A 53539-nucleotide genomic window follows, 5' to 3' on the forward strand; every position below is an offset into this window, starting at 1 on the left:
CACAGAGTTGTACTAGGAAGCAACGGATGAACCACTTCCTAGGACATGAAATGGCTAACTTTGAAATTGCAGTCGAGACGGGGGTGTCTAACGTGGAACTCCAAGACGATTGCGTCGTGAGCATCGCGGGGACATGGCTTCCCACGCCCAAAGTTGTTCGCGCCGGGGGATCACGTCCCATCGCCATGCAACTTTTGAATTCGCTCATTGGAGTTGAGTTAGCCCGCCGCCCTGAAGTGGCGCTGAAGTTCACGAAAAGGTTCGGCCCTTTGGCGATTCCCTACAGTGCCGGATCGCCGTTTTCCTTTCCACTATTCGATTGGGTCGCCCATGTGGCTCGGCTTACAGAAATCTGGGCCTGGGTCGCACATGCCAACCGAGAGAAGACTCCCGCCGACATTGGCCTCTTCTCCGGAGAGTACGTCCGTTTCGCTGATGGCGGATTCACCTTGAGGACGCTAAGGCTTGGCACGTTTGTTGCCCTCGAAATCGCGTCCGTGCCCGCTCCCCGGCTGCGTGTCTGTGCGAATCACCGCTACGGTGGGGCGCTTTTTGAATACCACGGTTGCAAGTCTCCCTACTTCATTGCCAGCGACGGGAGAGAGAAGTATTGCAGCGAGAGTTGCGCTCGCGCGGGAAAGCGAAGGGCCAACCTCGATTGGTGGAACAAGAACAGGAAAGGTGGAGAAGATGGCACTCAAAAAACGCGGTAAGACATGGCACACGGATTTCTGCGTGGACGGCGAGCGGTTCCGGCAGTCGCTAGAAACAAGCGACTGGCGAGAAGCACAGCGCGAGGAACGTAAGCTCATGGGCGAAGCCAAAGCGGGCAAGCTGGCAGCGTCCAAGGATGACTTTTCACGGCTGCCCTTCGCTGAAGCCGCAGAGCGTTTCCTTGAGGATCGCATTCCGCATCTTGCGCCTCGCAGCATACAGACGGAACGGGAGCGGGTGAAGCCTATCAACAAGGCGCTGGGTGACGTTGCCGTGTGGCGCATGACGGTTGGGCAGGTGACGGCATACATCCGCGAACGGAAGTCGGCCGGCCGGTCGAACGCCACGATCAATCGGGAGCTGGACATCATCCGGGGAGTCCTAAAGCGGGCGAAGCGCTGGCACCACTTCGCAGAGGAGATTCATCCGCTGCCGGTTCGCCAGAACATCGGGCGGGCGCTGACCTATGAAGAGAAGGTCAAGTTACTACACAGGGCCGGGACTCGCCCTGAGTGGCAGACCGTCGCTTGCGCGGCGCGGCTGGCGCTCAACACGACGATGCGCGGGTGCGAGATCAAAGAGATGCGCTGGCGCGACGTGGACATGATTGGGCGGTCGCTTGCGATTCGGAAGAGCAAGACGGAAGCCGGGGAGCGGGTGATCCCGCTCAACGCCGATGCTTGGGCGGTGATTCTGGAGCTATACCGGCGCTCACAGGCTCTCGGAGCGACAGAGCCGAGCCATTTCCTCTTCCCGGCCTGTGAGACGGCGCATTTCGATCCCACGCGCAATATCAAGAGCTGGCGGACGGCATGGCGACGGCTGACGCGGGCGGTACAGTGCGCCGGGTGCGGAGTGTTGCAGAATCCCGGTGAGACGTGTTCCGGGTGCGGTGCCAGCATCGCAAAGCTCAAGAGTCCCTTCGCTGGCTTCCGCTTCCATGACCTCAGACATCAAGCAATCACAGAGCTTGCCGAGTCCAAGGCAAGCGACCAGACGATCATGTCGATTGCCGGACACGTCTCAAAGAAGATGCTCCAGCACTACTCGCACGTCCGGCTGGAAGCAAAGCGAGACGCGCTTGATGCGCTGACGATGGGAAGGGGAAAACAGGGCGTTGCGGAGCGCACAAAGAGGGGTTACGACACAAACAACGACACAAATGTCCCTGGGTCCTCACTCCCGATGCCGCAAGTGATTGATTCTATGGTGGAGCTGAGCGGGATCGAACCGCTGACCTCCTCGTTGCGAACGAGGCGCTCTCCCAACTGAGCTACAGCCCCAAAGTGCGAAGGGACGCGCGAGGTTCAGCGCGAGTACAACTTCTTGAGTGTATCAGGCTAGAATGCGCCGCTCAAGCTGGTTAGCAGAGCGTTTCGGTCAGAGTTCCTGTCACTTCGGTGCCATCGGTGAGGGGCTTGTCGACGACGTGCCAGATGGTGCCCCCCTCTTCTACAACACCGAGGACTGGGACTTCGAGGCGCGCTCCGCTGGGAGCGACGGCCAAGAGGGTGCCAGTGGGGGCGGCGGGGGTGAAGAGGGTGTGGTCGAGCGCGATCTGCCAGCGGGCGGCCAGGCCGGAGCGGGATTCAAGGCGGATGTCTGTGACCTCGCTGGTGAAGGTGAGGCGTGTGCCGGTCATCCGGCCAGCACCTCGGCGAGCGCCTCCATCTCGCGCTTGCTGCCGACCATGAAGGGGGTGCGCTGGTGAATGCCCTCGGGTTCGATGTCGAGGATACGGTTGCCGTGGCCGATGGCCATGCCGCCGGCTTGTTCGGCGATGAAGGCGAGGGGGTTGGCCTCGTAGAGGAGGCGGAGCTTGCCCTTGGACTGCTTGAGCGTGGGCGGGTAGAGAAAGACGCCGCCCTTGAGCAGGGTGCGGTGGAAGTCGGCGACGAGCGAGCCGATGTAACGGGAGCTGTACTCCTTGCCGAGACCACCGGAGCGGAGAAGTTCGAGGTAGTCACGATAGGCCTGCGGCCAGGTGGCGGCGTTGGCCTCATTGGTGCTGTAGTAGGTCCCCTGCTCGGGCATCATCATGCGCTCTTCGCTGAGGACGAAGGCACCGATGGCGGGGTCGAGGATGAAGCTATGGACACCGTTTCCGGCGGTATAGACGAGGATGGTTGACGGACCGTAGACCACGTAGCCCGCGGCGACCTGGGTGTGGCCGGGTCGAAGGATAGAGGCGTTGAGGTCGCCTTCGGTGCGGCGGCGGAGGATGCTGAAGATGGTGCCGACGTTGACGTTCACGTCAATATTTGAAGACCCGTCGAGAGGGTCGAAGACGATGATGTACTTGCCGGTGTTCACGCCGCCTTGCGCGCGGTCGAAGGTGACGGGCTCTTCGTCTTCTTCGCTGACGAGGGCGGCGACTGAGTCCTTGAGGCCGAGGCAGTGGAGCAGAACCTCGTTGGCGTAGACGTCGAGCTTCTGCTGCTGCTCGCCCTGGACGTTCGTCTGGCCATAGGCACCGATTGCGCCGTCCAGGGCGGCGAGGCGGATCTTCGCCTGGATCATCTTAGTGGCGAGCGTTATGCCAGCGAGGAGATAGCTGAAGGTGCCGCTGGCCTCGCTGATGCTCTGCTGCTGCGCCTGGATGTGCTGCTGAAAGGTCGTAATCATCGGGATGCCTGCACCTCGTGTCTCCTGAACATGATATCCGCTCGGTGGGAGTGTTCGAGGCAGACCGTCTACAATCCCGTTATGCCTTCATCCAAATTGACCTCGCCGAACCGGCGACGCTTCCTGCTTGCGGCTGCCGCTGCCGCTCCTGCCCTTACGCTGCATGCACAAGAGGACTACGAGGCTGCGAAGGCTGGCAAGCTGCCGCCTGCGATTGCGGCGCTGAAGCCGCGCGTGCAAGAGGCGGTTCCGATTACGCTGGTGGAGCGCGAGGGAAGGCTGGAGCATGCTCGGTCGTTGATGAAGTCGAAGGATATGGATGCTCTTATCATCACGGTGGGGACGAGCTTGAATTACTTTTCCGGGCTGAAGGTGGGATATCAGTCGGAGCGGCTGTTTGCGTGGATTCTGCCCGCGAGCGGAGCGCCGTTTGTGGTGTGCCCTGCATTTGAGGAGGGGCGAGTTCGTGAAGGGCTGACGATGGCTCCGGATGGAGCGGCAACGAAGATCCATACCTGGAACGAGGATGCGAGTCCGTATGACCTGGTGGCGCGGTCGTTGAAGGAACGCGGGCTGGCGAGCGGCACTGTGGGGGTTGAAGAGCGGACGCAGTTTGCGTTTGCCGATGGGATGATGCACGCGACTCCGGCGCTGAAGGTGGTGAATGGGACGCCGATCACGGCGGGGTGCCGGATGGTGAAGTCGCCGGCGGAGCTGGCACTGATGCAACTGGCGAACGACATTACGCTGTCAGTGTATGAGGCGGCATATAAGTCGGCGAAGGTGGGGATGACGAACCGGGAGTTTACCGGGCTGATTGCCGCGGGTTATGAGCGCAGCGGGGTAAGGGGCGAGGCGAGCTGCCAGGTGGGGGTGTATTCGGCGCTGCCGCATGGGTCGGTGCAGCCGCAGGTGATTCGCGAAGGCGAGATCATTTTGATCGACGATGGGTGTTCGGTGGAGGGGTATCAGTCGGACATCTCACGGACGTTTGTGCTGGGCAAGCCGACGGACAAGCAGAAGAAGGTCTTCGAGATTGTGCATCGGGCGCAGGCCGCGGCTCTATCGGCGGCTCGGCCGGGGGTGGAGTGCCAGGCGATCGATAAGGCGGCTCGGGATGTGATCGATGCGGCTGGTTTTGGGCCGGACTACAAGCACTTCACCCATCGCGTGGGGCATGGAATCGGGATGGATGGGCACGAGTGGCCTTACCTGGTTCGCGGGAATGCGACCAAGCTCGAGGCAGGAATGTGTTTTTCGGACGAGCCGGGGATCTATATCGAAGGGGAGTTTGGGGTTCGGCTGGAGGATGACTGGTATGTCACGCCGGATGGCGGGAAGATGTTTACGCCGACCAGTTTGAGTCTGGAAGATCCGTTTGGGAAGGGGTAAGTGGCCCCCTCCCCCTTACCCGCGCAAAATATTCAGGAGTAAGGACTTAGGCTTACAAAACAGGTGTGCTTGAGAGCTAAGTTACTGATTCTAGAAATGCACTCTTCGCTAAAATATTCATTCTAAAGGTATTGATATCATCACGATACGGAGTCGAGACGCTGATCCTGCGTGCTTCGGGTCGCTTCCAAGCGAACCTTAGCGGCTAAAGCCGCAGTGCAGGTACGGCATCTGCGGCACGGCTGAAGCGGTGCCCTTAAGCAAGACGGCGATGAATCAGAGTCACGCTGATTCATCGCCAATTTAGGCTGAAGCACTCTAAAACCCGAGGCTGGTCTTAGACGCTGAAGGAGGAGCCGCAGCCGCAGGTGCTCTTGACGGCGGCGTTTTCGAACTTGAAGCCGGCGGCTTCGAGGGTCTCGACGTAGTCGACGACGCAGTTCGAGAGGTACATGGCGGAGGTGGCGTCGACGAAGACCTTGAGGTCGTCGAAGCGGTAGACCTTGTCCATCATGCCGCTCTGGTTCTCGAAGCTCATGGAGTACTGGAAGCCGGAGCATCCGCCGCCGACCACACCGATGCGCAGACCAGCCGGGATGGGATCCTGGGTGGACATGATCTCGCGGACCTTGACGATGGCATTCGGGGTCAGGGTGACGGGAGTGGTGGACGCGGGTGCGTTTACAACTTCGGCAGTCGGGGTAACGGTAGCAGTCGCCATGAAATCTCCTATGGGTACAAAACTCTCAAACTAAGTGTATGCGCGGCCGAAGCGATCGGCAAGCAGGCGTTTCGGCCAGCCCTCGATCCGCCATGAGTTTAGACGCCGAAGACCGAACCGGGATTCAGGTACCCCCTAAGTTTGATCTGGCTGCGACTGCCGTTCAGAGACTTCGAGGCCCCGCCGATAGAGACGAGAAGCGGCAAAATATGCCGTGGCACCGGGTTGCGGGGATATTGCCGCCAGATGCCGGCAACGGTTTTCGTGGAGATGGAGGAGATTACGGTCCTGTCCAGGACCCACGAGAATACTTCAAGAGTATGCAGACTAAGGGGACCGAAGTGACAGAGAGAATGCCCTTCTGGAGCCGCAAGCAAGCTCTACTCTCTCTGCGCAGCGATCAGAAAGCACAGTCTCTGATCGAGTTTGCCTTTATCCTCCCCGTATTTCTGCTGGTGGTCACCGGCATGTTTGCCTTCGGCGTCGCATTTACGAACTGGATGGTGCTGACCGACGCCACGTCTCTTGGCGGAAGAACGGTCTCGATCAGCCGGGGCAATACGCTCGATCCATGCTCGACGGCGTCGACCGCCGTTGCGGGTGCGGCACCCGGCCTGAATACAAGTCAGATCACCTACAGCTCCGTGATCAACGGGACGACCTACTCCGGGACCTCCTGCAACAGCTCCAGCACGACGACAGGAGCTGCGGGAAATCTTGTGCAGGGAGGCTACTACATCCTTTCGACGACCTACCCCTGCAAGCTGGCGGTGTTCGGGCAGAATCTGGTGTCGAACTGCACCTTACATGCCTCGGTGAAGGAGCTAGTGCAATGAGGGGTCTCAGGTCTTTGCTCCGAGACGAAAGTGGTCAGGCGATCATTCTCACCGCAGTGATGATGGTCGCGCTCCTGGGCATGTTTTCGCTGGTGGCAGGAGCCGGCTATGCCCTCACCATGCAACGACAACTGCAGGCCTCGACCGACGCGGCAGCGCTGGCGGGAGCCGGGGCACTGCAGATCAACCGGAGTTCCTCTGCAGCCTTGAGCGCCGTGCAATCGTTCAGTTCGAACTCCGGCCAATATAACGCGAGCTCTAGCCTTGGGACAGTCTCGATGATGTCGGGGAGTCCCGCGTTGAAGTGCCTAAACGCTCTGAAGGCGATAGGAACGCCCTGTGTTGGGGCGGCGCCTTACAACGCGGTGCAGGTCAAACAGCAGGCGGTGATCAACATTCCTCTCGGGGGATTTATTGGGCATCCGACCCTGACGCTTACCGCGAGCGCGACGGCATCCATCAATGGGGGAGCGCCGTTGCCTTCCAACATTGCCGTGATTATCGACACGACCCTCTCTATGAACGAGCAGGACCTGGACTGCGGGAGTACGCAGATGCAGTGCGCGCTGACCGGGCTGCAGAACCTGATGCAGAGCCTGAATCCGTGCGCGCAGACGTCGGCTGCCTGCGTCGCTACGGCGGGAGTCTCTGCCAACACCGTTGACCGGGTGAGCCTGTTTACCTTCCCGCCAGTCCAGACAAGTTCCGTGAGCGTCGACTCCAGCTGCGCGACAACTCCCAGCAGCGGATATACCTATCTTGCCGGGATCGGAGAGATCGTTATGCCACCGTCCGCTGCCTATAGCGGTTTGGCGACGGCGACGTCTTACTGGTTCCCACCGGCTGGGGCGGGATCGGCCGCGCCGGGGACGGCCTACAGCGTAAGTCCGACTAACGGTAATGTGACCTCGACCTACCAGATCGTGGGGTTCATGAGTGATTACAAGACCTCGAATGGGACCAAGACGCTGAACACGTCTTCCGCTTTGGTCAAGGCGGCTGGGGGCGTATCCGGCTGCGGGGGCATGGCTCCGCCGAACTATGCGGGAGTTTACGGGACTTACTATCCCGGAGCGATCTATGAGGCGCAGTCCGCTCTGATCGCGGCGCAGGCAGCGAATCCGGGGACTCTGAACGCCATGATTATCCTGAGCGACGGTGACTCCAACGCCCCGCAGAAGAACGGCCCGTATAACGTCTTCTACAGCGATGCCACGGCTAGCGGGACGTACCCCTCTTGGGTTGGGCAGTGCGGGCAGGCTGTGGTTGCGGCACAGGCGGCGACCTCGGCAGGGACGCGAGTTTATTCGGTCGCGTATGGCTCCCCGTCAGTCGGCTGCGTAACGGATGTTGCCGCCGGGTCGAATCCGAATATCACGCCGTGCAATACGATGGCTGCGCTGGCTTCCGCACCGCAGTATTTCTTCTCGGACTATAACCAGTCGGGATCGGGAAGCACCTGCGTATCCAGCCAGCCGGTCACGTCGCTCAGCGGGATCTTTGCCGCGATCGCGGCGGACCTTTCCACTCCGCGATTGATTCCCGACAACCTGACGTAAGCGGACGCTCTGAGGTTTCCATCAGACAACGGACCCGTAACCGGCGCCATGAATCGTGTGCGGGCAGGCGGGATCTGAGACCATTCCGTGTTTTCTGGACGCACAAACGGCACCGATGGCGGTGACGTTGTCACTTTCGTGGGATGCCAAATCGAAACAGCGAAACCTACGCTTGTCGTTACGACATCGTCTGCCGGAGCGTCATTGGCCGGAAGCCATGCGACATAGATGGCGGCGGATCTGAGACTTCCTGAGTGCCGAAGGAAAGATTCCAGAGCTTCAGCCGCGGGGAGTACACGTTGGTCGAAGTGCAGGCAGAGTTGAGGTTCGCCAGAAAGCAACCCCGTTCTGGATGGGGCATCGGCGACGAGAGCGGCCAGTCTCTGGTCGAGTTCGCGATGGTTCTCCCTGCATTCCTCCTTGTAGTGACTGGGATGTTTGCCTTCGGAGTGGCCTTTACCAACTGGCTGGTACTGACCGACGCCACATCGCTGGGTGGCCGGACCGTTGCAATCAGCCGTGGCAATACGCTTGACCCATGCGCGACGGCATCAAATGCGGTTGCAGGAGCTTCTCCGGGGCTCAATACGAGCCTGATCGTCTACACCTCCGTCATCAATGGGACCGCTGCGATTACCGGCACTTCCTGCAGCAGTGCAAGCACAACCACGGGAGCAGCCGGGAACCTGGTGCAGGGAGGTACCTATGTGCTCACCACTAGCTATCCCTGCACGCTCAAAGTGTTCGGCCAAAATCTCATTCCGAATTGCACCATGCATGCCTCAGTGAGGGAGTTGGTGCAATGACCACTCCGCGCCCCGGACGCTTCAGAGACCTGGTGACTGACGAAAGCGGGCAGACACTGATTCTCGCGGCAGTCATGATGACCGCTCTGATCGGCATGCTGTCCCTGGTGGTAGGCGCGGGATATGCGATGGCGATGCAGCGGGAGTTACAGGCCTCGACGGACGCGGCCGCGCTGGCAGGGGCTGGAGCACTGCAGATCAACAAGAGCTCCAGCTCAGCAACGAGCGCCGTTCAATCGTATAGCTCGAACTCCGGGCAGTACAACGCCAGCTCGAACCTTGGCACGGTCTCGATGATGTCCGGCAGTCCTGCGCTGAAGTGCCTGCAGACGCTACAGGCGCTCGGCGTGCCGTGCGTGGGCGCCGCACCCTACAACGCGGTCCAGGTAAAGCAGCAGGCGATCGTCAACCTGCCGCTGGGGGGATTCCTGGGGCATCCGACGTTTACCTTGACTGCGAGTGCGACAGCGGCGGTGAACGGTGGGGCACCGACGCCTTACAACATTGCGGTCATTATCGACACGACGCTTTCGATGAACGCGCAGGACACAGATTGCGGCAATACGCAGATGCAGTGTGCTTTGAATGGGCTACAGAACCTGCTGCAAAACCTCAATCCTTGTGCCCAGCAGTTGGCAGTCTGCACGTTTACGGCTGGAAACTCCGCAAATTCAGTGGATCGCGTGAGCCTGTTCACGTTTCCATCGCTCCTGACCAGTACAGTGGGCGTTGACTCCTCCTGCACGACGACTCCCAGCAGCGGCTATAGCTACGATCCCACAATTGGCGAGTACGTGATGCCTCCATCGAATCCGTACAGCGGCCTGGCAACGGCGACTTCGTACTGGTTTCCATCAGCGACCGCTGGATCAGCCTCACCGGGAAGCGCCTATGGTGTGAACCCTACCAACGGCACGGTGACCTCCACCTACCAGGTGCTGGGGTTCATGAGCGACTATAAGACTTCGGACACGACGCGGACCCTGAACACCTCTTCTGCGCTGGTGAAAGCTGCCGGTGGGGTACCGGGCTGTGGCGGACTTGCTCCCTCAAACTACGACGGAGTGTACGGCACGTACTATGCCGGGGTGCTTTACCAGGCGCAGGCGGCGTTGATTGCGGCGCAGAACGCTAATCCGGGATCGCAGAACGCGCTGATCATCCTCAGCGATGGGAACGCGACGACTCCGCAAACTAACGGCTCGTATATTGACTTCTACAGTGGTGCCACGAGCAACGGGCTCTACCCCTCGTGGGTAGGAGAGTGTGGGCAGGCCGTGGTCGCAGCCAAGGCGGCGACGGCAGCCGGAACGCGGGTGTACTCGGTTGCGTACGGATCTCCTTCGGTCGGATGCCTGTCCGATACTGCTGCCGGATCTTATCCCAACATCAGTCCGTGCAACACGATGGCGTCGATGGCCTCGGCGCCGCAGTACTTTTATTCGGACTACAAGCAGTCGGGTTCGCTGAGCACGTGCACGTCGAGCCAGCCGGTGACATCGCTGAGTGGGATCTTCTCCGCGATCGCGGCGGACCTGTCTACGCCGCGTTTGATTCCTGACAGCGTGACTTGATTGAACTTCCTGCGGAAGATCAGTTGATCTCAGACGGGTAGAACGCTTTCAGCTCTAGAGCGGTTTGCGCCGAAGAGAAGCGTACCTCAGCGGCTGAAGCCGCGCCTTGGAGTCTACGTTATGGCACGGCTGAAGCCGCGCCCGTAAGCAAGACTGTCTTTTCGCCTACAGTCCTGCGCAGGGGTTAGAGCCACTCATCTCTCCATTCAGGCGACGAACTTGTAGCCTACGCCGCGGACGGTAAGCAGGTGGACGGGGTTGCCGGGGTCGGTCTCGATGTAGCGGCGGAGGCGAACAATGAAGTTGTCGATGGCGCGAGTGTCGGTGTCTTCGTGAACGCGCCAGACCTGCTCGAGGATCTCCTTGCGGGGGACGATCTTGCCTTCGCGGTCGGTGAGGTAGCGGAGGAGGTCGGCCTCCATCAGGGTGAGGTGGGTGGTGCCGTGGGGGGCGATCAGTTCCAGGGCGTCGAAGCGGATGAGGTGGTGATCGAAGGCGTACTCGTCGGGAGGTGAGGGGTCGACGATCGCCGTAGCTTCTGTCTGCCAGGCGGTTCGGCGGAGCAGAGTCTTCAGACGGACGAGCAGGATGTTGAGGTCGAAGGGCTTGGGGAGATAGTCGTCGGCTCCGGCTTCGAGGCCTTCGAGGATGTCTTCGGTACGGCTGCGCGCGGTGAGCAAAAGGACGGGGACGAAGCGCTTTGCAGCGCGAAGGGCGCGGACGATGGCGAAGCCGTCGGTGCCGGGGAGCATGCAGTCGAGGAGGATGGCGGCGGGGGCTTCGGGGCCTTCCTGGGGCGCGGCGAGGAGCCAGGCTAGGGCGGAGTCGCCGTCGGACTCGTGATGGGTGCGGTAGCCTTCGGCCTGTAGGTTGAAGACCAGGCCGGTGGCGAGGTGCTCTTCGTCTTCGACTACGATGATCAGGGGTTCGGGTCCAGTGCTCATTGTTGATCAGAGTCTTTCGAGGCGTGTGGGAGTTGGATAAGAGCGTACCTCAGCGGCTAAAGCCGCGTGTGGTCGTCTTGCTCGGGTGGCACGACTGAAGCCGTGCCCTTAAGCAAGACGTTCGCTTGCTATGCGGGGCTTTCGCGAGCGACTTCCGCGACAGGGCTTGTACGGTTGGCCAGGGGGAGGCGGAGGGTCATGGTGGTTCCGGCACCAAGGCCGGCACTGCTGGCGGTGACGTCGCCACCGTGCTGACGGGCGATGGAGCGGACGATGAAGAGGCCGAGACCCGTACCCTTGATGGTAACCATGGCGCGACCGGGGACTCGGTAGAAGCGGTGAAAGATGCGCTTGAGATGATCGGCGGGAATGCCTACGCCGGTGTCCTGAATGGTGAGGGCTACTGAGGTGTAGTCGACGATGTCGAGGCGGCAGCGGACATGGACACCTTCCGGTGAGTATTTGACGGCGTTGTCGAGGAGGTTCGAGATGGCGGTGCGGAGGTCTTCCAGGTTGGCGAGGACGGGGAGGTGGACGCCCACGGAGACGGGCTCAAGGACGATGGCGGTGGCCGGGAGGCGGTAGCGCTGAAGGGTTACGGCGATGCAGTCGGCGACCAGGGGTTCCATCTCAGCAGGAGAACGCTGCTGTTTGCGGTGACGCTGACCCTGTTCGCCGGCTTTGAGGACCTGCTCGACTGTGGCGAGGAGACGGTCTGAGTCCGCGAGCATGATGCGGTAGAACTCCTGGCGTTTGGCTTCGTCGACGGGACGGCGCTGCAATGTTTCAAGGTATAACCGGATGCTGGCGATGGGGGTTTTGAGCTCGTGGGTGACGGCGTTGAGGAAGGAGTCCTGGCGCTCGTTGCGGCGGACCTCGCGGACGAGAAAGATGGTGTTGAGGACGACGCCGGCGATGAGGAGCGCGAAGGAGATGATTCCGAGAACGACGAAGGCGACGGTGCGCTCGTTCAGGATGATCCAGCCGACCTGAAGCGCGACGGCGAGGCCAACGAGGAGCACGCCCATGGTGATGAAGGTGGCGATGGCTCCGCGGCGTCGAGAGATGTTCATGGATGTGACCGTAGACGGCAAGGTACAACCACAGGGTACAACGGGGGAGAGATGCGGGAAAGCGCTCGGCGATTGCGGGATTGGCCGGGCTTGGACGGGTGTGTCTGCAAAGACGCAGATTCCCTTCGGGAACAAGAAGCAAAAGCGGGAATGACAGGCAAGAGGGTTTGCGGATTACGGAGGAAGTGTGAAGTAGAAGGTTGTGCCCTCGCCTTCCACTGAGTCGCAGTAGATGGTCCCGCCGTGGCGGTTCACGATCTTGCTGCAGGTGGCGAGGCCGAGGCCGGTGCCTTCGAACTCCCCTACTCCGTGCAGGCGGGTGAAAGACTCGAAGATGCGTTGGCGATCTTCGGCGGGGATGCCGATTCCGTTGTCCTTGACCGAGAAGAGCCAGAGGCCATTCTCCTGGCGAACCGCGTCTACGTGAATCTCGGGGACATCGCGCTTGCAGTACTTGATGCCGTTGCCGACGAGATTCTGGAGGAGTTGTTCCAGGAGCGAGGCGCTGCCCGTGACGGCGGGGAGATCTCCGTTTGTGACTACGGCTTTCTTATTGCGGATGACGTTGTGGAGGTTGGCCAGTGCACCTTCGAGGGCGGTCTGGATAGATACGGAGTTGAAGGTGACTTCGCCTTCGAGGCGGGTGTACTGGTAGAGGGTGGAGATGAGCGTGTCCATCCGGGCGGATGCCTTCAACGCCCAGTCGCAGTATTGCGGGATCATCTCCATCTTTCCTTCTGCAAGATCTTCCTGGATGTACATCAGGAAGGTCTGGATGGAGCTCGATGGGGCACGGAGGTCGTGGACGAGGATGTCGGCGAAGCGTTCGAGTTCCTTCTGCTGTTCGGCGAGCTTGCGCCGGAGCTGGACTTTTTCGACGGCGTTCTCAATGACCCTGCGGATGGAGGACGGGGTGATGTCGCCTTTGCGGATGTAGTCTGCCGCGCCGCGCTTCATGGCCTCGGTCGCGACGAGCTCGTCGCCGTGGCCGGTGGACATGACGAGGGGCATGTTAGGGCAGCGCTCGCCGAAAGAGAGAAGTGCCTGGAGGCCGTCCTGGCCGGGGAGTTGGTAGTCGACGATAGCGCAGTCGAAGGAGACCTCGCTGCACTTCGCAAACGCCTCGTCCGCGTCGATGACATGGGTACACTCCGCTTCCAGCTTGGACTGGCGAATGGCCCGCGCGATCTGCCGGGCGTCGCCGAGGTCGTCGTCTACCAGCAGAATTTTGAGGGGCGTTTTCATACGTTCTCTCGCGCTAAGGCAGTTCGACGATCTTCCAGTAACTGTCTACGAGGTTGAAGAGACGGAGGAAGTCTTCGCCGGCTTTTTCCTTGACGATGTAGCCGGCGACGTTGAGACCGTAGGCTGCGTTCCTGTCTTCATCGCGGTAGGAGGTGGTGAGGACGAAGACGACGGTATTGTGAAGGGCGGGGTCGGCGCGCAGGGTCGCCACGAGTTCAATGCCGTTCATGCGGGGCATGTTGAGGTCGACCAGCATGATCAGAGGGAACTTCACCTTTTCCTTGCCGTTCTCTCCGCGGAGCAGCTCCAGGGCTTCGATGCCATCGATGGCACGGCTGAAGGGGTTGACGATGCGGGCCTTGGCGAAGGCGCGTTGCACGGCGCGGGCGTCTCCATCGTCATCATCGACGAGGAGGATGTTGATGGGCCTGTTCTCAGCTTCGGCAGAGTATGTCATGCGGGCGCTCCTGCGGTGCTAGCGACGACGGCCCGCTCGATATCGGGCTGCTGGGCAGGCCAGGTGAAACGGAAGATGCTGCCGCGACCGTCAGACTCGACGGCAACGGTGCCGCCGAAGACCTCGACGTTCTTGCGCACCATGGCGAGGCCCATGCCGCTGCCTTCTACCTGGTCGCGCGGCTTCAGGGTCTGAAACATGTCGAAGATACGGGCCTGAAAGCGGGGATCGATGCCTGGGCCATCGTCCCTGACCTCGAAGGTGTGCATCTTTTCGCCGGGGTCGACGATGACATCGATCCTTCCGGTCTTTCTGTCGTGATGCTTGATGGCATTGCTGACGAGGTTCATCAGAATCTGCTGGAGCGGCATGCGGCACAGAGAGAGACCGGCGAAGGCGGGGTCTACGGTGATCTCAAAACCTGCAGGAGATGTGACCATGGAGAGCACATCCTTCATGAGCGCGTCCCCGGAGACGATTTCGAAGAAGTCGGCGTCGGTCTTGCGACCGATCCGGGAGTAGGCGAGGAGGTCGTTGAGCAGCCTGTCCATGCGCTTGACCCGGCCGCGGAGCATCTGCATGTTTTCGCGGATCTCGCCGGTCAGATGCTCTTCCAGGTCTTCTTCGAGCCACTTGGAGGCATTATCGATGACGCGCAGAGGAGCTTTGAGGTCGTGCGATGCAGCGTAGGCGAACTCGTCCAGCGCCTGGTTGCTGCGGACCAAGGCCCTGGTGTAGTTCGCAGCTTCCTCTTCAGCCCGTTTCTTCTCGGTGATATCTCGAATAATCGCGGAGAAGTGGCGGTTGCCGGCCAGCTGAAAGGCACTGACGGAGAGATCCGCCGGGAAGACGCTGCCGTCCTTTCGCCTTCCGTTGACCTCGGCTCTTGAAGCGCCATTTCGCGATTCTGCGCTGCGATGAGCGTCAGCGAAGTAACCTGCATGTTCGCTGTAGTATCGCTCCGGCAGCAGCATATTAATGTTCCTGCCGACGACCTCAGATTCAGCGTAGCCAAACATCTCCTGGCAGGACCGGTTGAAGGTTTCGATATTGCAAGCTTCGTCAAGCGTAAGCAGGCCATCGATCGCATTGTTGACGACGGCGGCCAGCATCGCCTCCGTCCCTTTGCGACTGCCGACCTCGCGCAGGTTCTTTGACGCTCCGATGACTCTTCCCTGCAGATCCCGGATAGGGGAGACGGTGATCGAAACCTCGATCCTGCTGCCGTTCTTGTGGAGGCGGACCGTCTCGAAGTGCTCGATTGCCCGGCCATGCACCATGGCATCGAGTATCTGGGCCTCCTGCTGAAGAAGTTCGGTTGGGATGAGCATGGAGATGGGCCTTCCGACGACTTCGTCCTCTCGATATCCGAAGATTCGCTCGGCCCCACGGTTCCAGCTCTTGATGGTGCCGTCCAGGGACTTTGAGATGATGGCTTCGTCGGAGGAGTCGACGATCGTGGCGAGCAGGGAGGCTTTTCCCGCGGCGTCCTGACGAAGAGCCATAAGTTCCTGCTGTGCGAGCACTTCCCGAACTACTCGATGCTGAAAGAGCTGTTCAGCGGTCCACCAGATGACGGCGACGTTGACGATGCGGTTGGTGAGAAGCATCCAGAGGGTGACGGCACTCGGATGCTTCAGGAAGGCGCCTGCCAAAGTCATGATGCTTGCGATCGCGGCGTAGAGGAAGACCATCCGGGCCCGGGAGAACTGCAAGCCAAAGTAGATCAAAGGGATGTACGCGGTGCAGAGGACAACGCCGCGAGGTGTGCGGGTGTCCGCTATGAAAACGGCGATGGAGAGCAGCGCGGGCACCCAGATCGCAACCGTTGAACCTCTCGTCGTCGATTGATAAGGCATCCGGATGTCTTCTAGTTGGGATATGGCTCTGCGACTGCAAAATGAACAGGGCACGGATCGCGACTGCACTGAAAGAGGTTATCGGCTGGCAGGAATGGATGCTTGAAGCGCTTTCGTGAGATTGTGCCCGGATCGGAGGAAGGCGGTTCGTGGTTCCCATGGAGGGACACCCTGGAACACTGCGTGGGAAATGCGCCGTTTGATGGTGGGATTACCATGCAGCCGATTCACGACGGAGCTAGTCGTTCTTCGGCGACGCGATCCAACTTCCGGGCGCGGAGAGACATCTCAGGGGAGACCTGCGGCAACGCAAACAGGTCTATCGGGCCAGTCCGGGACATGAGTATCGGAAAAGCGGCGGAGAATTTCATTCCGTTTCGACCGCTCTCAGGGTAGAGTCAGGGCATCCCGAACCATCTAAATGAATGTGGCACTACACTAAGGTTCCTACCCAACCAACGAGCTTTCGCACGAGGCAACTATGGAGCAGGCTTCTTATCGGGATCTTCAGTCGGATCGCAGGTGGTCCACGGTTCGGCGCATGGTTCTTTGTGCGCTGCTGACCCTGGCGACCGTGCACTGTGTCGAGTCGATCTTTGTCGACAACCTGAGCTTTATGAACCTGACATCCTATGAGAACGGCACGGAACAGATGCCGTTTCAGGGCAGAGTCGCGATGATTCCGGTGGGCCGATGGGCGGAGAAAAGCGCGCTGATGAAGCGGGAGTCCGCCTGGATTGAGCTGCGCATCTTCCACGGGGCGAACAAGCGGCTGGAACCGTTCAGTTCGAGCAAGGTGGCCTACCTCACGGTGGGGATGATGGCGAGTTTGCTGGCGGTAGGGTTTGGCGTCTTCATTGGACGGAGATATCTGCCGGGAGTCTGGTGGCTTCCGTCGGCGCTGTTTATCTACATGCTGTACGTGACGTATGCGGCGCGAGCCGACGCGCATTACTGGTATCCGTACGACCTTCCACACTTTGCGCTCTTCGGGATCGCGGCGATCTGCCTGCTGGAAGGCTGGTGGATCGCGGCGTTTTTGTTGTTCCTGACCGACCTGCCGGTGCGCGAGACTTCGGTATACCTGGTCCCGGTAGCGATCGCGATGGCGTATGCGCGGCGGCAGTGGCGGGCGATGAGTTGGGCTGCGGCGATGCTGGTGCTCTGGGTTGTCGTGAGGGTGCTGATCTCACGGCACTTCGCAGGGAACGCTTCGGACAGCCGGATCCACTGGGAGTTCTGGGCACCCGCGCTACGCAATCCTTACCGCTGGGGACAGTTGGCGAGCGCGTTTGGATTTCTGCTGATTCCGTTCATCTGGGGATGGAAGTATCTGAACCGGGAAGAGCGCTTCTTTGTGTGCGGGGCGATCCCCGGGGTTCTGCTGACGGCGCTCTACGGAGTCTGGTACGAGACGCGGATCTGGGACGAGTGGCTGCTGCCGGCGGCGCTGCTGATGAGCTTTCAGGCGGTGCGAGCGATCAACCGGGGGCATGTATCGGGGCTTCTCATCGAAGAGCGGCCTTCGATCGCCTACCGCGCTAGGACCGCCCAGATTGTGAGCAGTTGAGACCTGCTAACGCGGTTCGCGATGAAGTCGCGAACCGCGTTCGCTCAGGATGATGGGTCTATGATCGACGGCAGAGCGGTGAGCTGGGTGAGGCGTGGCATGGTGCGGGCGCGTGGAGCCCAGGCGGGATAAGCCAGTTCCGGCATCGGCTTTGAGACGAAGAGCAGGCGGGTCTTGGCGGCGATCCAGCGGGCGGTAGATTTGGCCTTGCTGCGGCGGGCGCTGTCGGTGGAGATGCCGGTGCCGGCGTACATCTGGCGGTAGAGCTTCGAGAGCAGTACGAAGGCGATCCGACCCTTCAGGTTGTTCTGGATGCAGGACGAACGCTTCCAGACCGGGCCCCACTCGTAGAAACGATCCCAGACGCCCTGGGTGCGGGTCTTGATCTCGTCGGATGACATCGAGGGATGCGGGGTGAACATCTTGGGGCGGATGGCGGTGGGGATGAGCCAGTAGCGGGTAATTGGGGTGCCGTCGACGAGCTCGGGGGCGGCGGCTTGCTCTTTTTCCCAGCGGCCGAAGTCGACGGTGCCAGGGAACGGAGTCATCATGACGAACTGGGCGAAGGTGACGCCGGCCTTCATCGCTACTTCGACGGTGGCGTTGAAGGTGGATTCCTTGTCCGTGGGAAGGCCGAAGATGAAGGACCCAAGGACGTGGACGCCGTGTTTGCGGAATGTTTGGAGCTGCTGGATGAGGCGGTCGCCGGAGTAGTTGAAGTCCTTGTAGACGGCCTTGAGGCCTTCGGGGGTGACGGCTTCGACGCCGACAAGAGCGCCCTTGATGTTGGCCTTGCGCATGGCGTCGAGGTAGTCGGTGTCTTCAGCGGACTCCATGGTGATCTGGGTGAAGAAGACCATGTCTTTGGGGAGCTTGGCGAGCTCGGCCATGAGGGCGTAGCGCTCGGCGCGGGTGGCGCGCAGGGAATCGAGCTTGGCCTGATCGCCCTGCTGCTCGGCTAGGCGAAGGTCGGTGAAGGTGACGGGGTAGAAGTTGTCGTCGGCAAGGGCGATGAAGCGGAAGCCGAGGCGGCGGAGGTCGATGATCTCGTTGATGACGTTTTCGAAGGAGCGCTGGCGGGGCTTCTGGCCGTCGGTGCGCCAGACGGAGCAGAAGGAACAGTGCTTCGGGCAGCCGCGAATGGTCTGCACCGAGGCCCACATGTACTTGTCCTTCTGCATAAGGTCCCAGCGGGCCGCGAGGAACTCTTCGCCTTCGATCTTGCCGCCTTCGTAGACGAGCTTGGTGGATTCGGCCTCAATATCGCGGAGGACATTGCCCCAGGCGATGTCGCCGTCGCCCTTGACGACGTGGTCGGCATAACCGCGCTCGAAGGGCTCGCCCGGAAAGAGGGTGGCGTGGATGCCGCCGTAGACGACCGTAGCGCCGCGTTCTTTGGCGAGCTTGCCGACCTGGTAGCCGCGCAGGGCGTTGCCGGTGTGGACGCTGATCCCGACGACGTCGCCGGGGTGGATGGTCTTGGGGTCGAGCTGCTCGATGGACTCATCGACGAGGATGGGGTCGCCGAAGGAGCGAGGAGTGGCGGCGGCGAGAACGAAGAGCCAGCGCGGGGTGATGACGGCGGTGCCAAAAGCGTTGTCGCTTGGATTAATCAGGTGTACAGACATGCGTGAGAGGGCTCCGCTGGGGGGGGGCGTGCTGACTTCGTGTTCCCAGGGGACCGGCTAGACCGGTGATCTCCGATGAGAGAGAAGAGCCTCTACTGCGTATGACCTGCGACAGATCGTGCCGAGGTGATGGCATCACGATCATACAGTTTTGCCGGCGTTATGTCGGGTTAAAGACATTAGAGGCCGGGATTATTGGTGCAGGATGGAACAAAACGGGACGCTCGTGCTTCGTATCCAATACTCCATTCGTGTTCGTGGAAGAAAGGTTCGAGCGGTTTGAGTGGCGTGAGCCGGGATGCAGATCCTTCGACTACGTCATTCGCGGTGACACTGCGAATGACTCCCGCTCAGGATGACGGCTCTTAAAAGGGAAACGGCCATCCTTCGAGTGAAGGATGGCCGTTTGCGGTGCTTTCGGAGGGTTTAGGCTCCGGCTGGCTTGGGGTTCTTGGGGTCGTACTTGGCGATCTGAACCTTTTCGGCGAGGCCGAGCTTGCTGAGGACCCAGATGCAGTAGTAGTTCACATCGAACTCGTACCAGGTGAGGCCGTGGCGGGCGCTGACCGGGTGCGCGTGGTGGTTGTTGTGCCAGCCTTCGCCACCAGTGAGGAGAGCGACCCACCAGCTGTTGCGGGAATCGTCCTTGGTCTCGAAGCGGCGCGAACCGAACATGTGGGTCGCAGAGTTGACCAGCCAGGTTGCGTGGAGGCCCATCGTGACGCGAAGGAAGGTTCCCCAGAGGAGCATGGTAAGACCGCCGGAGATGTGGCCCGTCGCCCAGGTGCCGATGCCGCTCTGAAGTAGGCCGGTGAGCGTGAGGGGCAGCCAGTGGTACTTGCTAAGCCAGACGTGGACGGGATCGCGGGTGAGGTCGGGAGCGTAGCGGCCGAGGAGGGCGGTTTCGGAGTGCATGGCGCGACCTGAGAGGATCCAGCCGGCGTGGGCCCACCAGGTGCCTTCGGTGGGGGTGTGCGGATCGCCTTCGTGGTCGGAGTTCTGGTGATGGACGCGGTGAGTGGCGACCCAGAAGATCGGTCCGCCTTCGAGCGCCATGGTGCCACAGGCGGTCACGAAGTACTCAACCCACTTGGGGCAGCGGAAGCCGCGGTGCGTAAGCAGGCGGTGATAGGAGACGCCGATGCCGACGTTGATGGCGAAGAAGTAGGTGATCGCGAAGGCGGCAAGGTTCTTCCAGGAGAAGAAGAAGAGCGCCACGATGGCGAGGACATGGAAGAGGCCCATGACGATGGTGGTGATCCAGTTGATGCGCCCCTGCTGGTGCTCGCGGCCCATGCGGAGGTCCTGCTTCACCTTCTGCGCTACCTTGACGGCGACGGGGAGGTCAGAGACTGCGTTGGGCAGGTCGCCGATCTGAGGCTTGTATGCGGCGGCGGCCGAGAGCTTTTCAGGTGTAATCGTGGCTTGCTTCATAGGTATGTTCGTGTCCCCTTGTTCCAGTTACCAAGCTGCTACAGGGACAACGCTAACAGGATCGCGGAGAGGCGGATGTAAGAGTTTTGTAATGCCAGTTACGGACGAGTTTGATACGTTCGGGGGATGGATATGCGTGGTTTCCGGTGGTACAGCATTGCGGGCCTTTCGGCTGCGGTTTGGGTCTCTTCGTTGACGTTTTCGCTGTCGGCGCAGGACGGCAAGACGATCGATCTGCCTACGAGCAAGCAGTTGACGACTCCGGTACCGGGTGATCCGAAGCGGCTGAATACGCTGCCGATGTCGATTGCGGTGTCGCCGGATAAGCGGTACGTGGTGACGCTGAACGCGGGCTATGGGACGTTCGAGTCGAACTACGACCAGTCGCTGGCGGTGCTGGACACCCAGACCGGAGTCGTCGTTGACTTTCCCGATAGCCAGACGCAGGCGCGGGTGGCGAAGCAGACGATGTACTCGGGGCTGGCGTTCAGCAAGGACGGGAAGCATCTCTACGCGAGCATGGCTTCGACGACCGATCCTCTGGGCCAGAAGGACGGCGATACCGGAAGCGGGGTGGCGGTGTATGGGTTCAGCGACGGGAAGATCACGCGCGAGCGGATGATCAAGATTCCGCTCCAGCAGCTTGCGCCGGGGCATAGGACGAAGATCCTCGGCGGCAAGGGTAAGGCGGGAGATGGGGACAAGGGAGTTCCCTTCCCTGCTGCGATTGCTGTGATTGGTGGCGCTGGCGCGGAGAAGCTGCTGGTGGCGGACAACCTCTCGGACGATGTGTTGCTGCTCGATGCGGCTACGGGCGCGGTGTTGCAGCGCTTCGACCTGGCTGAGACGAACAATGTGCCTTCGGTGTATCCGGTCGCGCTGGCTGTGAGCAAGGATGAGGCGCGGGCCTATGTGGCGCTTTGGAACGCTTCTGAAGTGGTTGAGTTGAATTTGAAGACGAATACCGTGGGGCGGAAGCTGGAGTTGTTGAAGCCAAAGAGCCCGATTGCTCCTGGGACGCATCCCTGCGCGCTCGATATCACGGCAGATGGGAAGACGATGTACGTCGCGCTATCGAACCGGGATGCGGTGGCGGCGATTGATTTGAGTGGCACGGGGTTTCGTGTGAAGGGGTACTTCGATACGCGGCTTCCAGGGCAGACTTACTTCGGAGCGGAGCCCGCGGCGCTGGCGGTTTCGGAGGATGGGCGAAGGCTGTATGTGGCAAACATGGGTTCAGACGCGCTGGCGGTGATCGACACAGCGAAGCTGACGAAGGGCGTGGCTGCGAAGGGGTTTGCGGAGCCGGTGGGGTTTGTGCCGACGGAGTGGATGCCGATGAACGTGGCGTTCACCGGCGGCAAGGTTTATGTAGCGACGGCGAAGGGTAAGGGGACGGGGCCGAACAACTTTCCGCAGCGGCAGACCGACGCGATGGTGAAGATGAAGTCGCCGAAGTATCCGTCGACTTATATCGCGACGCTGCTGTATGGGTCGATTGCGACGCTCAATGCGGGCGGGATCGAGAGCGGGCTGAAGGCAAGCACGGCGCAGGTTCTGGAGTCGAATCGGATGCGGGCGGCGGAGGAGAAGATCAAGTTTGCCGATGGGTCGGACAACCGCATCAAGCATGTGATCTACATCATCAAGGAGAACCGAACATACGACCAGATTCTTGGCGACTTGAGCAAAGACGGCAAGCCGGTGGGCAACGGCGATGCGAGTCTGACGATGTATGGGGAAGACATCACGCCGAACGAGCATGCTCTGGCGCTGCGGTTTGGAGTGCTGGATAACTTCTTCGATTCGGGTGAGGTATCGGGCGACGGGCACGTGTGGTCAAACGCAGCGATTGGCACGGATTATCTCGAGAAGACGTGGGAGCAGGACTATCGCGGCGGCGAGCGCGGGTATGACTTTGAAGGCGTGGTGTCGTCGGGGTATCCCCTGCTGCAGAATATTCCGGATGTGAACGAGCCGGCGAGTGGGTATCTGTGGACGAACCTGGCCAAGCACAACAAGACGCTGTATCACTTTGGCGAGTACATCTCTTCTGTCTTCTGCGATGAGAAGCATACTGCGAATCCGCAGGACGGGCCGATGCTTGAGGGCGAACCGTGCAAGGACCCCGAGATCAAGCCGGGGCAGCCGCTGCCGGCGAACTGGGGCGGAGGGGTGAACCTTTGGCCGTGGGCTATTCCAAAGATGGCGAAGAACCTGGCAACGAAGCCGGAGCTGGTGGGGCACTTCGCTGTCGAGTCGCCGGACTTCAACCTGAAGGTGCCGGACCAGATTCGGGTGCAGATCTTCGAACAGCATCTGAAGCAGTGGGTCGCTGATCGCGAGGCAGGACACGACACGATGCCGAACTTCGTGATGCTAAGGCTGGCGAACGATCATACGGCGGGGACGACTCCGGGAAGCCCGACGCCGAAGGCGTCTGTTGCTGATAATGATCTGGCTGTGGGGCGGGCCGTCGAGATGATCTCGCATACAAAGTTCTGGGAGGATACGGCGTTCTTCATCCTTGAGGACGACGCGCAGAACGGGGCGGACCATGTGGATGCGCACCGCAGCGTGGCTCTGGTGGTGAGTAAGTATTCGCCCAAGATGGCGGATGGCGGGCCTTTTGTGGACAGCCGGTTCTATTCCACGGTGAGCGTGATTCGGACGATGGAGACGCTGTTGGGGATTCCACCGATGAACAACAACGATGCGTTGTGTTCGCTGATCAACACGGAGTTTACGGGTGCGGGCGATGATGCGCCTTATGTGGCGGACTATCGGAACCGGGATAACGGGCTGATCTATACGGCGAACAAGAAGACGGCGGTGGGGGCGAAGGAGTCGATGAAGATGGACTTTCGCCATGCGGACCGGGCGGATGCGCAGAAGTTGAACGTGGTGCTTTGGCAGGATGCGATGCAGGGCAAGGCGGTTCCGCCGATGCTGATGGAGAAGCGGAAGAAGGCTAATAAGGACGATGACGACTAGGCTGCGCGACTCCAGAGATGGCGATCGCGGTAAACTTGGGATATGAGTGAGAGCGCAGTGGTAACGTCATCATCCGCACCTTTTCGTCTAAAGCCTTTCTTCAGCCCGCGGCCGTGGGGCAAGCCAAATCTGAAGCCATGGTATGAGGAGACGGGCACGACGGAGCTCGTCGGCGAGGCGTGGCTGACGGGGCCGCAGTGCGTGGTCGAGACCGGGCCGCTGGCGGGACGGACTCTGGGCGATGTCGCGGAAGAGTATGCCGAGGAACTGCTGACGCCGGGAGCGCTGGCGGAGTTTCCGCTGCTGGTGAAGATGCTGTTTCCGGATGCGAAGCTCTCGGTGCAGGTACACCCGGATGATGCGGAAGCTCAGGCGATTGGGCTGCATCGCGGCAAGACGGAGTGCTGGTATGTACTGGAGGCGGAACCGGGAGCGACCATCGCGCTGGGACTGAAGCCGGGCACGACGCTTGACGGGATTCGGGCGGCAGTGGCGGACGGGAGTATGGAGTCGCTGATGGAGTGGGTGCCGGTGAAGGTCGGCGAGATGATCTTCGTCGATGCTGGGACGGTCCATGCCATTGGGCCCGGCGTGGTGTTGCTGGAGACGCAGCAGACTTGCGATACGACGTACCGGCTGTACGACTACAGAAGACCTCGCGAGCTGCATTTAGAAAAGGGGCTGGCGGTGACGAAGCTGCACACGGCTGCGGGCAAGGTCGCTCCGGTGGAGATGGATGGATTCACTCGGGTGATCACGCAGAAGTACTTTGTCGTGGACCGGTTTGAGGTTGCGGCGGGGGCTACGGTATCACTGGGGGATGTGAGTGGAGTTTCGGAGTGCCTGGTTTGCTTGAAGGGCTCGGGGACGGTGAAGTCGAACGAGGGTAGCGTGGAGCTTGGGGTGGGTGAGGCGGTGGTGGTGCCGGCTACGGCTTACGGGGTTGAGGTTGTGGCGGGGGAGAAGCTGACTTTCTTTCGGTGCTTTGAGCCGAAGGTAGGGTAGGTAGGGCCTTCAGCCCTTTCTGTGTTGATTACTGACAGCCTTGGGCTTTGCCCAAGGCTGGTATGGACGGGGCCTTTGGCCCCATTCGTTTTTTGCGGCAACTGCGCTAGAGATGTTTACACTGTCACCGTTTTAATTTTTTAATTTTCGGGATACCGAAAAAGGCGGTGCTCCATGAGCCAAGTGCGATTGCTGGTGGGGACGAAGAAGGGCGCGTTTGTTCTTACGGCGGATGGGAAGCGGAAGGATTGGAAGGTCTCGGGGCCACACTTTGCCGGGTGGGAGATGTATCACCTGAAGGGGTCGCCGGTGGACCCAAACCGGATCTATGCGTCGCAGAGTTCGGGGTGGTTTGGGCAGGTGATGCAGCGGTCGGATGATGGTGGGACCACTTGGGCCGCAGTCGGCAACAAGTTCGAGTACCACGGTGTTCCTGGGACGCACCAGTGGTACGACGGGACGGCGCATCCGTGGGAGTTCAAACGGGTGTGGCATGTGGAGCCGTCGCTGACGGATGCGGACACGGTGTATGCGGGCGTGGAAGATGCGGCGCTGTTCAAGTCGACCGATGCGGGAGCGACTTGGGCGGAGGTCTCGGGGCTGAGGAAGCATGGGACCGGGCCGGCGTGGCAGCCGGGTGCGGGAGGGATGTGCCTGCACTCGATCATCCTCGATCCGGTCGATCCGTTGCGAATCTACATTGCGATCTCGGCGGCGGGGGCGTTTCGAACGGACGACGGCGGCGCTACGTGGAAGCCGATCAATAAAGGGCTTTATTCGAAGTACATACCTGATCCAACGGCGGAGGTCGGACACTGCGTCCACCACATCGCGATGCACCCGGAGCGGCCGGGGACGTTGTTCATGCAGAAGCATTGGGACGTGATGCGGACGGACGATGCGGGAGATTCGTGGCAGAAGATCAGTGGAGACCTGCCCACGGACTTCGGTTTCGTGATCGACGTCCATGCGCATGAGCCGGAGACGCTGTATGTGGTGCCGATCAAGAGTGACTCCGAGCACTTCCCGCTGGATGGGAAGTTGCAAGTATTTCGCAGCCGCGCGGGCGGCAATGAGTGGGAACCGTTGACGAAGGGGCTGCCGCAGAGTAACTGCTACGTGAACGTGCTGCGGGACGCGATGACGGTCGACCGGATGGACGAGTGCGGGGTGTACTTCGGGACGACGGGCGGGCAGGTGTATTGTTCGCCGGATGGGGGCGATAGCTGGGAGGCGATTGTGCATGATCTGCCGGCGGTGCTGTCGGTGGAAGTGCAGACGATTGCCTAATGGCTACGATTCGGGTGGAGTTGCCGGCTAGTCTTTGCCTGCTGGCGAGCGTGCCGCATGAGATTGCGGTGGAGGTTGCGGGCGCGGTGACGCAACGGTCGGTGCTGGATGCGGTGGAGGCGGCGTGTCCGCAGTTGCTGGGGACGATTCGGGACCAGACGACGAAGGTGCGGCGGCCATTCATACGGTTCTTTGCATGTGAGGAGGACCTGTCGCATGAGTCACCAGATGAGGTGTTGCCGGAGGCAGTGGTGAGTGGGCGAGCGGCGTTTCTGGTCATTGGGGCGATTGCTGGAGGCTAATGCCCGTCCTGACAGCATTTGACCCTTATATCGCTGCATGCTCTAATTGGCGCGCTTGTGTGGCCGTCTCATTCATCAGCACCAATTAGAAAGATAGGAGCTCCTGTCTATGCAGGTGGTACCTCTACTCGCAGTTGCGCTGCAGGGATCGAACAACTTGGCCACACCACAGACCGGCGATGATGGCCGGTTTTCCCTTTGGATCGCGTTGGCGGTCGCGGTGGTGGCGCTGGGGCTGGCGTTTCTCCTGGCACGGGCGGTGATTGCGTCCGATTCAGGGACGGCGGAGATGCAGGCTATCTCGAACGCGATCCGCGAAGGCGCGGAGGCGTTCCTCAAGAGGCAGTACCAGACGATTGGAGCGATTGCGCTGGTGCTGGCAGTGGTGGTGTTTGCGGGGTATCACCTGTCGCCACGGACGGCACCGTATGCGGGCAAGACGGTGGTGAGCTTCCTGGTGGGTGCAGTGTGTTCGGGGCTGGCGGGATTTACGGGGATGTACTGCTCTATCCGGGCGAATATACGGGCGGCTTCGGCGGCGCGGACGAGTCTCGATAGGGCATTGAAGCTGGCTCTGCGGGGCGGGGCGGTGACAGGACTGGTGGTGGTGGCGCTGTCGCTGCTTGGGGTGGCTTCGCTGTTCCTGCTGTTTGGAGGGTTGGATCATCCCGAACAGGTACCGTTTCAGCTTGTTGGGTTTGGGTTCGGAGCTTCACTGGTGGCGCTGTTCGCGCAGCTTGGTGGCGGGATTTATACCAAGGCGGCGGACGTTGGCGCTGACCTTGTGGGGAAGGTCGAAGCTGGAATTCCAGAGGATGATCCGCGCAACCCTGCTGTAATCGCGGACCTAGTGGGCGATAACGTGGGCGACTGCGCGGGGCGCGGCGCGGACATCTTCGAGTCGACGGCAGCGGAAAATGTGGGCGCGATGATCCTGGGCGCGGCTTTGTTTCCTGTGTTCGGGCTGAAGGGCATTTTGTTTCCGCTGATTGTGCTGGCGATCAATCTGATTGCCGGAATTGTCGGCGTGTTTGTCGTCAGCACGAATGAGACGGAAGACCCGATGCGGGCGCTGAACCGCGGGTTCTATGTGACGTCGGCGCTGGCGTTGATTGGGCTTGCGGGGGCGGTCTACTCAATGCTTAACGGGCCGGGGGTGCATCCGGAGTGGCTGCTGGCCTGCGGTGTTGTGGGTCTGGTGACAGCGTTCCTGTTTGTGTGGATCACGCAGTACTACACGGAGGCGCGGTATCGGCCGGTGCTGTCGATTGTGGAGGCTTCGCTGACCGGGCCGGCGACGAACATCATCAGCGGGCTGGCGGTGGGAATGGAGACGCCGGCTATGCCTGTGGTGGTGATCTCGGCGGCGCTGCTGCTGAGCTACTTCTTCGGCGTGAAGGGGCTGGAGGATGTGACCATCGTGAGCAACTACGCCAAGGGGATCTACGGGACGGCGATTGCGACAATGGGGATGCTGAGCTGCGCGGCGTACATCCTGGCGATGGATACGTTTGGACCGATCACGGACAATGCGGGCGGGATTATTGAGATGTCGAACCAGCCGGACTCGGTACGTGATCGAACCGATAAGCTGGACTCGGCGGGCAACACGACCAAAGCGCTGACCAAGGGATATGCGATCGGGTCCGCTTCGCTAGCGGCGTTTCTGTTGTTTTCGGCGTATCTGGAAGAGATCAAGACTCTGGTAGAGCAGAAGCTCGCGGTCGCTCACGCGGCGGGATTCGCCACTTCGATGCCGGCGGGATGGAGCTTTACGAATATCAACCTGGCGCAGATTCCGGTGTTTGTGGGCGCTCTGCTGGGAGCGATGCTGACCTATCTGTTCAGTTCGCTGGCGATCAAAGCAGTCGGAAGAACTGCTCAAATGGTCGTCAAAGACGTGCGCGACCAGTTCCGCGAAAACCCTGGTATTATGGCGGGCATCTCCAAACCCGACTACGCGCGATGCGTGAACATTGTGACCAGCGCGGCGCTGAAGGAGATGGTGATTCCGGGTCTGCTGGCTGTCGGGCTGCCGGTGGTGGTGGGGTTGATCTTCAAGCACTTCAGCTCGACGTACCAGGCGAATGCGGCCTTCGATTCGGCAGGCGTGTCTCTGGTGCCGACGATCTCGGGCATCCCGGTGAATCTGACCGGGGCGGAGTCGGTTGCGGGATTGCTGATGGTAGGGACCATTGCGGGCGTGCTGCTGGCGATGCTGATGAACAACGGCGGCGGCGCATGGGACAACGCCAAGAAGTTCATCGAGACGGGGAAGTATGGGGGAAAGAAGTCCGACGCGCACAAGGCGGCGGTGGTGGGCGATACCGTGGGCGATCCGTTCAAGGACACGGCAGGGCCTAGCCTGCATGTGCTGATCAAGCTGCTGGCTACGATTACGCTGGTGCTGGCTCCGCTGTTTGTTTGAAGGAGGCGCTCTGTCCTGCCGGACGGGCCCGCTACGCGCGGTGCGGTCACTTCGTGACTTGTAATCCGCTTCGCGTCGTGCTCCCGCTGCTCGCCAACCCAGGACATGTGATGAAGATATAAGCTGTAGCCAGATTGCCTGGTATCTCGCAAGGGGGCCAATTTGGTCAGTGGCTGGTCGGGTTCGGTTGGTCGGCGTGGCGGTGCGGGTCTATGAGTCTAGGGCCGAAGTTGCGGCTGCGGGTGCATGGTGTCTCGAACGGTCTGTGGAATGAGGATCTCGCGGCGATTCCGAAGGAAGACCGGACGTGGGGGATCTATAACTACATCTCACTTTGGTTGGCGATGTCGGTGTGTATTCCGACGTACATGCTGGCGAGCGGGCTGATCGCAGTGGGGATGAGTTGGAAGCAGGCGCTGGGGACGATCCTGCTGGGAAATGTGATCGTGCTGGTGCCGATGGTGTTGAACGCGCATGCCGGGGCGAAGTATGGGATTCCCTTCCCCGTTTTTGTAAGGGCGAGTTTTGGCGTGCTCGGCGCGAATATTCCAGCGATGTTGCGGGCGCTGGTAGCCTGCGGATGGTTCGGGATCCAGTGCTGGATCGGTGGAGAGGCGCTGTTCTCGATGTTGAAGGTGGTGGTGCCGTCAGTTGGGGCGGATTGGTTGTGGGCGTGTTTTGCGGCGTTCTGGCTGTTGAATATGGCGGTGGTAGGACGCGGGATTGAGACTGTCAAGCGACTGCGGACGCTCGGCGCGCCACTCACGCTAGTGGTCGGGCTGGCACTGCTGCTCTGGATGGTTGGCCAGGTGGGCGGGCTCGGCGCGGTGTTGATAGATGCCAACGCGTACTGCGCGACGAGCCGCCAAGCCATGCCACCGCACTTCTGGAAGATATTCTTCCCATCGCTCACGGGCATAGTGGGTTTCTGGGCGACCGTAGCTGTAAGTATTCCCGACTTCAGCCGTTACGCTCGATCCCAGAAGGCGCAGATGGTGGGCCAGGCGATCGGGCTGCCGACTGCGATGACGCTGTACTCGTTTATCGGGATCGCAGTGACTTCAGCGACGGTGATCGTAAACCCAAAACATACAGCTATTTGGAATCCGATTGAGTTGATCGCTAGATTCCACCAACCGGTGGTCGCGGTGGCAGGGCTGGTGGCGATTCTGCTCGCAGCGCTGAATACAAACATCGCATCGAATTTGGTAACTCCAGCGAGGATCTTTTCGTCCTTGCGACCGGATATGATCTCTTTTCGGATGGGAGAGCTGATTACGCGCACGTTGGGTTTGGCGTGTATGCCCTGGCGCCTCGTGGCCGATCCCGAGCGCTACATCCAGGGCTGGCTGGTGGGGTATTCGGGTCTGCTGGGGCCCATCGCAGGCATCATGATCGTGGACTACTTCGTCATTCGCGGCCGGTCGCTGAATGTGAATGAGCTTTATGTACGCGGCGGAGCTTATGAGTATGCTGCAGGCTACAACCGGAGGGCACTGGTGGCGCTCGCCAGCGGAGTAGCGGTGGCGTTGGTCGGGCTGTTTGTCCCGAGCCTTCACTGGCTGTACCAGTACGCGTGGTTTGTGGGGTTCGCGGTGGCGGCGCTGGTTTACCTGATCCTGATGAGCGGGCCCGATGTCAGGGCGATGATTCCGCCCAACCCGCTGTTGATTCCGGTAGATGGGCTTAAGGTGGAGCCGCCAATGGCTTAGAGGCAAGTGGCGCAGCTTAGCAGCAGACCCTCCGCGAAAGCCGGATCACGATGAAACTGTGCTCCGATTCCGCGAAGGATGACAAAGTCTTGAGGAGTTAGCGCAGCAGTGCACCTAGCTCGTTGGCGGCGTTGCGGAGGTGGGGGAGGAAGCGTGTTTGCATGTCGTAGACGGGCATGCGGGGGGCGCTGCCGCTGAGGTTGAGCGTAGCGACGAAGCGGCCTGAGGGGGCGAAGACAGGGACGGCGAGCGAACGGAGGCCTACTTCGAGTTCCTGATCCACCAGAGCGTAGCCGTTGCGGCGAACGTTGCGCAGGAGGACCATCAGCTTCTCGGCGGAGGTGACGGTGCGGGTGGTGTGCGGGGTGAGCACAACGCGGGCCAGGTACTGTTCGATCCACTCTGCCGACTGGTGGGCGAGCAGGACGCGGCCCATGCTGGTGCAGTAGGCGGGGAGACGGCTGCCGATGTGGAGGTCGACGGCCATGACGCGGGAGACGGTGGTGCGGGCGATGTAGACGATGTCGTCGCCGTCAAGGGTGGCTACTGAAAAAGACTCGTGGAAGGCGGCGGACATGCGTTCAAGGATGGGCTGGGCGCTGGTGGAGAGCGCATTCGAAGCGGTGTAGGTGTTCGAGAGCGAGAGCAGCTTGGGGCGCAGAGCGTAGCGAGTGCCGTCTTCCGCGCCGGCAAAGCCGAGCTTGGTCAACGTATAGAGGCAGCGGCGAACGGCGGCTCGGGAGAGGCCGGTCTTGAGCGAGAGCTGCGAGATGGTCATCTGCGGTGCCTGCTGGGTGAAGGCCTGGATGACGATGAGGCCGCGGGCGAGCGAGGTCATAAAGTTGGGGTCGCCGGAGTAGACGTCGAGGGCAGAGGCGGGGGTTTGGCGTATGGGCGCGGGCTGTTCTTTGTCGGATGGCTGAGCGACGGGATGCTGCGGAGCGGAGGAGCTTTCGGCTGCGGAATCCGCAGGGTAGGAGCGGCGTAAAGGGAGACTCATCTGGGTCCTTGGCCCGGCGCGGACGCTGGAGGCGGGATGGCCTGGGTGCGATAGCCGGACTGGTATCACGATAAACGCACAGGTATTGGGAAGGCAAGGGTTTGATGGTTCGATTTGATTCGTTGGATGAAAGAGTGGAGGGGGTTGTGGCAAAGGCAGGGTGCAACAGGTCCTCGGCCTCGTCCGGCTACAAGACTGCCTGACTAGGGTCAGGATGACGACGTGCTCTTAGGTGATTGGGCTAGGTGCGGGCGAGGAGTTCGGTGGTGCGGCGCTGGCGGTAGACGAAGATCTCGTAGATCTGGCGACCGACGAAGAGCTTGTTTGCGAGTTCGCCAAGAGCGCCGAGGCGAAGCTCGTACTCCACCTGATCGCGAACCAGGGTCCCCGGGATGCCGGAGCGGTTGAGGACTTCGAGGCGATGGCAGTGACGCCAGTAGGCGAAGGGTCCTCGGGCTAATTGGATGTCGCAGAAGTGCTCGTTCCAGACGAACTCGGTGATCTCGGCGTCCCAAGGGAGACGGATCGGGAGGAATGGTATGGCCTGGAAGGTGATGGTGAGGCGAGTTCCCTTGCCTGCGGCTACAGTCGCGAGAGGGGCGGAACCGTCGGGCCTGGGCGGAGCTGGAGCGAGGTTGGAGCTGGTGATTCGGGCACGCTGCCACTCCGGCATCAGGCGCGGCAGGTTTTCAGGGTTCGAGAAGAAGTCGAAGACGCTCTCGATGGGATACGGCAGCCACTGCTCGGCGTGATGTTTGTGTCGCATACGGAACCCATGCTCAGGGTACATCCCGGCATGCCGGGGTGGTTGTCCCAAATGAATCCATTTGGACGGGTTTGGCCAAAATGAAAAAGAGGCACCCAGGGAGGATGCCTCTTTGGTCAGGTGAACTCCTTAGTTGGGCATCAGGACAGTGTCGATTACGTGAATCACGCCGTTCGACTGCATGACATCGGCGGTGGTGATGGTGGACGTGCCGCCCTTGGCGTCGGTGAGGATGATGTTCGATCCGGACATGCTGGCGGTGAGATCTTCACCCTGGACAGTCTTGAGGGTGGCCTTGCCGCCGCCCTTCTTGATCATCTTCTCAAGCTGCTTGGAGGTGATCTTACCGGCGACGACGTGGTAGGTAAGGATCTTTACCAGCGTGTCCTTATTCTCCGGCTTGACGAGGGTCTCGACGGTGCCTGCAGGCAGCTTAGCGAAGGCGTCATCAGTAGGCGCAAAGACCGTGAAGGGGCCGGGGCCGCTCAGGGTGTCGACGAGACCTGCGGCCTTGACGGCAGCGACGAGGGTCTTGTGGATCGGCGAGTTGACTGCATTCTGGATGATGTTCTTGTTGGCGTACATGGCTGCGCCACCGACGGTGGGGTTCTCAGCCTTGGCGGTGAATGACGTGACAGCAAGAACTGCGGCTGCCAATGCTACGAGGAATGTCTTCTTCATCTGAGTCGTCCCTTTCAAAGGAGGTGTTTCGTTTATGAACCGTGCCCTTGTGGCACACATAGCATCTACGTCGAGCCTGCTGGAGTGGATTGGATTTCCCTTCGTTGGATGTGAGGAAAGGTTGATCTCGCCTAGGCAATTTCAACGGTTGTGTTCTTGTAACGATCTCGACCGAGTTTGTTGATGCCGCGAAGCGGCCTCGAATGGAACCAACGTCCGCCCTGTACCACCGGCGTGCGTTGACAATTGGAACGTATCCCCGTCAACTAGAAGGAAGTTGATGGAAGCCACGCCTCACACATCGCCGGTAGCAACTCACGAAGAAACGGCCACCGCGCATAGCAGCGGAGTCCACGATCGAGGATTGCTGGCCATCGCGATATTCAAGATGGCGAAGTCCGCGTTCTTCTTCTGCGTGGGCATGGGTGCCATCCACCTTCTGCACAAAGATCTTGGCGACGAGGTTCTGAAGCTCGCGAAGATACTGCATCGTGACCCCGAGAGCCGGATCGTTACCTTGGTGCTGGAGAAAGTCGACCTGGTGGACGCGCACCGGCTGCGGCAGTTGGGGATTGGGACGTTCGCGTACTCGGCGCTGGCTCTGACCGAGGGGATTGGGCTTCTGCTGGAGCGGACGTGGGCGGAGTTTCTGACGCTGGCTCTGACACTATCGTTTGTGCCGTGGGAGATCTATGAACTGATCCGGCACGCGACTTGGATTAAGGCCGGCCTTTTCGCGATCAATCTGGCAGTATTGGGATATTTGGTGTGGCTGCTGGAACGGAAGGGTACGTTCGACAAGGTGAGGCAGAAGGGGTTCTCTGCGGGATAGCGAAGCGTTTTCGCCTTTATTTCGCCTACCAGAGTTGCAGGGCGTCCCGCAAGAGGCAACTAACACCAAAGTGGGCCAGAATCACAGCCATTAACACTACTGGCTGTAGGTTATAAGTCCGACAACCCCATCCCTTGATTTTCCACAGAGGATGCGGGAATTTTTCCTCACGCTTTCCAAATTTAGTTCTTTACATCATGCAGCCGGTCGGTCACGATGTGGGTGGATGTGGGAGAAAGTGGTAAGAAAATAAGCTCTGCGAACGAAATTGAGCCCAACTTCAACCCTGAAACCGCCTCCAGGTAGAGGCTCTCATGTTTCGCGGAAGTTACGTCACCCAAATCGATGAGAAGTTCCGGCTGAAGGTGCCGGCGGACTTCAAGCGCCTCATCGACGAAGAGTACGGAACGCAGTTTTTTATAACGAGCAAGGACGGCAAGCGGGCAGAGATCTTCCCGATGAAGGCGTGGCTGGAGAAGGAAGAGAAGATGAAGGCCGTCTCCGACCTGAACCCCGCGAAGAAGCGATACATGGAGATGACCAGCTACTACGGCCAGGTCGTAGAGATGGACGCGGCGGGACGGTTGCTGATGCCGCAGAAGCTTCGTGAGGCTGCCTCGCTGACCGAAGAGGTGGTGGTGATCGGGATGCAGACGACGCTGGCAGTCGAGAACCACGAGAAGCTGAAGCCGACGATCGTACCGATGACGGCGGAAGAGTTGAAGGCGTTGGAAGAGTTGGGACTGTAAGTGCAGGACGAGGCCCCCAGGGGCAGCACAGAAGGCGGGAGAACGATGAATAAACCGCAGCATGTGCCGGTTCTTTTGGAAGCGAGTTTGGAGTACCTCAATGTGCGGCCGGGCGGCGTAGTTGTCGATGCGACGCTGGGGCTTGGTGGTCACTCTTCTGAGATTGCGAAGAGGCTGGGACCGACGGGGAAGCTGATCTGTTTCGATCGCGACCCGGAGGCGATGGCCAAGGCGAAGGTAAGGCTCGAAGAAGTGGCTGCGGAGTTGGGCAGCGAGATGCCGGAGGTGGTGTTTGAGCCTCGAGCGTTCTCGGAAGCAGCCGATGCGATCAAGCCGGGAAGTATCGACGGCCTGCTCGCGGACTTTGGAGTAAGCAGCCTGCAGCTGGACGAGGCGCACAGAGGATTCAGTTTCCGGTCAGATGGGCCTTTGGACATGCGGATGGATACGCGGTCCGGGGAGACGGCCGAACAAGTGGTAAATCAGGAGGACGAAAACGAGCTCGCCGACCTGATTTACGAATTCGGAGAGGAAAGGAGATCGCGGAGAATCGCCAGAGCCATTGTGCGGGCACGGCCGATATCGACGACAGCAGAACTTGCTCAAGTGATATCGGTCGCTGCCCCATCAATGAAAGGGGACAAGATTCATCCGGCGACGCGGACTTTCCAGGCACTTCGAATTCGAGTGAATAACGAGTTGGGAGAGATTGAGACGCTGCTCCAAAGCGCGCCTTCTCTGTTGAAGCCGGGCGGAAGGCTGGTGTTGATCAGCTTCCACTCTTTGGAGGACCGGCGAGTGAAGGATTCGTTCCGTGAGTTACACCGGGACAAGACGTTTGAAGTGCTCACGAAGAAGCCGGTTGTGGCTGAAGAGCAGGAGCAGTTGAGGAACCCGCGGAGTCGGAGTGCGAAGTTGAGGGCTGCGGAGAAAGTTTAGTTCCAGGCTCTCGGAGTGGACGGTTTCATGTCCACGCAGAGAGAGAAACCAGATCGGGCCGGGGTTGTCCTGCCGTGCTTTCAGGCGAAAGACACCCAACGTACGAAAAAGTCCCCTCCTCCATACAGCGATCCCGGCCCGGATCGTATTTGGGGAGGCGGCAGGGTTTAGAAGTTCAGGTTTTGGCAGAACAGGAGACGACGATGGCGACGATGACAACAGTAGCGGGGATGGACGTGATGGGCACGAGGTCACGAAGCCGTGTCGCGTCGGTATCGGAGCGTAACAGCTCCCTGTTCGAGGCGCAGCGTCGCAACCGCCGCGGGCCGACGCCCGAGGTCTTCTTCACCAAGCACATCGACAACAGCCGCATTGTGAAGGCGGATGATCCCGAGCGCCGGCGCGAGATGCGGACGTTCGCGATGGTGATGGGCGTTCTGTTTATGCTGGTGATGGTGTACGTGTGGCAGCATTTCGCGGCGATCGAGGTGGGGTATCACGTTGAGGCGCAGAAGTCGCAGGTGGAGCAGCTTCGGGAGGAGAACCGGCAGCTTCGGCTGACGGAGGCTCAGCTCTCCGATCCGGGCCGGATCGACAAGATCGCGAAGCAGCTTGGGCTGGACTCGCCTCAGCCGGGACAGGTTGTGCGGCCGGATGGTGGCGATGTGAATGCCCCGGTGTTAGCGCAGGCGGGCACGACTTCCCTGCCGGCTTACTGAGCGTTTTACGTTCCCACCCATCGCGTGGAAGCAAGAGCGCGATGGATGGGGCACCCGGGCATTTATGTTGCTTCAGGATTAGGACTTAATTCAAAGAAGTTGGTGTACCGATGAGACAGATGCCCCGGCAGATGCCACGCCAGAGCCTGACCGCTCCTATACGGAGGGTCAGGTTCACTTACGTTGCGCTGTTTTTTATTGTGTGGACGGCGGCGATAGGGCTGCGGCTTTTCTGGCTGCAGGTTGTACGGCATGAAGACTTTGTGAAGCGCGCTGCTTTGCAACAGCAGCGGACCTTTGAGGTCGCGCCGAGGCGTGGGGTGTTGTACGACCGCAATCTGCGGGAGCTCGCGATGACGGTGCTCGTGGACTCGGTATATGCGGTGCCCTCGGAACTGGGCGAGAATCGCGAGAATGCGGCGCAGATCCTGGCGAAGATTGTTCATGCCGATCCGCAGGACAACTTCACCTCGGAGCAGCAGATCCTGGCGCGGTTTACGGCTTCGAAGAACTTTGCCTGGGTAGCGCGGCGGCTTGATCCGGAGACGGCGAATCGGGTGCGCGAATTGAATCTGCATGGCATCTATCTGCAGAAGGAGTTCAAGCGGTTCTATCCCAACAACGATCTGGCGGCGCAGGTGCTGGGATATGTCGGCACGGACGATACGGGTCTGGGCGGGCTGGAGCGGCAGTTCGATCAGGACATGCACGGTGAGCCGGGACATATGCTTACGGCGCTGGATGCGAAGCGGCACGTGCTGGGAAGTGAAGAGAGCCAACCGCAGCCAGGAGAGAATCTCGTCCTGACGATCGACTCCAACATTCAGCATATGGCCGAGGCCGCGCTGGACGCGCAGATGGACAAGGTGAAGGCGCTGCACGGAACCGTGGTGGTGCAGGACCCGCACACGGGGCAGATCCTTGCGCTGGCGATCTCACCGCGGTTCGACCCGAACGACTCGCGGCATATGCAGCCGGGATCGTTGACGAACCTTGCGGTAAGTGACGTGTATGAGCCGGGGTCGACGTTCAAGCTGGTCGCGTACTCTGCCGCTATCGACGCGGCGGGCGTGGAGCCTACCGACATGGTGGACTGCCAGGGCGGAGCGATGACCATGTATGGCCGCACGCTGCATGACGACAAGACGGACCACTTTGGCGTGGTGACGGTGCAGTATGCGCTGGAGCACTCGAGCGACGTGGGCGCGGCGAAGATGGCGTTGAAGCTGGGCAACCAGAAGTTCTACGACTACATGCACAGCTATGGTTTTGGCGATCGCAGCGGCATCGAGCTGCCGAGCGAGACGCGTGGACTGCTGCGGACGCCGAAGCGGTGGGGCGCGACGAGCATTTTGTCGATGGCGATTGGGCAGGAAGTCGGCGTGACGCCGGTCCAACTTGTCACCATGGTGAGCACCATTGCGAACGGCGGAGTGTACATGCCGCCGCACGTTCTGCTGCAATCGACCGACGAGATGAAGGGTGATCCGAGGCTGCAACCGGCGGCGTTTCGTCCCTCGAACCAGTTGCCGGACAAACTGCCGGATGGAGCGCATCGCGTGATCAAGGAGCTGACCTCGGCGAAGATGCGGATGATGATGGAAGGCATTGTCACGGAGGGCACGGGCAAAGAGGCCAAGCTGAACGGCTACAGCTCGGCGGGCAAGACGGGGACGGCGCAGAAGATCGATGTGGCGACGCATACGTACTCGCACACGAAGCTGGTGGCCAGCTTCGCGGGGTTTGCACCGGTGAGCAATCCGGCAATTGCGGTGACAGTGGTGATCGATAACCCGACCGTGGGTGCGAGCAAGTATGGTGGTGCGGTGAGCGCTCCGGTGTTTGCGCAGGTGGCGCAGCAGGTGTTGGAGTACCTTGGAGTGCCGCATGACCGGCCGTTGACTCCGCAAAAGCGGACGAATATTGCGAGTGACAAAGAAGTTCATGATGACTCACCGAATGAGAACACGGGTGACCTGGAGGCGATGTTCGCGGATGTGAACAATTTGCCGGCGGATGACCCGCTGCGGGCTTCAGTGGCGCAGGATGCGGCGCAGTTCCCTGCCCCCGCTGCTTCGAACATTGCGGCGAATTCGAGCGTCAAGAGCAGCGTTATGCAGTTGCTGCCAAAGAAGGTGGCGGATGCGTTCCGGGCGAATGGCGGGTCGGATGCTCCTCCGCCTGACGCTGTAAATGCAGCTTTGATTGCGCCGAAGGTTGTGCCAGAGGCGCAGGCTCGAGGCAATGGATCGGTGGTGGTCGATTCGGTGAAGCGGGTGGCGGTGCCTTCGTTTGAGGGCGCGGCGTTGCGCACCGTCGTCGAAGAAGCTGGGCGTGCGGGATTGCGCGTGCAGCCGCTGGGAAGTGGGTTGGCTCGGCAGCAGGTACCGGTAGCGGGGACGATGGTGCCTGAGGGAACGCAGGTGGCGGTGCGGTTTAGCCGGTAGCCCTTCGGCAGATCCGCGCCGACTTAGAATTTGCCCAACCTGCGATTCAATCCAACGAAGAAAGCCATTCAGGCCTGCTCATGAGCTACGAAGACAAGATCGCTGAAGCGATCTCAGTATTGGAAAGCATCGACCTGGCGCCGCAATCTCCGGCAATGGTGGTCATGCCGCCTGACACGGGGGAGTTCATCCTCGGGAACGAGGGCGGCTTCGTTCACTTGGCCATCGCCTCATTGAAGGCCGCTCAAGGGGAACAGCAGAACTTCCGCAATGAGAGCTGGGTGACCGTCGAAGAGTTAGACTGGGGAATTGCCGGCCTCAAACTCTACCCTACCTCGCATATCTACTTGCCTAAGAAACGCACGAAATCGCAAAGGCACTTGGGTTCGATCGTGCAGTTTCTGGCGCTCCTTGCTATCGTGATTTGCCTTGGAGTAGGAGCAGTAACCATCTTCCGTTTCATCGTCCACTAACACCTTCGAAACGTCTCGCGACGCCAGTTCCTTTAGCATGGCACCTATGGATGTGAATCAGTTGTTGGCTGGTTTGACGACTGTTGCGCGGCGCGATGGTATAGCCGATGTGACGGGCGTGGAGTACGACTCGCGGCGGATAAAGGTTCGCGATGCTTTTGTTGCGATGCGCGGTGAGACGACCGATGGTAATCGGTATATCGAAGCCGCGTTGACCAAGGGCGCGGCGGCGGTTGTTACTGATTCGCGTGAGGCTTACGAAGAGTTGGCGCTGAAGCATCCGACGTTGCCGGTAGCGCTTGTGGAGCGTGGGCGGCGGGCGCTGGCTGAGGTGAGCGCGGCGGTCTTCGGGGATCCGGAGAAGAGACTGGCGTTGACCGGCGTGACCGGGACGAATGGGAAGACGACGACCGCGTTTCTGGTTGAGTCGCTGCTGAAGTCCGTGGGCCGGACCTGCGTGCTGATCGGGACGATTGAGTACCACGTCGGCGATGCGGTGCGGGCGTCGGAGCACACGACGCCGGAGTCGCGGGACGTGCTGCAGGTGTTTGCGGACGGCGTGGCGGTGGGCGCAAGCGAGGCAGTGATGGAGATGTCGTCTCATGCGCTGGAGCAGGAGCGGGTATGGGGGCTACCGGTGGAGGTGGCGATCTTCACCAATCTTACCCAGGACCATCTTGACTATCACGGCACGATGGAGCGGTACTTCGAGGCGAAGCTACGGCTGTTCGAGGGTGTGGGGACCGTGCCGCCTCGGGTGGCCGTGGTGAATGTCGACGATGCGTATGGGCGGCGGATCGTGGAGGCGGCGCGACACTCGCAGGTGCTGACGTATGGATTCGATGAGGGCGCTGAGTTCAGGGCAATCGATGTGCGGATGAAGGCGGGCGAGACGCGGTTTACGATGATGACGCCGAAGGGCATGGTGGAGATGCTATCGCCGCTGACGGGGAGGGTGAATGTCTACAACCTGCTGGCTGCGAGTGCGGCGGCATATGCTCGTGGGCTGACGGTGGAGGAGATTGTGGCTGGAGCGGCTCGGGTGGGGCAGGTGCCGGGACGGTTTCAGGTGGTGCCTTCTGGGAGCGGGGTGACGGTAGTGGTTGACTATGCACATACGGATGATGCTCTGCGGAATTTGATCGCGCTGGCTCGCGAGTTGGTAGCTCCGCAGAATGGACGAGTGATTACGCTGTTTGGGTGTGGTGGAGACCGCGATAAGACGAAGAGGCCGAAGATGGGACGGGCTGCGGGTGAAGGCAGCGATCTGGTGGTGCTGACCAGCGACAATCCTCGGACTGAGAATCCTTCGGTTATCCTCGCGGAGGCGCTGGCGGGGGTGAAGACTACGACGGGGACGACTTGCATCGTTGAGGAAGACCGGCGTGGGGCGATTGAGATTGCGATTCGGGCGGCGAAGGCCGGGGATATCGTGCTGATTGCTGGTAAGGGGCACGAGAAGATGCAGATACTGGCGGGAGGGACAGTCCCGTTTGATGATGCTGCGGTGGCGGCGGAAGTTTTGGAGGAGTTGTGAGTTCAAGGATAGATCAGGTGGGGTGAGGGTTTACGTCCCACCCATCGCGTAAAGCGGCGATGGATGGGGCACCCCGGGCTTTATGGTTTGTAAAACGAGAGCGTACCTCAGCGGCTAGCCGCGGACCTCAATTTCGCGTTGCGGCACGGCTGAAGCCGTGCCCTTCAATAAGTAAATAAGACAGAACGCACAAATGCTTCGGTACACCGAAATGAATCTCCCGAATCTGGGGCTATTCGCGCCCGCCGAAGAAGGGAGACTCGTTGGATTCGTCGAAGGGGCCGGTGGCGTCTGAGCCCATGCGAAGGCGGTTGCCGTCGGGGTCTTCGATGTTCATCTCCCGGGTGCCCCAGGGCATGTTGCGCGGTGGCTCGCGGATAATGGCTCCGGATTGCTGGTACTCAGCGTAGAGGGCGTCTACGTCATCGAGGAAGAGAGACATCCAGTTACCACGTTGGCCCTGGCCGCCTTGGCAGAAGAAGAGGGCGACCTTTCCGCGCTCGACGCAGCCGAAGGTGGGTGGAGTGCCCCAGTCCCACTTTTTGGTGAAGCCGAGCTTGGTTGTGTAGTAGTCCATGGAGCCGGCGAAGTCTCGGACGTTGAGGATGGGGATGACGCATTCGAAGTGGTTCATGGGTGGGCTCCCAACGGTGGAGGTGCGATGGGAGGATTATCGCTGAAACTACAACGACAAATGCGGGGATCTCTCCACTGCGCTTCGCTACGGTCGAGATGACGGATCCTTACATGGTTGACGGATGTCTTTCGGCGCATGACGGTAAAATGGTGGAATGGATCTGACACTTTACTCTGCTTCTTGGTGCCGCGACTGTCGCGAGGCCAAGCGTTTTCTGGCTAAGCACAACATTCCTTTCAACGAGATTGATATCGAAGAGGTGCCGGGCGCGGCGGACGCTGTAGTCGCGAACGTGGGCAAGCGGGCGATTCCGCAGTTTGTCATCGATGGCAAATGGGTGCAGCCTTATAAGCCGGGGCAGGGCTTTCTGCATGAGGAGATGGCGGAATTGTTTGGGGTTGCGGAGTAGGCTTGCTCCTCAGCATAGGCCGTGGAGAAGCAGATCCTCCGACTTCGTCGAAGGATGACAAGAAATTAGTGGGAGATTGAATTGATTGCACGCTATACGCGACCCGAGATGGGGCGCATCTGGTCGGATGAGAACAAGTACCGCTGCTGGTTGCGGGTTGAAGTAGCGGCGTCGCAGGCGCTGGCTAAGGCAGGTATGGTGCCGCAGGAAGCTGCGGATGCGATTCGCGACAAGGGTGACTTTACTGTGGCGCGGATCAATGAGATCGAAGCCGAGGTTCGACACGACGTCATCGCTTTCACCACCACCGTCGCAGAGTACATCGGGCCGGAGTCGCGGTGGCTGCATTATGGGTTGACCTCGACCGATGTGGTGGATACGGCGCAGGCGCTGCAGTTGAAGGAGGCTTCGGCGATCATTCGCGCGGGGATTGTGCGGCTGGGCGAGGTCCTGAAGGCGCGGGCGCTGGAGTTCAAGCACACGCCGACGATCGGACGGACGCATGGCGTCCATGCAGAGCCGACGACGTTTGGGTTGAAGCTGCTGCTCTGGTACTCGGAGACGCAGAGGAATCTGGCGCGGTTCGATGCAGCGGCGGAAGAGTTGCGGGTGGGTAAGCTGTCCGGTGCTGTTGGGACGTTCGGGCATCTGAAGCCGGAGCATGAAGAGGCGATCTGCGCGGAGCTCGGGCTGACTCCGGTGGCGATTGCTACGCAGGTGGTACAGCGTGATCGTCATGCGGCTTATGTGGCTACGCTGGCTGTGCTAGTGTCGACGCTGGATAAGATTGCCACCGAGGTTCGGCATCTACAGCGGACAGAGGTACGTGAGGCGGAGGAGTTCTTCTCCGAGAAACAGAAGGGTTCAAGCGCGATGCCGCACAAGCGCAACCCCATCGTGAGCGAGCAGATCAGTGGGCTGGCCCGGGTGGTGCGTGGGAATGCGCAGACGGCGTTTGAGAATGTGGCGCTGTGGCATGAGCGGGACATCTCGCACTCGTCGGCGGAGCGGGTGATTTTGCCGGACTCGACGATACTGGCGGATTATCTGCTGGCGAAGACGGCGACGCTGATTGAAAAGCTGATGGTGTATCCGGCGCGGATGATGAAGAACCTGGAGTCGACGGGTGGGTTGATCTTTTCGGGGCAGTTGCTGTTGGACCTGGCAGAGTCGGGGATGTTGCGCGAGGATGCGTACCGGTTGGTGCAGGGACATGCGATGCGATCTTGGAAGGAAGAGCTTGTGTTCAAAGAGGAGGTGGCGAAGGACGCGGAGATTACGGGTCGGTTGAGCCCGGAGAAGCTGGCTCGGGCGTTCGATTATTCGCGGCAACTGGCGAATGTGGATGCGATCTTCAAGAGAGTGCTGGGAGCCTGACATGCGACGCAGACTGATTGCTCTTGCTTGTGCAATCGCGATGGGCTGCGCGGCAATTCCATCCCTAGCTGCGTCGAAAGAACCCTGCCCGTCTTCGACGAAAGGCGTAATTGATAAGAAGTTCAAGCCCGGTCAGGTTTGGAGTTATGAGACACGGCCTGGCGAGTCGGCTTCAACCGTGACTATTCTTCGAATTGACGTGGAGTCCAAGATTGGTGTCGTGGTTCACGTTCGCGTCGATGGATTGCTCGCACACAATCCGCGCGGAGACGTTGTCCCTTCCGTCGAACATATGCCGTTCACTCGGGACGCGATGCTCGTGAGCGTCAATCATTTGCTTAAGGCTGATCAACCCTTGCCGACGCTCGAAGGTCTTGAGCGGTGGCAAGCGGACTGTGGCGGGGTGTACACCATCTCAATTCGCGATGCGGTGGATGTGATGGAGAAGACATTGAACAGGCCATGAATGATGAGTTGATCCACATCGTAACGGCCGCGATGGCGGATGCTACCGTGCGGAGTGGCGACTGGCTGAAGTGCCGCCCCGGTTGTTCACAGTGTTGCGTGGGCGTGTTTCCGATTCGGTGGCAGGATGCGGATCGGTTGCGCGATGGGTTGATTGCGTTGGGCGAGGTCGATCCGGAGCGGGCGGCGCGGGTGAGGGCGCGGACGGCTTCGGCGTTGGAAAGGCTTGATCCTTGGTTTCCGGGCGATGTAGCTACCGGCGTTCTCGGCGAGTCCTATGAGGAGGCGATACTGTTCGAGGAGTTTGCGAACAATGAGCCTTGTCCGGCGCTTGATCTGGACCACGGCACCTGCGATCTGTATGAGTCGCGACCGATCCTTTGCCGGACGTTTGGGCCTCCGATGCGTACCGAGGAAGACAATCTGGCGACGTGCGAGCTTTGCTATATCGAGGCGAGGACGGAGGAGATTGAGCGATGTGAGCTTGATCCGGCGATTCCTCGATTGGAAGAAGAGAGCAATGCGGCTTACGAGGCAGCTACGGGCAAACGAGGCGAAACGCTGGTGGCGTACGCACTGCGTGGGGCTTGATGGCGGTCGGGAGCGCGAGTTCTTGGTTGAAAGATCCGAGCGGTTGTGGGGATGTGAGCGGCACCGGGGTCCTTCGACTGCGCCACTCGCGGTGAGACCGCGAGTGGCTTCGCTCAGGATCACGGGATTGTTTGCGCGATCAAGAAGGCTGGATTCGCATCGGCGATAATCGAAAGCGATGAGTGATGCGATGAAGTTGAAGAATCTGACGCTGGGGATCACTGGCGCTAGCGGTGCGATCTTTGCGGTCGAGTTGTTGAAGATGCTCGAGGCGGATGAGCGGGTGGGCAAGGTGAATCTTGTCGCTTCGGATAGTGCGCTGCGAGTAATGGCGGAAGAGATGGAGATCGCGGGACGGAACGATCTGGTGGAGCGGATTCTGGGTGCGACTTCGACGAAGATTCAGCACCATGTGGATGCGAATATCGGGGCGAATATCGCGAGCGGGAGCTATCCGTCGGATGGAATGATTGTGCTTCCCTGCTCCATGGGGACGCTGGCGGGGATTGCGAATGGGCTGGCGGACAGTTTGATTGAACGGGCGGCGGATGTGTGCCTCAAGGAGCGGCGGCCGTTGGTGCTGTGCGTCCGGGAGACTCCATTCAACCGTATCCATCTGCGGAATATGCAGTTGGCGTCGGATGCGGGAGCGACGATCTTTCCGGTGATGCCAACGCTCTACAACAAGCCGCAAAGCACGGCCGAGATGGCGGTGCAGTTTGTGCAGCGGGTGCTGGCGCACATCGGGCTGCCACAGCCGAGAGCTTATCAGTGGCAGGCGGACGAGACGGTTTGAGGGTTTACGTCCCACCCATCGCATAAGACAAAAACGCGATGGATGGGGCACCCGGGCCTAATTGCCGGGTAGAGTCTTCTCAACGGAGTGCCAGGGCGGGTCGGATTTGAGGAAGTTCAGCGTTACTGGAAAGACAACAGGGGCGCACTGCACCGGGGCAAGATGGCCGCAGCCTTCGGCTACAGCGAACGAAGATCCTGCGATGAGATGGTGCATGGATTCGCCGACGCTGGGCGGGATGAGCGTGTCCTTGCCTCCCCAGACGATCAAGGTTGGCTTGCGCAGAGCTTGTAGACGAAAGTCGAGGAGATCGCGGCCACTGGTCATGGAGCTGACTGTGCGGCGGATGACCCAGTAGTTTGATTCGAGGCCGCGAAGCGCGTCCCTTGCGGCGAAGTCTGGGATCTTTGGCGGATCAGGTTGGAGCATAGCGTTCAGTCTCGCGAGACCGGCGGTGTCCGTTGGTGTGAAGAGGTCCGTGTCGAAGGAGCCGAAGTAGATGCCGGCACTGTCGAAGAGGACCAGGCGGTCTACGAGTTCGGGATGGTCGAGGGTGAGTTTGGCGGCGACCCAGCCTCCCATGGACCAACCCACAACGTCCGCGTTTGGCACGCCGATCGCCTTCATAAAGTCAGCGATGAACTTTGCCTGGAGCGAGATGGAGTAGTCGACGTCGGGGTGGTCGGTGCGACCATACCCGAGAAGGTCTGGAACGTAGACGTGAAAGCCGTTAGCCGCGAACTGCGGGATGACAGCGGCCCAGTCCTCGCCGCGTGATCCGAGACCATGAATCAGGACGATGGGGATACCGAGGCCGCTTGCAGGCTTCGCTTCGAAGTAGTGGACACGATAGCCGTCCGCCTCGATGTATTTGCTTTGCACGCCATGATGCCATAGGCCGAAGCGGGTGTGCTCATCGTTGAACCAGACAGGATGCAGATAGAAGGCGACCGCGAGCGCGAGCACCAGCAGCAGAATGACTCCGGACAGTCGAAGCAGGACCTTCACGATACAGAGCTCTCCGAGATCCGCCGCTTAGACTTTTAGCGGCTTGCCAAACTCTTCTCCAAAGACGGTGTGGGCGATGTTGAAGCGGCCTCCGTCAAACTTTTCGGCCCCCTTCAGATGGCCTAGGGCAAGGAGGGCGATGACGCGATAGCTGAGTGGCAACCGAAGCGTCTCGCGGACCTTCTCCTCTTCAAAGCCTTCCATGGGAGCGGTGTCGTAGCCAAGACTTTCGGCGGTGAGCATCATGAAGGCGTAGGCGAGCATGACGTGCTTATTTAGCCAAGAGTGCATCTTCTCGCTGGAGAAGCTGGAGAAGTAGGTTGGGACGCTGATCTTCGCCTGTTCCGCGTAACTCTCAGGCATGCCACCTTCGCGGCCCTGTTGGAGCATCAGGTCAAGGTCCTTGCGCCAACCGTCGGAGTCGCCACAGGCGACGATGACGGCGGACGCCTCTTCGACCTTTGCCTGGTTGTAGCTGGCGGCGCGGAGGCGCTTCTTCTGCTCCGGCGACTGGACGACGACAAATCGCCAGGGCTGCAGATTGTATCCGCTGGGGGCCGCAAGTCCTGCCTCGAGGATCTTTTTGATGTCACCGGCAGGGATCGGGCGGCCGTCAAAGCTCGGAGTGGCACGACGTCCGGCGATCGCCTGAGAGAGTGGCTTTTCCATGTTCTTCCTTGTGACCGCTTAGGGTATTTACCGGCAGGCAAGCCTGCACGGGGGCTATCCGGGCCTGCCGGCAGAGAGTCTCTATCTCCGTTGCGCAGGCCAGAGCGCTGCCCTGACGAGTCCAAAGATAGCATTTTCACAGCCGATGCAGCGGGACTCCTGAAGTTTGAAGATTTGCTTGTTGACCGGGACGAAAGAGGCTAGCGTATCTCGGCCATCGACTGTTCCGTGACGAAGGGACTCTTCCCAGGCTCATCGGCGAAGATCCAAACTCCGCCAAAGGTGGATTTGAGCTCTGGGTACGCCGCCAGGAGCGCGACCATGGCGCTGGTATTGCGATCCTTCGGAGATAGAGCCGCTGGCACGGGCGCTGATTTGGGCGCGGGTTTCGCTGCGGTTGCCGGCGATCCCTGAGGTTCAGGTGCCGGGTCCGGAGCCAGGTGGGCGACGACGTAGAGCTTGTCGCCCCCCAGAGAATCGTCCGTGCTGAGACTGGTGAAGCGGAACTCCGCGCCGCCCTGCCCTTTCACCACCAGGGGCATATCCGGCCCAATGCCTTCCGAGAGCGCCGGAGGGGCGGACGAGGTGGATTCCTTGCGTAACTTGTCGAGATGCGTGCTTCCGACGAAGCCAGCGGGCTGCAAGAGAGACTGAGCCTCTCCATACAGGAGATAGCCGCTCCAAAGGTGTTTGTCCTTGACCTGCTCCCGTGCCTGGGTCCAGTACCAGAGACCGTCATGGCCGGCAGCGGTAAGTGCCTTGGGGTAGAAGCCTGCCAAATCCCAGCTACCGGCTGAATCCTGCCAAAGAAGAAAGGCGAGCCGCCAAGGCGACGTCGCGTTTTGCGCGAGCACCTGGGAGTAGGCGTACCTTCCAGGCGGCAACGCGGGAATGAAGAAGGTCGCTTCCGCGATGGAGCTGTTCAACGAGCAAAAAAATTGAGCATCCTGGTTTGTCCCATCGGCGAGGGTCTTCAGGTTGGTGGCGTCGAGAAGATAGACCTGGTCGACCTGAAGAGATGCGGAGGCAATCTTTGCAGAAGTAGCGGCCACGAGCGAGGTCATCGCGGTATAGTCCTTGGCAAACTCGGGGACGCTTTGCTGGCGCAGGCCAGGGACGTCATTGGCCTGTACCCGCGATGCAAGAGCCCGGGTCGCGCTGGCGATGGCATCGCGATCGGCGGGCTTCATTTGCGACTGCGTGGTGCAGACTTCGCCACGGGAGTTGGCGGAAACAAGAAAAATGGCCGCCAACAGGAGGCCTTTTAAGCCCATCACGGAGCTTCGTCGCCCGCCATTTTGTTCCACGATATCCATAACTCCTTCACCGCCCGAAGACCAACGGCCCGATGCACCCCGGTTTCCAAAGGGGCAAGAGAAGTTTAGTACAACGGTAAGGGTGAGCGGTGGCGCAACTTCTCCCGGCGCGCCGGGAAGCGTTAGAATAAGCACGTTGTTGCCGCGGTCATAACGTTTACGCCGGTTCTGCGTCCCATCCATGGTATGAGCCGTTCACTGCCAATTCGCGAAGCTTCGCTGGTACTGGCGTCGATGCTGATCGGCGCAGGGACAGCGTTGTCTTTCGGACAAGTTCCGGCGAATGGGACGCCTCCCACTGCGGGCTCCAGTCTGCCCGTTGTTCAGCCTACTGCGGCACCTGGTGTGAACCCGGCTGGCGCATCTTCTCCGATTCCCGGCACGCCGGCACCCCCTGCGAAGCCCGGAGCAAAACTTAAAGTGGCCTACAGCGATGGGATGCTGACAGTGGATGCAGCCAACGCCAGCCTGAACGAAGTCCTTCGGCAGATCTCGCAGAAGACGGGGATGAAGGTTACAGGCACCGTCGCCGACGAGAGCGTCTTCGGGCAATACGGGCCATCGCCGGTCTCCGAGATACTCGCTTCGCTGCTGGATGGCACAGGGAGCAATATGTTGCTGGTGGATAACAAGAGCGGGCCTGCTGAATTAGTCCTTACCTACCGCCGCGGCGGAGCGACACCACCGAACCCGAACTCGTCGTTTGCTGGCAACAACTCACGTAGTGAGCCGCAGGAGCAGTACGTTCCGCCGGTTCGCCCCTTCCAGCCACCGACCATTACGGGAAGAGGTCCGGTGAGTGCGAATCCAGATGGAACTCCGGCTTTTGGGCAACCGGGTAGCTTCGGTCCCGGTGGCACCCCTCTTGTCGGCGACCAGCAAAAGACCCCACAGCAGATTTATGAGCAGTTGCAACAGAGTTCACAGCAGCAAGGTTTACAGCAGCAGACTCCGCCGCAGGATTAGCCGTGGTGTGGGATTTGCGATGGACTAAGCGTGGGGCAGGTCGAATAAGTCGCCAAGAGTGGCGCCGCAAGGTAACGACTTGATTTTTGACCGTTACCCTCGTACGGTACGCGGCGGGGCAACCGGGAGAGGGGATCTTTCGGCTCTCTGCCTTGCGTGGCTCTGGAAGAGAGCTAAGAGCGCCTGACACAGACCATAGGCAAGAAGGACGCCGGCGGCCATTGACGCTAACACTGCACATACGAGAACGATTGAAGCACTCAAAACACACCCCTGGGTAACGATGGCCTAAAGCATCAAACAGAAAACGGAAACGCTGGAGATCAAGCTACAGAGCCCGAATACCATTTCTTACGATGTACATCATTGTCTCAGAGTTTTGCGACCGTTCTGTAAAACCACATCGAACGTATTGCAACTTCTGATACCTGTAACGCGGCGAACGTTGTCCGGGGTTGTTGTGAGTATCGTCGATGCAAGGTTGCCGCGCGGGCCGGGAGCGCGGGCCGGGATTTGGCCACCGTCGCAATCGAACGGGATAAATGCCGTATCCTAGAGACTTGGCTCTATACGGGCCACTCTCGCTATGAGCATTACCCACATTACGGTTCGCGGCGCACGCCAGCACAATCTTCGTAACGTCGACGTCAGCATTCCGCGCAACACATTGACGGTCGTGACCGGTCTTTCAGGATCGGGAAAGTCCTCGCTCGCCTTCGACACGATCTACGCCGAGGGGCAGCGGCGGTATGTCGAGACGCTTTCGGCTTACGCACGGCAGTTTCTGGACCAGATGGAGCGGCCGGACGTCGATGCCATCGACGGGCTGTCGCCGGCAATCTCGATCGAGCAGAAGACGACCAGCCGGAGCCCGCGTTCGACCGTTGGAACGATCACGGAGATCTACGACTACCTGCGTTTGCTGTATGCGAGCGTAGGCCAGCCGAACTGCCCGAACTGTGGACTGCCGATCTCAAGGCAGAGCGCGGACCAGATTGTAGAGCGGATCGTCGCGCTGGCTCCGGGCGAGCGCATTACGGTGTATGCGCCGATTGTGCGCGGGCGTAAGGGCGAGTTTCGCGAAGAATTAGAGGCTCTGGATCAGCAGGGATTCCGCGCGCGCATCGATGGCGAGATGACGGAGCTGACCGAGGGGATGCGGCTGGAGAAGCGCAAGAACCATACCGTCGAGGCAGTCGTCGACCGGATCATTCTGAAGCTGAATCCTGATGCTGAAACGACGGGAAAGAAGTACGACACGCGGCGGTTGGAGACGTCTGTGGCGAAGGCGCTGCAGATGGCCAACGGGCTGGTGTTGATTGGGATTCACGGCATGGAGGAGACGCTGTACTCGTCCTCGATGGCGTGTCCGGACTGCGGCATCAATGTGCCGAAGCTCGAGCCGCGGAGCTTCTCGTTCAACTCGAACTACGGCGCTTGCCCGGAGTGCCATGGGCTGGGGAGCATCTACGACTTCGATCCGGGTAAGACGATCACCGACTGGTCGAAGCCGCTGCTGGATGGAGCGATGGGGCCGGGATCGGGGTCGGCATATCTGCTGCGGCTGATCAAACTCGCGGGCGAGCGGTACAAGATCAATTTGAAGCTGCCGTTCGCTGAGTTGACCAAGGCGCAGCAGGATCTGCTGATGTACGGGCCGCCGAAGGGCGAGTCCACGCGGACGGGGTTTCATGGAATCTTCTCGTACCTGCGAGCGAATCTCGAGGACACGAAGAGCGAAGGCTATCGCGAGTACATGATGCAGTACATGTCGGCGACGACTTGCCCGAGGTGCCAGGGACGGAGGCTAAGACCGGAGTCGCTGGCGGTGACGGTGCCGATTGGCATTGCGGATAAGACGAAAGCCGCGTCGATTGCGGACTTTACGGCGCTCTCGCTGGAGCGGGCACTGACCGGGGCGAGAAGCATGGCCTTCACGGGACGGGACCGGATCATCGCGGACCGGCTGCAGCGGGAGATCATCGAGCGGCTGGAGTTTTTGAATGCGGTGGGGCTGGGGTATCTGTCGCTGGATCGTTCGGCGGCGACTCTGTCGGGTGGCGAAGGACAGAGGATTCGTCTGGCTACGCAGATTGGATCCAAGCTCCGCGGGGTACTGTATGTGCTCGACGAGCCTTCGATTGGATTGCATCAGAGGGACAATCAGCGGCTGATTACGGCGCTTGAAGCGCTTCGCGATCTGGGCAATACCGTGCTTGTCGTCGAGCACGACGAGGACACGATCCGCAAGGCTGACTATGTACTCGACCTGGGGCCGGGCGCTGGCAAAAACGGCGGTTTTTTGATCGCGAGCGGAACGCCGCAGGAGATCATGGACAATCCTGCTTCGGTGACCGGGCAGTATCTTGCGGGCAAGATCGATATTGTGACACGGCCGACGCCGGACAAGGCTCCGCGACCGCTGACCGGCAAATGGCTGACGGTTGAAGGCGCTCACTCGCACAATTTGAATGAGGTGACCGCGCACTTCCCTCTCGGCGTGATGACGGTGGTCACGGGCGTGAGCGGATCGGGCAAGAGCACGCTGGTCAACGACATCCTTTATCGCGCGCTGGCAAAGGAGCTCTATGGATCTCGCGAAGAGCCGGGCAAGCATGGAGCGGTGCGCGGCATCGATCAACTGGACAAGGTGATCCAGATCGACCAGTCGCCGATTGGGCGGACGCCGAGGTCGAACCCGGCTACGTATACCGGCGTGTTTACGGCGATGCGCGATCTGTTCGCGATGCTGCCGGATTCGCGTGAGCGCGGCTACAAGCCTGGGCGGTTCTCGTTCAACGTGCAGGGCGGACGATGCGAGGCTTGCCAGGGTGAGGGGCAGCGGCGGATCGAGATGAACTTCCTGCCAGACGTTTACGTGCTCTGCGAAGTATGTAACGGCCGTCGTTACAATCAGGAGACACTGGCGGTGAAGTTCAATGGCTACTCCATTGCCGACCTGCTGGACCTTCCGATTGAAGACGCGGTGCCGATCCTGAAGGACATCCCGACGGTCAATGTGAAGCTGCAGACGCTGGTGGATGTCGGGCTGGGCTACATTCACCTGGGACAGTCGGCGACGACGCTCTCGGGCGGCGAGGCGCAGCGCATGAAGCTGGCGCGCGAGCTTTCAAAACGGCAGACGGGGCGCACGCTTTACCTGCTGGATGAGCCAACGACGGGACTGCACTTCGACGACGTGCGCAAGCTGCTCGAGGTGCTGCATCGGCTGACGGACCTCGGCAATACAGTCGTCATCATCGAGCACAATCTCGACATCATTCGCAACGCGGACTACATCCTGGACATGGGTCCTGAGGGCGGCGAAGGCGGTGGGCGTGTGATCGCGCACGGAACTCCGGAACAGGTGGCGACGGTTGCGGGCTCCCACACAGGCAGTTTTCTGGCGAGGTACTATGCGTCGCTGCCGGGAGGCGTGACGCTGAATGGCGCGCAGAGTCACGCCGGGCCTCAACCGCTCGAGATTGTTGCGGCGGAGGACAGGAAGAAAGAGCCGCGTGGGAAGTTCGTGGGACCGGAAAAGAAGACCGGCGTGCCGACGGCGCGTGCGATGCCGGATACGCCGAATAAGGCTGACAAGAAGACCGCTGTCAAGAAGACGGCGAAGAAGGCTGTGGGAAGGCCGAAGAAGGCATGAACGCGGAGTTCAGAGAGGATGATTCGCGTCGAGACGATCTTGCGCGCGAATCTTCGAAGAGTCCTTCGGAATGGTGGCCTGAGCCAGCCGCCGAGCATCCCTCCTCAAGAGTTCCGCATATCGGACACGTGCTTTTGCTGCTGGCGCTGGCGTTGTTGCTGTTCTTTCTGGCGCAGGTGGTCTTCTTTGCTTTTGCGCATCCGGCTACCGGCGCGGCACACGCCATTCAACCGAAACGGCAGCTTGCGGCGCAGGCTGCGATGTACATCGCCACACTGGGCTTAAGCGCGGTGATCTTCCCGGTGTTCTGGGGACGCGGATTTCTTGCGGGGATCAATTGGAATGGGAGGCAGGCGCTGCGTCAGAGCTTCCGCCTGGTGCCACTTGGCCTTGCCGTGGGGCTGGCGGTACAGGCCATATCGAGCCTGATCCCGATGCCAAAGTCGCTCCCGATGGACGACTTTTTTCGGACACCCTCCGATGTCTGGATCGTCGCGTTGTTCGGTACGCTGCTTGCACCGCTGGTTGAGGAGATCGCGTTTCGCGGCTTCCTGCTTCCTGCGTTGGCCATCGGCTTCGATTGGGCTCATGCAACATTGCGGCATCTGGCAACAATCACGGCCGCAAGGCTTGCCGGGGCAGAGCCTCCGCGGCACGTCGCCGCGTTTCACGAAGATGCCCCTGCGGGCCTCGATGTCGAGATAGGCAACCTATTCTTTCGCAGCCGCGCGGGTGTGGTTGCGGCCAGCATTGTGAGCAGCGCCCTCTTCGCGCTTCTGCATGCAGAGCAGATCGCTCACGCATGGGGCGGACTGGCGGTGCTCTTCGGCGTGTCGCTGATGCTGACGACGATCCGGGTGCGATCGAAGTCTGTTGCCTGCTCGACCCTGGTGCATGCCAGCTACAACCTTTCGGTATTCATCACGATCTTCGTGGCGACTGGCGGATTCCGGCATCTCGACCGAATGGCAAAGTAAGCTGTTTCGAGGGAAGCGGCGGGTAGACTTACTTGCCTCTTGCCAGTATCCTTATGAGAGATCGTTGCGTTCACCAATAAGTTGAGGGCATGGGCTGCGTCGCCGGGACGACGACCGTTGAAGACGATCGAAAGAGTGGAGAGGTGGCAGAGCCCGGTTGAATGCACCTGACTCGAAATCAGACATAGGCGTAAGTCTATCGGGGGTTCGAATCCCCCCCTCTCCGCCATAACTTCTAAGCCCCTTTAGAATGAGCACGAAATCAGTTTGTGACACTTCTTGTGACACTTTTCCACTGATTTCTTTTCCCGATAAAGCGATGTTTCCCTTCCACCTCGGTAACAGGCCTTGGAGGAATT

The 53539-nt window shown here is 60.3% G+C and carries 45 protein-coding genes, 2 tRNA genes and 1 pseudogene; 30 read left to right on the forward strand and 18 right to left on the reverse strand.

The window, feature by feature from the left end; translation table 11 throughout:
• The first annotated feature begins 26 nt into the window (after window positions 1–26).
• Together OHL18_RS19360 and OHL18_RS23355 are read left to right on the forward strand one after the other, a co-directional pair.
• Window positions 27–713: a hypothetical protein gene (locus tag OHL18_RS19360; protein WP_263376515.1), complete on the forward strand. Its 687-nt coding sequence runs from the start codon at window positions 27–29 to the stop codon at window positions 711–713.
• Between the two features lie 283 nt (window positions 714–996).
• Window positions 997–1761, forward strand: a pseudogene (locus OHL18_RS23355) (tyrosine-type recombinase/integrase); the annotation flags it as partial.
• Between the two features lie 160 nt (window positions 1762–1921).
• On the opposite strand, the gene OHL18_RS19365 reads toward OHL18_RS23355, so the two are convergent.
• From OHL18_RS19365 to fbp, 3 genes are all read right to left on the reverse strand, one after another.
• A tRNA-Ala gene (locus tag OHL18_RS19365) sits at window positions 1922–1997 on the reverse strand.
• An 80-nt stretch (window positions 1998–2077) separates the two neighbouring features.
• On the reverse strand, window positions 2078–2356 hold the full coding sequence (locus OHL18_RS19370; RefSeq protein ID WP_263376516.1) for an alanyl-tRNA editing protein: 279 nt from the start codon (window positions 2354–2356) through the stop codon (window positions 2078–2080).
• Window positions 2353–3339 (reverse strand): class 1 fructose-bisphosphatase, encoded by a 987-nt coding sequence (gene fbp, locus OHL18_RS19375; RefSeq protein WP_263376517.1) that lies wholly within the window; start codon window positions 3337–3339, stop codon window positions 2353–2355. Before fbp ends, OHL18_RS19370 begins: the two co-directional genes overlap by 4 nt.
• Before the next feature lie 81 nt (window positions 3340–3420).
• On the opposite strand from fbp, the gene OHL18_RS19380 reads away from it, so the two are divergent.
• Entirely contained in the window at window positions 3421–4731 is a 1311-nt protein-coding gene (locus OHL18_RS19380) for a M24 family metallopeptidase (RefSeq protein ID WP_263376518.1), read from the forward strand.
• A gap of 337 nt (window positions 4732–5068) precedes the next feature.
• On the opposite strand, the gene OHL18_RS19385 is transcribed toward OHL18_RS19380, so the two are convergent.
• Window positions 5069–5452, reverse strand: a complete 384-nt coding sequence (locus tag OHL18_RS19385) for a HesB/IscA family protein (protein ID WP_263376519.1) — start codon at window positions 5450–5452, stop codon at window positions 5069–5071.
• Between the two features lie 320 nt (window positions 5453–5772).
• On the opposite strand from OHL18_RS19385, the gene OHL18_RS19390 reads away from it, so the two are divergent.
• The 4 genes from OHL18_RS19390 (at window position 5773) to OHL18_RS19405 (ending at window position 10227) form a co-directional block, all read left to right on the forward strand.
• A complete protein-coding gene (locus OHL18_RS19390; RefSeq protein WP_263376520.1) occupies window positions 5773–6288 on the forward strand; it encodes a TadE/TadG family type IV pilus assembly protein in 516 nt (171 codons plus the stop codon).
• Window positions 6289–6302: 14 nt separating this feature from the next.
• Window positions 6303–7847: a pilus assembly protein TadG-related protein gene (locus tag OHL18_RS19395; RefSeq protein WP_263376521.1), complete on the forward strand. Its 1545-nt coding sequence runs from the start codon at window positions 6303–6305 to the stop codon at window positions 7845–7847.
• A 254-nt stretch (window positions 7848–8101) separates the two neighbouring features.
• Window positions 8102–8653, forward strand: coding sequence for a TadE/TadG family type IV pilus assembly protein (locus tag OHL18_RS19400; RefSeq protein ID WP_263376522.1), 552 nt, complete (start codon window positions 8102–8104; stop codon window positions 8651–8653).
• Window positions 8650–10227 carry a pilus assembly protein TadG-related protein gene (locus OHL18_RS19405; protein ID WP_263376523.1) on the forward strand — a complete coding sequence of 526 codons (1578 nt, stop codon included), beginning with the start codon at window positions 8650–8652 and terminating at the stop codon, window positions 10225–10227. Before OHL18_RS19400 ends, OHL18_RS19405 begins: the two co-directional genes overlap by 4 nt.
• A 206-nt stretch (window positions 10228–10433) precedes the next feature.
• Here the strand turns inward: OHL18_RS19405 and OHL18_RS19410 are convergent, their stop codons facing one another.
• The 5 genes from OHL18_RS19410 to OHL18_RS19430 all read right to left on the reverse strand — a co-directional run bounded on the left by OHL18_RS19410 (window position 10434) and on the right by OHL18_RS19430 (window position 15805).
• A complete protein-coding gene (locus tag OHL18_RS19410) occupies window positions 10434–11171 on the reverse strand; it encodes a response regulator transcription factor (RefSeq protein ID WP_263376524.1) in 738 nt (245 codons plus the stop codon).
• 128 nt (window positions 11172–11299) lie between these two features.
• Window positions 11300–12244, reverse strand: coding sequence for a sensor histidine kinase (locus OHL18_RS19415; RefSeq protein ID WP_263376525.1), 945 nt, complete (start codon window positions 12242–12244; stop codon window positions 11300–11302).
• A 174-nt stretch (window positions 12245–12418) separates the two neighbouring features.
• Window positions 12419–13489 carry a hybrid sensor histidine kinase/response regulator gene (locus tag OHL18_RS19420; protein WP_263376526.1) on the reverse strand — a complete coding sequence of 357 codons (1071 nt, stop codon included), beginning with the start codon at window positions 13487–13489 and terminating at the stop codon, window positions 12419–12421.
• A gap of 13 nt (window positions 13490–13502) precedes the next feature.
• Window positions 13503–13946, reverse strand: coding sequence for a response regulator (locus tag OHL18_RS19425; RefSeq protein WP_263376527.1), 444 nt, complete (start codon window positions 13944–13946; stop codon window positions 13503–13505).
• Window positions 13943–15805 carry a sensor histidine kinase gene (locus OHL18_RS19430; RefSeq protein ID WP_263376528.1) on the reverse strand — a complete coding sequence of 621 codons (1863 nt, stop codon included), beginning with the start codon at window positions 15803–15805 and terminating at the stop codon, window positions 13943–13945. Before OHL18_RS19430 ends, OHL18_RS19425 begins: the two co-directional genes overlap by 4 nt.
• Window positions 15806–16286: 481 nt before the next feature.
• Here OHL18_RS19430 and OHL18_RS19435 point away from each other — a divergent pair, with 481 nt between their 5' ends.
• Window positions 16287–17375 carry a hypothetical protein gene (locus OHL18_RS19435; protein ID WP_263376529.1) on the forward strand — a complete coding sequence of 363 codons (1089 nt, stop codon included), beginning with the start codon at window positions 16287–16289 and terminating at the stop codon, window positions 17373–17375.
• A gap of 44 nt (window positions 17376–17419) precedes the next feature.
• Here OHL18_RS19435 and OHL18_RS19440 read toward each other — a convergent pair whose 3' ends face one another.
• Both OHL18_RS19440 and OHL18_RS19445 read right to left on the reverse strand, forming a co-directional pair.
• Window positions 17420–19003: a B12-binding domain-containing radical SAM protein gene (locus tag OHL18_RS19440; protein ID WP_263376530.1), complete on the reverse strand. Its 1584-nt coding sequence runs from the start codon at window positions 19001–19003 to the stop codon at window positions 17420–17422.
• Window positions 19004–19429: 426 nt separating this feature from the next.
• Window positions 19430–20299 carry an acyl-CoA desaturase gene (locus tag OHL18_RS19445; protein ID WP_263376585.1) on the reverse strand — a complete coding sequence of 290 codons (870 nt, stop codon included), beginning with the start codon at window positions 20297–20299 and terminating at the stop codon, window positions 19430–19432.
• A gap of 270 nt (window positions 20300–20569) precedes the next feature.
• Here OHL18_RS19445 and OHL18_RS19450 point away from each other — a divergent pair, with 270 nt between their 5' ends.
• From OHL18_RS19450 to OHL18_RS19475, 6 genes are all read left to right on the forward strand, one after another.
• A complete protein-coding gene (locus OHL18_RS19450; protein ID WP_263376531.1) occupies window positions 20570–23431 on the forward strand; it encodes a bifunctional YncE family protein/alkaline phosphatase family protein in 2862 nt (953 codons plus the stop codon).
• 42 nt (window positions 23432–23473) lie between these two features.
• Window positions 23474–24436, forward strand: coding sequence for a type I phosphomannose isomerase catalytic subunit (locus OHL18_RS19455; protein WP_263376532.1), 963 nt, complete (start codon window positions 23474–23476; stop codon window positions 24434–24436).
• A 174-nt stretch (window positions 24437–24610) separates the two neighbouring features.
• Window positions 24611–25726 carry a WD40/YVTN/BNR-like repeat-containing protein gene (locus tag OHL18_RS19460; protein ID WP_263376533.1) on the forward strand — a complete coding sequence of 372 codons (1116 nt, stop codon included), beginning with the start codon at window positions 24611–24613 and terminating at the stop codon, window positions 25724–25726.
• Window positions 25726–26028, forward strand: a complete 303-nt coding sequence (locus OHL18_RS19465) for a MoaD/ThiS family protein (protein WP_263376534.1) — start codon at window positions 25726–25728, stop codon at window positions 26026–26028. The genes OHL18_RS19460 and OHL18_RS19465 overlap by 1 nt, the downstream gene beginning before the upstream one ends.
• A 109-nt stretch (window positions 26029–26137) precedes the next feature.
• Window positions 26138–28456, forward strand: a complete 2319-nt coding sequence (locus OHL18_RS19470) for a sodium-translocating pyrophosphatase (RefSeq protein WP_263376535.1) — start codon at window positions 26138–26140, stop codon at window positions 28454–28456.
• 212 nt (window positions 28457–28668) lie between these two features.
• On the forward strand, window positions 28669–30168 hold the full coding sequence (locus OHL18_RS19475) for an NCS1 family nucleobase:cation symporter-1 (protein ID WP_263376536.1): 1500 nt from the start codon (window positions 28669–28671) through the stop codon (window positions 30166–30168).
• A gap of 97 nt (window positions 30169–30265) precedes the next feature.
• Here the strand turns inward: OHL18_RS19475 and OHL18_RS19480 are convergent, their stop codons facing one another.
• The 3 genes from OHL18_RS19480 to OHL18_RS19490 form a co-directional block, all read right to left on the reverse strand.
• Window positions 30266–31168, reverse strand: a complete 903-nt coding sequence (locus OHL18_RS19480) for an IclR family transcriptional regulator domain-containing protein (protein ID WP_263376537.1) — start codon at window positions 31166–31168, stop codon at window positions 30266–30268.
• 241 nt (window positions 31169–31409) lie between these two features.
• A complete protein-coding gene (locus OHL18_RS19485; protein ID WP_263376538.1) occupies window positions 31410–31934 on the reverse strand; it encodes an SRPBCC family protein in 525 nt (174 codons plus the stop codon).
• A 129-nt stretch (window positions 31935–32063) separates the two neighbouring features.
• Entirely contained in the window at window positions 32064–32615 is a 552-nt protein-coding gene (locus OHL18_RS19490; protein ID WP_263376539.1) for a fasciclin domain-containing protein, read from the reverse strand.
• Window positions 32616–32895: 280 nt separating this feature from the next.
• Between OHL18_RS19490 and OHL18_RS19495 the strand changes: the two genes are divergently transcribed.
• The 7 genes from OHL18_RS19495 to OHL18_RS19525 all read left to right on the forward strand — a co-directional run bounded on the left by OHL18_RS19495 (window position 32896) and on the right by OHL18_RS19525 (window position 40311).
• Complete coding sequence (locus OHL18_RS19495) at window positions 32896–33447, forward strand: DUF2127 domain-containing protein (RefSeq protein WP_263376540.1); 552 nt, start codon at window positions 32896–32898, stop codon at window positions 33445–33447.
• 314 nt (window positions 33448–33761) lie between these two features.
• Window positions 33762–34196, forward strand: coding sequence for a division/cell wall cluster transcriptional repressor MraZ (locus tag OHL18_RS19500; RefSeq protein WP_263376541.1), 435 nt, complete (start codon window positions 33762–33764; stop codon window positions 34194–34196).
• A gap of 45 nt (window positions 34197–34241) precedes the next feature.
• Window positions 34242–35135, forward strand: a complete 894-nt coding sequence (gene rsmH, locus OHL18_RS19505; RefSeq protein ID WP_263376542.1) for a 16S rRNA (cytosine(1402)-N(4))-methyltransferase RsmH — start codon at window positions 34242–34244, stop codon at window positions 35133–35135.
• Window positions 35136–35338: 203 nt separating this feature from the next.
• On the forward strand, window positions 35339–35854 hold the full coding sequence (ftsL, locus tag OHL18_RS19510) for a cell division protein FtsL (RefSeq protein ID WP_263376543.1): 516 nt from the start codon (window positions 35339–35341) through the stop codon (window positions 35852–35854).
• 110 nt (window positions 35855–35964) lie between these two features.
• Window positions 35965–38301: a penicillin-binding transpeptidase domain-containing protein gene (locus tag OHL18_RS19515; RefSeq protein ID WP_449727820.1), complete on the forward strand. Its 2337-nt coding sequence runs from the start codon at window positions 35965–35967 to the stop codon at window positions 38299–38301.
• 80 nt (window positions 38302–38381) lie between these two features.
• On the forward strand, window positions 38382–38774 hold the full coding sequence (locus tag OHL18_RS19520) for a hypothetical protein (protein ID WP_263376544.1): 393 nt from the start codon (window positions 38382–38384) through the stop codon (window positions 38772–38774).
• A 46-nt stretch (window positions 38775–38820) separates the two neighbouring features.
• Entirely contained in the window at window positions 38821–40311 is a 1491-nt protein-coding gene (locus OHL18_RS19525; RefSeq protein ID WP_263376545.1) for a UDP-N-acetylmuramoyl-L-alanyl-D-glutamate--2,6-diaminopimelate ligase, read from the forward strand.
• Window positions 40312–40543: 232 nt separating this feature from the next.
• Here OHL18_RS19525 and OHL18_RS19530 read toward each other — a convergent pair whose 3' ends face one another.
• Window positions 40544–40945 (reverse strand): bleomycin resistance family protein, encoded by a 402-nt coding sequence (locus OHL18_RS19530; RefSeq protein ID WP_263376546.1) that lies wholly within the window; start codon window positions 40943–40945, stop codon window positions 40544–40546.
• A 157-nt stretch (window positions 40946–41102) separates the two neighbouring features.
• Here OHL18_RS19530 and OHL18_RS19535 point away from each other — a divergent pair, with 157 nt between their 5' ends.
• The 5 genes from OHL18_RS19535 (at window position 41103) to OHL18_RS19555 (ending at window position 44586) form a co-directional block, all read left to right on the forward strand.
• A complete protein-coding gene (locus tag OHL18_RS19535) occupies window positions 41103–41357 on the forward strand; it encodes a glutaredoxin family protein (RefSeq protein ID WP_263376547.1) in 255 nt (84 codons plus the stop codon).
• Between the two features lie 81 nt (window positions 41358–41438).
• A complete protein-coding gene (gene purB, locus OHL18_RS19540) occupies window positions 41439–42734 on the forward strand; it encodes an adenylosuccinate lyase (protein WP_263376548.1) in 1296 nt (431 codons plus the stop codon).
• A 1-nt stretch (window position 42735) separates the two neighbouring features.
• Window positions 42736–43200 (forward strand): hypothetical protein, encoded by a 465-nt coding sequence (locus OHL18_RS19545; protein WP_263376549.1) that lies wholly within the window; start codon window positions 42736–42738, stop codon window positions 43198–43200.
• Window positions 43197–43790 (forward strand): YkgJ family cysteine cluster protein, encoded by a 594-nt coding sequence (locus tag OHL18_RS19550; RefSeq protein WP_263376550.1) that lies wholly within the window; start codon window positions 43197–43199, stop codon window positions 43788–43790. Before OHL18_RS19545 ends, OHL18_RS19550 begins: the two co-directional genes overlap by 4 nt.
• A 190-nt stretch (window positions 43791–43980) precedes the next feature.
• Window positions 43981–44586: a UbiX family flavin prenyltransferase gene (locus OHL18_RS19555; RefSeq protein ID WP_263376551.1), complete on the forward strand. Its 606-nt coding sequence runs from the start codon at window positions 43981–43983 to the stop codon at window positions 44584–44586.
• A gap of 57 nt (window positions 44587–44643) precedes the next feature.
• On the opposite strand, the gene OHL18_RS19560 is transcribed toward OHL18_RS19555, so the two are convergent.
• From OHL18_RS19560 to OHL18_RS19570, 3 genes are all read right to left on the reverse strand, one after another.
• Complete coding sequence (locus tag OHL18_RS19560) at window positions 44644–45594, reverse strand: alpha/beta fold hydrolase (RefSeq protein WP_263376552.1); 951 nt, start codon at window positions 45592–45594, stop codon at window positions 44644–44646.
• Window positions 45595–45621: 27 nt separating this feature from the next.
• Window positions 45622–46263 carry a nitroreductase family protein gene (locus tag OHL18_RS19565; RefSeq protein WP_263376553.1) on the reverse strand — a complete coding sequence of 214 codons (642 nt, stop codon included), beginning with the start codon at window positions 46261–46263 and terminating at the stop codon, window positions 45622–45624.
• A 200-nt stretch (window positions 46264–46463) separates the two neighbouring features.
• Window positions 46464–47453, reverse strand: coding sequence for a hypothetical protein (locus OHL18_RS19570; protein ID WP_263376554.1), 990 nt, complete (start codon window positions 47451–47453; stop codon window positions 46464–46466).
• Window positions 47454–47765: 312 nt separating this feature from the next.
• Here OHL18_RS19570 and OHL18_RS19575 point away from each other — a divergent pair, with 312 nt between their 5' ends.
• The 4 genes from OHL18_RS19575 (at window position 47766) to OHL18_RS19590 (ending at window position 53409) form a co-directional block, all read left to right on the forward strand.
• On the forward strand, window positions 47766–48545 hold the full coding sequence (locus OHL18_RS19575; RefSeq protein WP_263376555.1) for a hypothetical protein: 780 nt from the start codon (window positions 47766–47768) through the stop codon (window positions 48543–48545).
• 586 nt (window positions 48546–49131) lie between these two features.
• Window positions 49132–52203, forward strand: a complete 3072-nt coding sequence (gene uvrA, locus OHL18_RS19580; protein WP_263376556.1) for an excinuclease ABC subunit UvrA — start codon at window positions 49132–49134, stop codon at window positions 52201–52203.
• Entirely contained in the window at window positions 52200–53180 is a 981-nt protein-coding gene (locus tag OHL18_RS19585) for a CPBP family intramembrane glutamic endopeptidase (protein ID WP_263376557.1), read from the forward strand. Before uvrA ends, OHL18_RS19585 begins: the two co-directional genes overlap by 4 nt.
• Window positions 53181–53317: 137 nt before the next feature.
• Window positions 53318–53409: transfer RNA gene (locus OHL18_RS19590), tRNA-Ser, on the forward strand.
• Window positions 53410–53539 lie beyond the last annotated feature (130 nt).

This window comes from Granulicella aggregans (genome assembly GCF_025685565.1).
Classification (GTDB): Bacteria; Acidobacteriota; Terriglobia; order Terriglobales; family Acidobacteriaceae; genus Edaphobacter; species Edaphobacter aggregans_B.

Excerpts from the sequence above, each read along its gene's own strand:
- OHL18_RS19360 (WP_263376515.1), top strand. The coding sequence starts at position 27 with ATGAACCACTTCCTAGGACATGAAATGGCTAACTTTGAAATTGCAGTC.
- OHL18_RS19370 (WP_263376516.1), bottom strand. The coding sequence starts at position 2,356 with ATGACCGGCACACGCCTCACCTTCACCAGCGAGGTCACAGACATCCGC.
- fbp (WP_263376517.1), bottom strand. The coding sequence starts at position 3,339 with ATGATTACGACCTTTCAGCAGCACATCCAGGCGCAGCAGCAGAGCATC.
- OHL18_RS19380 (WP_263376518.1), top strand. The coding sequence starts at position 3,421 with ATGCCTTCATCCAAATTGACCTCGCCGAACCGGCGACGCTTCCTGCTT.
- OHL18_RS19385 (WP_263376519.1), bottom strand. The coding sequence starts at position 5,452 with ATGGCGACTGCTACCGTTACCCCGACTGCCGAAGTTGTAAACGCACCC.
- OHL18_RS19390 (WP_263376520.1), top strand. The coding sequence starts at position 5,773 with ATGCAGACTAAGGGGACCGAAGTGACAGAGAGAATGCCCTTCTGGAGC.
- OHL18_RS19405 (WP_263376523.1), top strand. The coding sequence starts at position 8,650 with ATGACCACTCCGCGCCCCGGACGCTTCAGAGACCTGGTGACTGACGAA.
- OHL18_RS19410 (WP_263376524.1), bottom strand. The coding sequence starts at position 11,171 with ATGAGCACTGGACCCGAACCCCTGATCATCGTAGTCGAAGACGAAGAG.
- OHL18_RS19415 (WP_263376525.1), bottom strand. The coding sequence starts at position 12,244 with ATGAACATCTCTCGACGCCGCGGAGCCATCGCCACCTTCATCACCATG.
- OHL18_RS19420 (WP_263376526.1), bottom strand. The coding sequence starts at position 13,489 with ATGAAAACGCCCCTCAAAATTCTGCTGGTAGACGACGACCTCGGCGAC.
- OHL18_RS19425 (WP_263376527.1), bottom strand. The coding sequence starts at position 13,946 with ATGACATACTCTGCCGAAGCTGAGAACAGGCCCATCAACATCCTCCTC.
- OHL18_RS19430 (WP_263376528.1), bottom strand. The coding sequence starts at position 15,805 with ATGCCTTATCAATCGACGACGAGAGGTTCAACGGTTGCGATCTGGGTG.
- OHL18_RS19435 (WP_263376529.1), top strand. The coding sequence starts at position 16,287 with ATGGAGCAGGCTTCTTATCGGGATCTTCAGTCGGATCGCAGGTGGTCC.
- OHL18_RS19440 (WP_263376530.1), bottom strand. The coding sequence starts at position 19,003 with ATGTCTGTACACCTGATTAATCCAAGCGACAACGCTTTTGGCACCGCC.
- OHL18_RS19445 (WP_263376585.1), bottom strand. The coding sequence starts at position 20,299 with ATGGGCCGCGAGCACCAGCAGGGGCGCATCAACTGGATCACCACCATC.
- OHL18_RS19450 (WP_263376531.1), top strand. The coding sequence starts at position 20,570 with ATGCGTGGTTTCCGGTGGTACAGCATTGCGGGCCTTTCGGCTGCGGTT.
- OHL18_RS19455 (WP_263376532.1), top strand. The coding sequence starts at position 23,474 with ATGAGTGAGAGCGCAGTGGTAACGTCATCATCCGCACCTTTTCGTCTA.
- OHL18_RS19460 (WP_263376533.1), top strand. The coding sequence starts at position 24,611 with ATGAGCCAAGTGCGATTGCTGGTGGGGACGAAGAAGGGCGCGTTTGTT.
- OHL18_RS19465 (WP_263376534.1), top strand. The coding sequence starts at position 25,726 with ATGGCTACGATTCGGGTGGAGTTGCCGGCTAGTCTTTGCCTGCTGGCG.
- OHL18_RS19470 (WP_263376535.1), top strand. The coding sequence starts at position 26,138 with ATGCAGGTGGTACCTCTACTCGCAGTTGCGCTGCAGGGATCGAACAAC.
- OHL18_RS19475 (WP_263376536.1), top strand. The coding sequence starts at position 28,669 with ATGAGTCTAGGGCCGAAGTTGCGGCTGCGGGTGCATGGTGTCTCGAAC.
- OHL18_RS19480 (WP_263376537.1), bottom strand. The coding sequence starts at position 31,168 with ATGAGTCTCCCTTTACGCCGCTCCTACCCTGCGGATTCCGCAGCCGAA.
- OHL18_RS19485 (WP_263376538.1), bottom strand. The coding sequence starts at position 31,934 with ATGCGACACAAACATCACGCCGAGCAGTGGCTGCCGTATCCCATCGAG.
- OHL18_RS19490 (WP_263376539.1), bottom strand. The coding sequence starts at position 32,615 with ATGAAGAAGACATTCCTCGTAGCATTGGCAGCCGCAGTTCTTGCTGTC.
- OHL18_RS19495 (WP_263376540.1), top strand. The coding sequence starts at position 32,896 with ATGGAAGCCACGCCTCACACATCGCCGGTAGCAACTCACGAAGAAACG.
- OHL18_RS19500 (WP_263376541.1), top strand. The coding sequence starts at position 33,762 with ATGTTTCGCGGAAGTTACGTCACCCAAATCGATGAGAAGTTCCGGCTG.
- rsmH (WP_263376542.1), top strand. The coding sequence starts at position 34,242 with ATGAATAAACCGCAGCATGTGCCGGTTCTTTTGGAAGCGAGTTTGGAG.
- ftsL (WP_263376543.1), top strand. The coding sequence starts at position 35,339 with ATGGCGACGATGACAACAGTAGCGGGGATGGACGTGATGGGCACGAGG.
- OHL18_RS19515 (WP_449727820.1), top strand. The coding sequence starts at position 35,965 with ATGAGACAGATGCCCCGGCAGATGCCACGCCAGAGCCTGACCGCTCCT.
- OHL18_RS19520 (WP_263376544.1), top strand. The coding sequence starts at position 38,382 with ATGAGCTACGAAGACAAGATCGCTGAAGCGATCTCAGTATTGGAAAGC.
- OHL18_RS19525 (WP_263376545.1), top strand. The coding sequence starts at position 38,821 with ATGGATGTGAATCAGTTGTTGGCTGGTTTGACGACTGTTGCGCGGCGC.
- OHL18_RS19530 (WP_263376546.1), bottom strand. The coding sequence starts at position 40,945 with ATGAACCACTTCGAATGCGTCATCCCCATCCTCAACGTCCGAGACTTC.
- OHL18_RS19535 (WP_263376547.1), top strand. The coding sequence starts at position 41,103 with ATGGATCTGACACTTTACTCTGCTTCTTGGTGCCGCGACTGTCGCGAG.
- OHL18_RS19545 (WP_263376549.1), top strand. The coding sequence starts at position 42,736 with ATGCGACGCAGACTGATTGCTCTTGCTTGTGCAATCGCGATGGGCTGC.
- OHL18_RS19550 (WP_263376550.1), top strand. The coding sequence starts at position 43,197 with ATGAATGATGAGTTGATCCACATCGTAACGGCCGCGATGGCGGATGCT.
- OHL18_RS19555 (WP_263376551.1), top strand. The coding sequence starts at position 43,981 with ATGAAGTTGAAGAATCTGACGCTGGGGATCACTGGCGCTAGCGGTGCG.
- OHL18_RS19565 (WP_263376553.1), bottom strand. The coding sequence starts at position 46,263 with ATGGAAAAGCCACTCTCTCAGGCGATCGCCGGACGTCGTGCCACTCCG.
- OHL18_RS19570 (WP_263376554.1), bottom strand. The coding sequence starts at position 47,453 with ATGAAGCCCGCCGATCGCGATGCCATCGCCAGCGCGACCCGGGCTCTT.
- OHL18_RS19575 (WP_263376555.1), top strand. The coding sequence starts at position 47,766 with ATGAGCCGTTCACTGCCAATTCGCGAAGCTTCGCTGGTACTGGCGTCG.
- uvrA (WP_263376556.1), top strand. The coding sequence starts at position 49,132 with ATGAGCATTACCCACATTACGGTTCGCGGCGCACGCCAGCACAATCTT.
- OHL18_RS19585 (WP_263376557.1), top strand. The coding sequence starts at position 52,200 with ATGAACGCGGAGTTCAGAGAGGATGATTCGCGTCGAGACGATCTTGCG.